Below are 57671 nucleotides of genomic sequence, written 5' to 3'. Positions count from 1 at the left end.
CGAGGCTGCGATCCATCCACACCGTGAGCTTGTCCTTCGGCTCGTCGCGGCCCTTCAGCAGGATCGCGGAGAGTGCCGGGCTCAGGGTCAGCGAGTTGAACGCCGAGATCACCGTGGAGATGGCGATGGTGAGCGCGAACTGGCGGTAGAACTGCCCGGTAAGGCCGCTGATGAAGGCGGCCGGCACGAACACCGCGCAGAGCACGAGCGCGGTCGCCACGATCGGACCTGTCACCTCGGTCATGGCCTGGCGCGTGGCCATCTTCGGGTCGAGCCCGTGCTCGATGTGTCGCTCCACGTTCTCGACGACCACGATGGCGTCGTCGACGACGATACCGATCGCAAGCACGAGGCCGAACAGCGACAGCGCATTGAGCGAGAACCCGGCGAGGTACATCACCGCGAAGGTGCCGATCAGCGAAACCGGCACCGCCACCAGCGGGATGATCGACGCGCGCCAGGTCTGAAGGAACAGGATCACCACCAGCACGACGAGCACGATCGCCTCGAACAGCGTATGCACCACGGCGTCGATGGAGCCGCGCACGAACACCGTCGGGTCGTAGACGATCGAATAGTCCACGCCCTGCGGGAAATCTTTCTTCAGCTCGGCCATCTCCTTGCGCACTTCATCGGAAATAGCGATCGCGTTCGAGCCCGGGCGCTGGAAGATGGGAATCGCCACGGCCTCGCGGTTGTTCAGCAGGCTGCGCAGGGCGTAGTTGTTGGAGCCCAGTTCCACCCGGGCCACGTCGCGCAGGTGGGTGACGGAGCCCGAGGGATCGCTGCGCACGATGATGTTGAGGAAGTCGTCCTCGGTGACCAGACGGCCGCGGGTGTTGATGTTCACCTGGAACGCGGCGGTGCTCGGGCCTGGGGGCGCGTTGAGCGAGCCGGCCGCCACCTCGATGTTCTGCTCGCGGATGGCCTTGATCACGTCGCCTGTGGTCAGGTTGCGGATTGCCAGCTTCTCCGGGTTCATCCAGATGCGCATGCTGTACTCGCCGGCGCCGAACAGCTGGACGTCGCCCACGCCGTCGAGACGGGCGAGCTGGTCCTTGATGCGCGTGCGGGCGTAGTTCGACAGGTAAAGCATGTCGTAGCGGTGATCGGGCGAGGTGAGGTGCACGACCATGGTGAGGTCGGGCGAACTCTTGTTCGTCGTGACACCGAGGCGCTGCACTTCCTCGGGCAGGCGCGGCAGCGCCTGCGACACGCGGTTCTGCACCTGCACCTGCGCGTTGTCGAGGTCGGTGCCGAGGGCGAAGGTGACCGTCAGGGTCATCGCGCCGTCGCTGGTGGCCTGCGAGGAGGTATAGAGCATGCCTTCCACGCCGTTGATCTGCTCTTCGAGCGGCGTGGCGACGGTTTCGGCGATCACCTTGGGGTTGGCGCCGGGATAGGATGCCTTCACCACCACGGTGGGCGGGACGACCTCCGGGTATTCGCTGATCGGCAGCTTGAACACGGCGATACCGCCCGCGATCAGGAACAGCACCGACAGCACGCCCGCGAGGATGGGGCGGTCGACGAAGAATTGGGCGATTTTCATGGGTGGATCAGTCCTGGTTCTGCGCCACGCTGTCGACGCCGGCCGGACGCGAGGCGACGTTGCGCGCGCCTTCCGGTACAAGCGACGCCATGGTGACGCGCTTCGCATTCACTTCGACGCCCGGACGCACGCGCTGCAGGCCGTTCACCACGACCACGTCGTCCGCGCCGAGGCCGGAATCGACGACGCGCAGGCCGTCCACCAGTGCGCCGGTGGAGACGCGGCGGTATTCGACCTTCTTGTCCTTGCCGAGCACGTAGACGAACTTGTTGCCGAGGTCGGTGCCCACGGCCTTGTCGTCGATCAGCGCACGCGGCTGGGTATCGCCGCTGCGCAGTTCCACGCGCGCGAACAGGCCGGCGGTGTAAGCGCCGTCGGCATTCGGGAACACCGCGCGCAGGCGGATCGTGCCGGCGCCGGAGCGCACCTGGTTGTCGACGAAGTCGATCTTGCCGGCGTGCGGATAGCCCTCTTCGTCGGCCAGGCCCATTTCCACGGCCGGGGCGCGACCGCTCTGGCGACGCAGGCGGTCGAGCTTCAGGAAGGTCTGCTCGTCCACGTCGAAGTAGACGTACATCGGGTCGACGCTGACGACGCTGGTGAGCGTATCGTTGGGCGTGACGAGGTTGCCCGCGGTGATCTGCGCGTTGCTGACCTTGCCATCGACCGGCGCGCGCACCTGGGTGAACGAGAGATTGAGCTGCGCGGCGTCGAGGGCGGCCTGAACCGAGGCGACCTGCGCCTTGGCGCTGGCGGCGGCGGTATCCAGACGGTCTGCTTCTTCGCGCGACACGGCGTGCTGTTCCACCAGCTTGTTGCCGCGGGCCGCGTTGGCCTCGGCGTTCTTCGCCTCGGCCCTGGCCTGGGCGAGGTTGGCCGCGAGGCGGTCGACCTCGGCGCGGTAAGGACGCGGGTCGATGGTGAAGAGCAGGTCGCCCTTCTTCACCGTGGCGCCTTCGCGGAAATGGATCGAATCGATATAGCCGCTGACCCGCGGCTTGATCTGGATGGTGTCCACTGCCTGGATGCGGCCGGTGAAGGCGTTCGCATCGGACACCGGGCGCAGCAGGACCTGGGCCACGGTGACCTCCGGTGCCGGCGGCGCCGCCGCGGGTTCGCTGGCATGGCTGGCCGAGCTGCCGGCGCTCAGCCAGAACGCCGAAGCGATGGCCACCGCAAGGGCAGACGAACCGAACAGGATTTTCTTCTTCATGGGAGGTCCTGGAGCTTCGTAGGGGATGAGAAAGGGGGTTGGCAGCCCGGCAGCCTGCTGCCTCAACCATGGTTGAGGTCAAGTCAGTCAGAAGCCGGTCCACCGCAGGTGGCGAAATCTAGGTCTTGCTTCGCAAGCGAAAAATGGGTCTACAATCACCGCGCCTGTGACGCCCAGTCACGAATGAGCATCCCGGAGTTCGCGATGGAAGACTTTTCCGCTATCAGCGTTTTTGTCCGCGTGGTGGAAGCCAAGAGCTTTTCCTCGGCCGCGCAGCACCTGCAGATGACCCCCTCGGGGGTCAGCCGCGCCATCTCCCGCCTCGAGGAAAGCCTCGGTGCGAGGCTGTTTTTCCGTTCGACACGTTCGCTACGGTTGACCGACGATGGCTCCGCGTTCTATGCGCGTTGCAAGGAGATCCTTGCCGACCTGACCGAAGCCACGGAGGCCCTGGGCTATGCCAGGACCAAGCCGGCCGGGAAGCTGCGCGTGGCCGCATCCTCGGCCGTCGGCCGTGCCGCCATCATTCCCAACCTGGCGGAATTCGAGCGCAAATACCCCGATATCCGACTCGAACTGACGATGTGCGACTTCCCGTTCGACCTCAACGAGGAAGGTTTCGACTGCGCCATCCGCATGGGGGAACTGGCGGATTCCAGCCTGATCGCCCGCAAGATCGGCCATTTCAGCAACGTGCTCTGCGCCGCGCCGTCGTACCTGGCCAGGCACGGTACGCCCACCTCGATCGAGGATCTGAAGAACCACCGCTCGGTGAACTTCGTGCACCCGAGCACGGGCAAGCCGTACCAGTGGCAGTTCGATTCGCCGAGTGGCCGCGTGTCGGTGGACGTCGACGCGCACATGCTGATCAACGACGGCGAATCGGTAATCCAGGCCGCCATCGCCGGCCTCGGCATCATCCAGGCGCCGCATTGCCTCGCGAGCAGCGCGCTGGAGAAGGGCCTGCTCGAAATCATCATGACCGACACGATCTCCACCGGCTCGAACCTGTGGATCGTGTACCCGCAGAAGCGCCACCTGTCCGCCCGCGTCCAGGCCTTCATCGAATGGACCAGCGAGCTGTTCCAGCGCACCAGCGAGCCGAAGTGCAAACTGGTGCAGCAACAGCAGCTGGAGCTGGCGCGCCAGCACAAGCTGCGCCACGAGGAAGAAGCAGCGGTGGCATGAGCCTCGGCGCGCCCCTTGCCGCCGCCCTTGTAGGAGCGCGCCTTGCGCGCGACAGCCTTCGAGGCTGTGAGCAACAGGGTCTGTTGCTCTTCGCGAAAAGCTGTCGCGCGCAAGGCGCGCTCCTACACAGCGCGGAGCGCTCTGGGTGCGCTCCGCACGCGGCTAAGCCGGCGCCTTCATAAAACTTCACTCGTATTTCAGGCGCTTCAGGCGCTCTTGCGGCTCACTCGGGTCTCTCTCAACGGAGCCTGAGCCATGCGCCGAACCCTGGCCGTGATCGCCACCCTGGTACTTTCCTCCACCATCCTCGCGGGAACGTACCGTCCACCCGTCCAGGCCGACGACGGCTGGCCCGTCACCGATGCCGCCAGGCTCGGCTGGAACACCTCGACCTTGGGGACCCTCGAGGACAAGGTTGCCGACGGCAGCTACAAGAAGATCACCAGCGTGCTCGTCGCCGACCATGGCCGGCTGGTCTACGAGCACTACTTCAACGACGGCTCACCCGGGCTGCTCAACGACGTGCGCTCGGCCAGCAAGAGCCTCACGGCGATCCTGGTGGGCGCCGCGATCCAGCGCGGGGCCATCCCTGACGTGAAGGCGCCGGTGTATGCCTTCTTTCCCGATACCCGCATCGAGCGCCCCGATCCACGGCGGGCTACGATCACCCTCGAAGACCTGCTCACGATGAGCTCGATCTGGGAATGCGACGACGATAACCCGTTCTCCTCCGGCAACGAGGAACGCATGTACGTGACCGAGCGCTGGCTGGATTTCGCGTTGAACCTGCCGATCCGCGGTTACGCGCCCTGGGTCAGCCGGCCGCAGGATTCGCCCTATGGCCGGACCTTTGCCTACTGCACCGCCGGCAGCTTCGTCGCCGGCGCGGTGGTGGAGCGGGCCACGAAGCAGCCGCTCGCCGCCTTCGCGCGCGAGGTGCTCGAAGTGCCGCTGGGTATCGGCGAGTCGAAGTGGAACGTGTCGAGCGAGGGCATCGGCATGGGCGGTGGCGGCACGCGTTACCGCTCGCGCGACCTGGCGAAGATCGGGCAGATGGTCGCCGATGGCGGGCGTTGGAAAGGCAAGGCGGTGCTTCCGACGGCATGGGTGCAGGCGATGCTGACACCGCATGCCCAGGCCCGCGACGACGCGGACTATGGATACCTGTGGTGGCAGTTCCGCTTTCCCATCCACGGCGTGGAGACGAAGGTGTGGGCGATGAGTGGTAACGGCGGCAATTACGTGTTCGTACTGCCCGAGCGCGGCCTCGTCGCGGTGATCACCAGCCAGGCCTACAACCAGGGCTACGCCCACCCGCAGTCGCAGGCGATCTTCCGCGACATCATTCTCAAGGCTCTTCCATTGTAGGAGCGCGCCCTGCGCGCGACAGCCTTTTGCCCCAATCTGAGTTGGCGCGCCAGCTTATGGGTCTGGCCTCAAAAGATGTCGCGCGCGAGGCGCGCTCCTACATCAGCGGGGGGGCGCTAGGTCTTGGGGGCACCACGCCGCCTCCAGCACCCGCTCGCGTTCCGCGGCCACGCGCCGTTCGATCGCCTCGGTCACCGCCTGGAAACCGGGGTCGCTCGTCATCGGCGCGAACAGCGGGGACGCACGCAGGTAACCCGCGTCGCGCCAGCCCTTGTCCACCGCCTCGGACAGCGCCTCCAGCGCGCCGCGGCGATCCTGCCCGGCCTCGAGGAGCAGGGCCAGTTCGAGCCGGCTGCCCGGCCATGGATCGCCCTGGACCGCGGCGCGCGTCGCAGCAATGCGCTCGCGTAGCCACGCCTGGTCAACGGGCACATCGCCGTACAGCGCGGCGAGCGTCGTCGGCAGCGTAGCCGAGGGGCGCAGGGCCTTCGCTTCCGCGAACGCCTTCGCCGCGGCGACACGGTCGCCGTGGCGCAACGCCAGCTCGCCCTCCAGTTGCGCCAGTTCCGCGCGCGCTGTGCCGCGTCTGCGGGCTTCGGCCAATGCCGCGCCCGCTTCGTCGAAACGCTTCTGCGCAAACAGGAAGGCGGGCCAGCCGATGTTGGCAAATACGTTGTCCGGCGAAAGCTCGAACACATGGCGGTAGCGTGCTTCGGCCGCGGCGGTGAAGCCCAGCAGTTCGTATTCGCGCGCGACCTGCACTTCGCGGAAGCGCACCTTCGAAGGATCGCCGCGCATATCCATGTTCGCGTGCAGCGCGTCGGCCAGGCGGCCTTGTTCCTGGTAGAGGTATGCGGCCGACGAGCGCGTGGCGTCGTCCGCGGGATCGAGCCTCACGGCGCGTTCGTAGCCCGCGAGCGCGCCGGGAATGTCGCCGAGGCAGTCGCGAGCATAGCCGAGGGCGGCCCAGGCCGTCGCACTGTCCGCGCGCAACGACACGGCACGCGTCGCCAGCTTCACGGCGTCGCGTGCCTCGTCGGGTCCGGCGTTATAGAGGCAGCTGCGCGCGGCGCGCGCGCGGCTCGCGCCGGCCAGGGCGTCGACGTCGTCCGGCGCTTCGCGCAATGCGCGGTCGTAAAGGGCGAGGGCGCGCTCGTTGTTCTCGCGCTGTCCCATGGCGCCGTACCAGCGTGCGCGCTCCAGGGTCTCGTGCTGCGCCGTCATCGGCGCCTTCTGCTCCCGGGCGAGGAAGCCGACGCCCAGGGCCGTGGCGGCGAGCACACCGACCGCGGCGACGGCGGGCCAGAGCGTGCGGCGTCGGGGCGTATCGTCGCCGACCACCTCCAGCGGCGCGCCCAGCTGGTAACCGCGGCTGCGGACGGTGCGCACATAACGCGGCTGCCGCGCGTCGTCGCCGAGCGACTGGCGCAAGAGGCGCACACGCTGCGTAACCGTTTCCTCGTTCACCACGGCAGGCGCCCATACCTCGGTCATCAGCTCGTCGAAGCCGACGACCCGGTCGCCGCGTTCGACCAGGCACGCGAGCAGCCTGAAACTGAGCCCGGTGACGTCGAGCAGTGTTCCGTCGCGCTCCACCCGCTGGCGCGCGAGATCGATCGTGAGGTCGAGCAGGCGGTAGCGGGTGGCGCCGGGCACGGAGTCAGCCGCCGGCAGGGAGGAACAGCAGCAAGGCGATGCCGAGCACGATCCGGTAGATCGCGAAGGGCGTGAAACGATGCGAGCGGATGTAGCCGAGCAGCCACTTCACCGCCACGAAGGCCACGATGGTGGAGACGGCGAAGGCCACGCCAAGGCCGGTCCAGTCCTCGCCCGCGGCGCCGCCGGCGCGCACCGTCTTGAGCAGTTCGTAACCCGAGGCCGCGTACATCGTGGGTATGCCGACGAGGAAGGCGAACTCGGTCGCGGCCGCGCGGTTATTGGTGCCGGCGAGCATGGCGATGAAGATCGTCGCGGCCGAGCGCGACGTGCCAGGGAACACACCGGCGACGATTTGCGCGAGACCGACGAGGATGGCGACCTTCCAGGAGATCGCCGCATGGTCAGGCCGGTTCGCCGCGAACTTCTCGGCGAGCATCATCCACACGCCGCCGATCACCAGCGCCCAGGCGATCGGCGCCACCGTTTCCGGGAGCTTGAAGCCGAGCTTCGACACCACGAGGCCGAGCGCCGCCGTGATCAGGAATGCGACCAGCAGTTTCAGCACGTAATCGCGCGTCTCCGGACGCCGCCAGTTCACAGCCAGGCTCCACAGCGTACGCCAGTAGATGAAGGTGACGGCGAGGATCGCGCCCGCCTGGATGGCGATGTTGAACAGGTCCGATCGTGCGCCCAGCCAGCGTTCGGCGATGAGCAGGTGGCCCGTGCTGGAGATCGGCAGGAACTCGGTGATCCCCTCCACGATGCCGAGGAGGATGGCGCTGAGCAGGTCGTTCACGTGGCGGGGATTCCTGTGGGGGACGACGCCATAGCTTAGCGGCAGGAGCCTGAAGAGGGATCAGGCCTTGCTCGCAAAATCCAGCGTTTCCGTCAGGTCGCCCGGTGCCGGCCCGCCGGCCGCCACCATCGCATCCTCGCGCATCTTGAGGCCCGGCAATTTCTCGAGCCGGAAGCGCCGGGTAAGGAAGCGTGCGATGGAGCCGGTGTCGTAGACGGTGTGCTCCACGTGGCCCTTCTTCGCGTACGGCGAGATCACCAGCGCCGGGACGCGCGTGCCGGGACCCCAGCGGTCGCCCTTCGGCGGCGCCACGTGATCCCACCAGCCGCCGTTCTCGTCGAAGGTGACGATCACCAGCATGTCCTTCCACTGCGGGCTCTTGCGCAGCGCATGCACGAGGTTCGCTATGTGCCGGTCGCCTGCTTCCACGTCGGAATAACCGGCGTGCATGTTGAGGTCCCCTTGCGGCTTGTAGAAGGCGACCGGCGGCAGCTTGCCCGCGGCGGCATCGGCAAGGAAGTGATTGGTGGACGGCGTTTCGCCGACGCCGCCATCCCTGAGATGGCGCTTGCGTGCCTCCGTTCCAGGAGCCAACGACACGAAATAGTTCAGCGGCTGGTGGTGCGGCTGGAAGTTCGGCGTCTGCGGGAAGCTGCCGTCGCTGCCGTCACCCTTGCCGTCGAGCGCGGCCTGGAAGCCACCGCCGTACCAGGCCCAGTCCACGCCCTTCGCCGAAAGCATGTCGCCGATATGCTTGTGCGTCTGCGGCGGCAGCGTGTTCGCGCTGGTCGCGTCGGTAAGCAGCGGGTTCGTACGATCGACGTTGAAGCCCGGCGAATAGGGCGGGCCGATGGTGTTGACCGCCCAGAAATCCGGCGTCAGCGTGCTGTGGTGGGCGAACTTCGGCTTGCCTTCCATCGCGCTCTTCGGCGAATCCTCGGCCATCTTGAGGCGATGGTCGGTGGGTTCGCCGCTTTCGGTCACTGCGATGTTGAACTGCGCCGGACTCTTGTCTGCGTTCGGGTAGAAAGGTGGCTGCGCGGCCACGAGGTACTGGTGGTTGAGGAACGAACCGCCGAAGGCGCCCATGAAGAAGTTGTCGCACAGCGTGAACTGCTCGGCGAGACGCCACAGGCGCAGGTGCACCGGCGAGCTGGCGTAGTAGCCCATGGTAAGGGCGCCGTTGTCGCCCCAGGCCACGAAGCCGTCGTTCCTGCCGCCGTTGATCTGCAGCTGGTTGTTGTAGAACGCGTGGACGAGGTCCCGCGTGACCACGCCATGCGGCAGCGGCGTGCTGCCGTCGCCGGTATGCAGCGCCCACGGCGCATTCGGCAGGCCGGCAATGTCCTTCTCGACGATCTTGTAGGTCTTGTGGTCCACCACCTGCTCGTGCGGGACCATGCCGCCCCAGATCGGGGGGAGCGTGTCGAGCAGTTTGCCGTCGCGATCGCGCTGCAGGTAGCGCTCCTTCGGCACCGCGCTCAGCGGCTGCTGCAGGCCGGGGAACTCGCCAAACAGGTTGTTGAAGCTGCGGTTCTCCGCGTAGATCACGACCACGTGCTGGATATGCTTCTCGAGCAGCGCGTCCAGTTCCTTGCCGCCCGGCGCCGCCGGACTCGTTCCCTTGGCCTTCGCGTTCGCGTCCGGCAGGCCGCCCAGGGCCAGCAGCGCGCCGGTGGTGGCCATGCCGCCCAGCAGGCGCCGGCGGCCGGAGTCGAGGGTGTCGTCGTCGTGCTTGTTCGTCATGGGCAGGATTCGATGGGGAGTCGGGGAGGGTCGCCCATCGTTACGGAACGATCTGTACGACCTGTGACAACGGTGAGACACCTCGCTCGTCGAAGGCTTCCACGGCCACGACGTAACGAACGCCCCTGTTGAGGCTACGCAGGGTAAACGAAGTGGGCTGGTCCGCAAACCGCTGGTAGGTAGAGTGCAGGCGGTCGGCAGACAGGCCCCAGCGCACGTTGTAACCGACCGCGCCGGGCACCGGCTTCCACGCGATGGTCGCTTCGCGCTCGTCGCTGCCGCGCTTCGCCACGACGCCTTGCGGCATCACCGGCGGCTTACCTTCGGCATTGCCGAACACACGCAGATCGGAAATCGCAAGATGCTTCGCGCCGACGTGTTTGTGAACATAGCGGATGAAGCGCAGCTTCCGCGGCTGCTCCAGCTCGATATAGGCATTGGGACGGTCGCGCGTTTCTTTCGAAAGATCGGCCAGCGTGACCCAGTGCTCGCCGTCCGGCGAACCCTGCAGGACGAACTGCGTGACGATGTCGGGTGCATCGCCGTAACGGTCGGACTCGAAGTCGGCGTAATTGATCTGCACGGCACGCACGGTGGGCGTCCCGCCGAGATCCAGCGTGAGCGTCTGGCCGGCTTCGTTCGCCTTCGCGACCCAGAAGGAACGCGGATCTTCGTCGGTCAGCGTCGACGCCGGATGGCCGGGCAACGACGAAGACGCCACCACCGTCTTGCGGTACGAAAGCAGCATCCATCCGGTGAACGTGTCCTCGCCCTCGCGAAGCTTGTGGTCAGGCATGCGTTGCGGGAAATCGCCGAAGCGCGTATCCACCCACATCTGGCCGTCGTCGTGCCAGCCGGCGGGAAACATGTCGATGCGCCGCTCGAACGTCCAGTTCACACCCAGCCACGCGGTGCCCGTGTTCCAGGCGTTGCCGTACCTGTCCTCGAAGGTAGAACCATGACCGGCTCCCGTGACGAACCCGCCGGGCTTGTACCCGACAGGGTTGTAAGGCGCGTATTCGAACGGACCGAGCGGTGTCTTTCCGACATAGACACCCGTGGCGTACACGTTGTATTCGGTGCCCGGCCCGCCGTACTGGAAGTAGTAGCGGCCGCCGTGCTCGTTCATCCACGACCCCTCGATATAGGAGGGTTTGTCGCCCATCGTGTGATCGGGTCCGAAGCGCTCCCAGCCATGGTTCGCGGGATCGAGGTGCAGGAAGGCGCGTGGCTTCGTCGCGAACGACACCCGCTTGCCTTCGCCCTCGGTGGATGAAAGCTTCAGGTCGAGTTCCGCGCCATAGAGCGGATATTTGTACGAGGAACCCCAGTACAGGTAGACCTTGCCGTCCTTGTCCTGGAACAGCCCGGGATCCCATGGCCCCGGCGGCAACGCGTCGGCGTTCGCCACGGTACCGGCCTCGTCGTACTGCATCGCGCCCGGTACCGGAGGCAGCAGACGCGTCCAGAACTGCCAGTGACCGCTGGCCGGGTCCGTGGTGTACATCAGGGGCCGGGGCGCGAAGGCGGACTGCATGAGGAACAGCTTCCCGTCCGCGACCAGCGTCGCCGGCGCCACCAGCCCGTTGAACGGCCAGTGGTCGGCTTTCACGAAGTCCCAGTGCAGCAGGTCCTTCGACATCCAGTACCCGTCAGCGAGCGTCTGGAACATGTAATAGGCATCGCCGAAGCGCACCACGGCCGGATCGGCGCCCGTGCGGTAGGAGACGCCCTGGTTCATCTGCTCGAAGTTGTAGCGGTAATCGATGTCGATGGGGTTGGCGTAGGTGCGCTGCGCGGCGTTCGCAAGAAAGGGCGAGGCGGTGAGGGCGGCAGCGAGCAGGGCAGGCGTGAGGCGCATGATCGGATTCCACGGAGACACCTGGGCCGATCCTGCCAGCGTAATCCCTGTTACGCCCGCGCCGATCCGAACCTCGCGCCGATGAGCGGCATGGCCCTGTAGGAGCGGGCCATGCCCGCGACAGCTTTTCGCGGCCAGCCCGGAGCTGGCGCGTGAGCCTGGATGCCCGGCGAAAGGCTGTCGCGGGCAGGCCCGCTCCTACAAAAGCACCGTTTTGGTGCAAGCACGCAGGCGTTTCCCCGCCGGTCTATGATGCCCCGGTCAACCGTACCCGCCCCATACCCACCCGAGGTTTGTATGTCCGCCGCTTCCAAAGTGCTGAACCTGATCCAGGACGAGGAAATCGAGTTCGTCGACCTGCGCTTCGCCGACATCCTCGGCAAGCACCACCACGTCACGTTCCCCGCTCACGCCATCGACGAGGGCACCTTCGAAGACGGCAAGATGTTCGACGGTTCGTCGATCGCGGGTTGGAAGGGCATCAACGAATCCGACATGGTCCTCATGCCGGACCCGGAAACCGCGCACCTCGATCCGTTCAGCGCGCACAAGCAGCTGATCCTGCACTGCGACGTGCTCGAGCCGAGCACCATGCAGGCCTACGGCCGCGACCCGCGCTCGATCGCCAAGCGCGCCGAGGCCTACCTCAAGTCCACGGGCATTGCCGACACCGCCTTCTTCGGCCCGGAACCCGAGTTCTTCATCTTCGACTCGGTCCGCTGGCAGAACGACATGGGCCGCGTGTTCTATGAAATCGGCTCGGAAGAGGCAGCCTGGTCGTCGCGTTACAAGTACGACGGCACCAACACCGGTCACCGTCCGGGCGTGAAGGGCGGCTATTTCCCGGTCAGCCCGGTGGACAGCCTGGGCGACCTGCGCGCCGACATGTGCAAGGTGCTGGAATCGCTGGGCCAGGTGGTGGAAGTGCACCACCACGAAGTGGCCAATGCGGGCCAGTGCGAGATCGGCACCCGCTTCAACACCCTGGTGAAGAAGGCCGATGAGCTGATGACGATGAAGTACGTCATCAAGAACGTCGCCCACCAGGCCGGCAAGACCGTTACCTTCATGCCGAAGCCGATCGTCGGCGACAACGGCTCGGGCATGCACGTGCACCAGTCGCTGTCGAAGAACGGCGAGAACCTGTTCGCCGGTGACCTGTACGGCGGCCTCTCGCAGACGGCGCTGTGGTACATCGGCGGCATCTTCAAGCACGCCAAGGCCATCAACGCGTTCGCCAACTCCACCACCAACAGCTATAAGCGCCTGGTGCCGGGGTTCGAGGCGCCGGTGATGCTGGCTTACTCCGCGCGCAACCGTTCGGCTTCCTGCCGTATCCCGTACGTGTCGAGCCCGAAGGGCCGCCGCATCGAAATCCGCTTCCCGGACCCGATGCAGTCGGGCTACCTCACCTTCACCGTGCTGATGATGGCCGGCCTCGACGGCATCCTGAACAAGATCGACCCGGGCGCGCCGGCCGACAAGGACCTCTACGACCTGCCGCCGGAAGAAGAGAAGAACATCCCGCAGGTGTGCGCCAGCCTCGACGAGGCGCTGGCCGCGCTCGACAAGGATCGCGAGTTCCTCAAGGCGGGCGGCGTGTTCACCGACGACTTCATCGACGGCTACATCGCGCTGAAGATGCAGGAAGTGACGCGCTACCGCGCAAGCACCCACCCGCTCGAGTTCCAGATGTACTACGCGATCTGATTGCGATCGCTCGGGGCGAGGAAGGAAGGGCGCTTCGGCGCCCTTCTTTTTTGGGTGTGGGAGCCGCTCAGCGGCGATGGGTGCTTGCGGCAAGCATGCCCGCTGCCGCGGGATCGCCGGCATAGCCGGCTCCCACAGGGGCTTCGTCGAACTGACGAGTGTCGCCTACACAGAGCCTGCCGGGAGGAACCCAGGAATCTTCACCATGCGCTCGCTCAGGAAGCGCAGGAACTCCTGCACCCGCAGCGGCTGGTATCGGCGCGAGGGGTAGAGCAGGTAGGCGTCCTGGGTGGGCCCCGCCCAGCGCGGCAGCACCCGAACCAGCTTTCGGTCGTCGATCAGGTCTTGGACCAGCCACGCTGGAGTCAGCGCGATGCCACTGCCCATCAACAGGCTTTCGCGGATGCCCAGCGAGTTGTTGATGCGGTAGCGCCCCGTGGCGCGCAACGTTTCGGTCCGCCCCGATGGACCGGTGAGTTCGATGTTCTCACTTGCCCATGCGAAGCGCAGGTAATTGTGCGCGAGGATGTCCGCTGGGCGGCGGATCGCGCGGTGATCCGCGAGATAGGCGGGCGACGCGACCAGCACGCGCTCCGACTGCGCCACCTTCCGTGCGATGGCGGAAGGCGGCAACGTGCTGCTGACGCGGAGGGCGACGTCGATGCCTTCCTCGACGAGATCGACCAGGCGATCGTTGAGGATCAGTTCGATCTCGATGTCGGGATATGAAACCAGGAAGTCCAACATCAGACGGTTGAGCCAGAGCACGCCGATGCTTACCGGTGCGCTGATGCGCAGGACTCCCGCGGGCTTCTCCGTGAGCCCCCGCGCATCCGCGACTGCTTCGCCGAACTCCTCGAGAACGCGTTTCGCGCGTTCGTAGAACCGCTTCCCTTGCTCGGTCGGAACAAGTTTCGTAGTGCTTCGTTCAAGAAGCCGCACGTTCAGCGACTTCTCGAGCGCGGCCACGACCTTGCTGATCGTCGGCTGGGTCGTCTCCTGCTCGCGCGCCACGGCGGAAAGGGATCCCAGCTCAAGAGCCCGAACGAAAACCTTCATCGAGCGGAGAGTGTCCATGCCATGCCATATCGGAATGAGTCCTATGCATTCTTGCCTTCTACTGCGTCAGATGGGAAGAGCCTACCGTTCCGGGAGCCGGACTACCGGCGTATTGGAACCTTCCCATGACCAGACACAACCCCCTCCGGCCAATGGCAGCGTTGGCCTTCGCCGCCGCCATCGCCGCGGCAGCGCTTCCTTCGTGGGCGAACCAGGCTTCCAGGCCGTGGGTCGCCACCTGGGCGGCCAGTCCCCAGGCGAACTGGAAACCCGGCTTCGTGCTGCCCAGCCATACCCCCGCCGTGCTCTCCAACCGCACCGTGCGCCAGGTGGCGGCGGTGAGCCTTGGCGGGCGCCATATCCGCATCGAGTTGTCCAACGCCTATGGCAAGGCGCCGGTGGTGGTCCGCAACATACGTGTGGCACGCAGTCTCGGCGGATCGAGGATCGCAGCGGATACCGACCGGGCGGTGACCTTCGGCGGCAAGCGTTTCGTCATCCTTCCCCCGGGAGCCCCCGTGCTCAGCGACCCGGTGGCGCTCGATGTTCCCGCCCTGGGAGAAGTGGCGGTGAGCTTCTACCTTCCTGGCGACACACCGATGGATACGATCCACTGGGATGCCCGGCAGACCGCATACCTTGCCGAAGGTGACCGAACGGCCGCACCGTTGCTTTACGGTGGCGATACGATGCCGACCCGCGTGCTGCTCAGCGAAATTCTCGCCGATGCCTCGCCCGACGCCTCGACTGTCGTCGCGCTCGGCGACTCCATCACGGACGGCAACGGATCGACCGTCGACCGGAACCAGCGCTGGCCCGATTTCCTCGCCCGCCGCCTCGCCGGCCGCAACGTGGCCGTGGCGAATGCCGGCATCTCCGGCGGGCGCATGTTGCGGGATGGCATGGGTATCAATGCGCTGGCGCGACTCGACCGTGACGTGCTGGCGCAACCGGGCGTGCGCAGCGTGATCGTCCTGCTTGGCATCAACGACATCAGCTGGCCAGGCAGCACCTTCGCACCCGACGAGCCTCGCGTGACGGCCGCTCACCTGATCGACGGTTACCGTCAGCTCATCGCGCGTGCCCATGCGCATTCGGTGAAGGTGTTCGGCGCCACCTTGACGCCCTTCGAGGGCGCCCTGGAAAACTCTGCGATCCAGGGCTATTTCGACCCCGCCAAGGAGGAGGTGCGGCAGGCCGTGAACGAATGGATCCGCACCGGCGGCCAGTTCGATGCGGTGATCGACTTCGATGCCGCCGTGCGCGATCCGCAGCATCCGGCGCGCATCGCGTCCCAGTACGACTCGGGCGACCATCTGCATCCGGGAGACGCCGGCTATCGCCGCATGGCGGACGCGATCGATCCGAACCTGTTTTAAAGACCTGGCGAAGCCTGCCGATGTAGTAGATGCAGCATTGAGTGCACTCTCAAGCGCGCTGTATAGTCAGGTTCATGTCGCAGCCGGTGCCGCCGGCGCGCTCGAGAGGGGCTCCACCGTGAAGAAGATCATCCTCGGCGCACTCGCGCTGATCGCGCCCGCGTCTGCCGTGGCGGCAGACACGCCGCGCAACGACTACGACTGGCGAACCAACTGGCCAACTCATTACGTGTTCGCTGACGGCACCGACCTCGGGCTCACGCTGAAGTATCAGTACGACCTCGACAACTTCTCGAACGACCACGGTATCTACGAGGACGCGCACACCAACCGGCGCAAGGAGTTCGGCTTCTTCGTCCGCAAGAAGGGTGTGTACGACGGCACCGTGGTATTCGACTTCCAGACGAAGACCTGGCTCGACGTGTTCTTCCGCGTTCAGGGCAAGGCCTTGTTCGGCAACGACATCGGTGCCTTCCGCGTGGGCTTCATGAAGACGCCGGTCGGTTTCGAAGGAAACACCAGCACGGGCAGCACTTCCTTCATGGAGACCTCGCTACCGATGCAGGCCATCTACGCGAACCGGCGGCTCGGCGTCGATTGGGCACTCACCCGCAAGGCGTACCTGGTGCAACTCGGTTACTACAAGGGCGGCAACCTTCAAGGCGATCTCGACGGCCGCATGGTGGCCGCACGCGCTGCGTGGACGCCGATGAACAGCCCGGGCGACATACTTCACCTCGGCGGCTCGTACTCGCGTGAAACGCCGGAAGGCAGCATCGACGGACGCGGCCGATACACGCCGCCCAGCGTGCGTTTGCGTGCGTTGCCGGAAGCGGGCCTCGCTACGCAGCGCCTGATCGACTCCGGCGTGCTGAGCGTGGCCGAACACGTCGACAGGCGTGGCCTCGAAGGGTTGTGGATTCGCGGACCCTGGTCGTTGCAGGGTGAATACCTGTCCGCGAGCGTCAAGCTCAAGGACAAGCCGAGGTACGACGCGCATGGCTGGTACGCATTCGGCAGTTGGGTCGTCACCGGCGAATCGCGCGGCTACAGCGCCGGCAACGTCGGCGATGTCGTACCGAAGGGACCCTGGGGTGCCCTCGAGTTCGTGCTTCGCTACAGCACGCTCGATCTCGACGACGGGCCCACGCTCGGAGGTACGGAGCACGACTGGACCCTTGGCACGAACTGGTACCTGACGAAGTACCTGAAGTTCCAGGTCAACTACGTGCGCGCCACCAGCGATCGCCGCGACCTGCGGGTCGATCCGCACATCTTCGAGATGCGCGCACAGATCATGTTCTGACGAGCCCGTTCACAGTTCGTCATGACGGACCGGGCTTGGGGTGGCCACGGGCAAGGGTTCTTCCATGGGCGGGCGTGGCTCGCCGGGCATGGCCTCCAGCGGCGCGCCTCCCGTGCCCTCGCAGGAAAAGACCCGGGATGCGCTTTGGGGTAGCGCGCCTGTGAGCAGATAGCGCGCCGCCGTGCGCTCGAGGCACGACGAACGGGTGAAATTGAACAGGCCATGCTGCCCGGAACCGCGGACCAGCAGCATACGTGCGCTGGAGAAGCGATCGAGGATGTGACTGCTGGCCGCAAGAGGCGTGCTGACGTCTTTCTCGGACTGGAGCAGCAGGAATGGCATCGCTCGGTCGAGGGCATCGAGATTGGCCGGGCGCGTACTAGGGGCGCCCCATCGCAGGCAGATCAGCTCCCCGATTGTTTCGACGCCGGTGACATTGTAATAACGAGCCGCGTCGCGCTGCGCGGCGTCGCGAATCACGCGCTCGCTGCGTGTCCATGCCTCGTCATTGCAAGGCATGAACATGCGTACGGACCACTCGTCCGGATGATCGATGACATATCGGGTCTGACGACGCCCGGCGTAGAGTCCGGAAGCGAAGCGGCGAGCCTCGAAACGAATGCGGCGGGCCATGGAAGCCTCGAGGGTATGCAGCGACCCCTGAATGAGCTGCTCCATGCGCTCCAGCGTCGGGGGAGAACTCCTTATCCACAAGGCAGCCAGGTGCAGGACCGCGGCAAGCTGTACGGGCGAGCCAATCTTTCCGGCGGAGATCTCCCGTATGCGCGCGGGAATGTGATCGATCGCCTCACTGACCGCCAGTCGGTCGGCGCTCAGCCCGTAACGAACCGTATCGCGCAGGAGTGGCCCGACGACGTTCTCCGAAAAGGATTCCTGGCGTGCGTGCAGGCTGGCACGTATCGAGCTTTGGAACGAGCGTGTGAAATCTGTGCTGGAATCAAGGAGAAGCCGGCTGATGTGGTGCGGGTACGTCGCCGTATACCGGGCACCGACGATGCCGCCGTGGGAAATGCCGTAGAAGTGGATGCGCTCGTCACCCATGGCGCGCCGGACCATGTCCATGTCGTGCACATGCTGTTCGGTGTTGATGTAGCGCACATGCGCCAGGCCGCCGCAGGTGTCCGCAATGGACTGGGCTTCCTCGAGCATGAGTTCCCAGTTGGCATCGTCGGGATGCGTAGGCGGAAAGGCAAACCGCGGGACGGAACTCGGGTCGCATCGCACGGCACTGCTGCCCCGCAGACCCCTGGGTATGACCGCAACAAGGTCATAGCGCTCTGCAAGCCGCCGCTTGTCCACCTCATCGGCCAGATGGGGACTCATGCCAGCCCAGGCCGAGGCGATCGTGCGCATCGGATTGCCCGGATGGACCCCAGGACCGCCTACGTTGAAGAAGATGGCACCTTCACGCTGCGCGGGTAACCCGGCGCGCACGCGGATGACACCGATATCCATCGTGTCCCCGTCCGGCGCCACGTGGTCCACTGGTGCCGCGAGGGTGGCGCACTGCAGACGCTGACCGAGTCCGCCCGTATCCGCGCCTGTCCACTCCACCGGACATGTCGTCCAGCTGATTGCCGGACCCTCGGCGATGGTCGACGTCGAGGCCACGGCGGGCGTACACACTGCGGCGAGGAGCATGCAGGCAGCCGCCACTACGGCGGGATCCCGATTCCCGCCTGCATGGACCATGGCTCCCGATGCGATGCACAGGTTACGAGGACGGACCATATTCACAGCTCGTCGTGACCGGCCGGGCGTGGGGTGATCATGGGCAAGGGCTCTTCCAACGGTGGGCGAGGTTCGCCGGGCATGGCATCCAGGGGCGAGCCACCGGTGCCTGCGCAGGAAAAAACGCGGGATGGGATTTCGGGCAGTGCGCCCGTGAGCAGGTAGTGCGCCACCGTGCGTTCCACGCACGACGAACGGGTGAAATTGAACACGCCGTGCTGCCCGGCGTCGCGGACCAGGAGCATCCGCGTGTTCGAGAAGCGATCAAGGATCCGGCTGGTGGCCCCGAGGGGTGTGGTGAGGTCATTTTCGGACTGGAGAAGAAGAAATGGCCTCACGCGATCCAGCGCCTCGAGATTCGCAGGGCGTGCAGTGGGAGCGCCCCATCGAAGGCAGATCAGTTCTTCGAGTGTCTCGATGCCGGTGAAGTTGTAATAGCGGGCTGCGTCACGTTGCGCCGCGTCGCGGATCTCGCGCTCAGTCCGGAGGGTCGCCTCGTCGTTGCAAGGCATGAAGGTGCGCACGGACCACTCTTCGGGGCTCCGGACGGAGTAATGCCATGGGGTCTGCGGTGCGTAAAGCGCCGAAGCGACGCGCTGGGCTTCGAGTCGGACCCTGGCGATCAGCGAAGCATCGACGGCACCAAGCGATCCCGCGATGAGTTGCTCCATGCGTTCCAGGGTCGGAGGAAGAGTCTTGTTCCATAAGGCGGCAACGTGCAGGACGGCAGCGAGCTGCAAGGGCGAATCGATCCGTCCGGCGGAGATTTCGCGTATGCGTGGGGGTATGCGGTCGATGGCTTCGCTGACCGCCTCGCGGCCGCCGCTCAGCCCGTAACGCGCGGCATCGCGCAGCAGCGGCTCGACCACGTTCCCGGTATAAGCTTCGTGACGCGCATGCAGGCCGGCGTATATCGATCTCCGGAAGCTGCGTGTGAAGTCGGTGGGAGAGTCCAGAAGCATGCGTCCGGTATGTTGCGGATACGTCGCCGCATACCACGCCCCGACGATGCTGCCATGGGAAATGCCGTAGAAATGAATCCGTTCGTCGCCCATGGCGCGCCGGACCATGTCCATGTCGTGCACATGCTGTTCAGTGTTGACGTAGCGCGCATGCGCGAGTGCGCCGCAGGCGTCCACGATGGACTGGGCCTCCTCGAGCATGAGTGCCCAGTTGGCGTCGTCAGGATGGGTAGGCGGAAACGCGAACCGCGGCGGGGCGCCGGGGCCGCATCGCATGGCACTGCTGCCCCGCAGACCCCTTGGGATGACCGCAACAAGGTCGTAACGCTCCGCAAGCCGGCGCTTGTCCACCTCGTCGGCCAGATGAGGACTCATGCCAGCCCAGGCCGAGGCGATCATGCGCAAGGGGCTGCCAGGATGCGAAGCGGGACCGCCGACGTTGAAGAAGATCGCACCCTCACGCTGCGCTGGCGATCCGGCGCGCACGCGGATGACACCGATATCCATCGTGTTCCGGTCCGGCGCCACGTGGTCGACTGGCGCCGCGAGGGTGGCGCATTGCAGACGCTGACCGAGCCCGCCCGTGTCCACACCCGTCCATTCCGCCGGACAGGTCGTCCAGCTGATCGCCGCATTCTCTGCGACGGTCGACGTCGAGGCCGTGGCCGGCGCACACGAGGCGGCGAGGAGCACGCAGATAGCTGCCGCGACGGGGGGAGCTCGATGCCCGCCCGCATGGACCGGGGCTCCCGATGCGATGCATAGGCTACGAAGACCGACCATACGTATGTGACCCTGAGCGTCAGCGGAGGGTCACAAACTAGGCGAGCACGCCGTGCAACGACATCGGAGTTGAACCCGGCGGAACGTTCCTCCCGTCGAGACAGCGCGTAAGGGTCCCGTCCGCGGTCGCTATCGCGGCACGAACGAAGGCGAACTCACTTCGCGCGGAGCACGAACCTTGCGGCCGTGCCCCCGACCGACGAGCCTGCGATCCACACCTCAAATTCGCCGGACTCGGCTTCGACCGTCGTGCCATCGCGATGGGTGAACGCAAGGTCCGCACGCGTCAGCTCGAACGACACGTCTTCGGAAGCACCAGGTGCGAGCACGATCTTCCGGAACGCCTTCAATTCGCGCACGGGCCTCACGCGGCTTGCGACGCGATCGTGGATATAGAGTTGCACCACTTCCTCGCCGGCGACGTCGCCGGCGTTGGTCACGGTTGCCGTGACGACGATGGTTTCGTCCCAGCCCACGCTTTCCTTCACCACGGGCAAGCCGTAAGCGAAGCGCGTGTAGCTGAGGCCGTGTCCGAACGGATACAGCGCTTCGAAGGTGATTTCGCGATAGCGCGACTTGAACGCCGGTGGCTGGTCGGCCAGTTCAGGACGGCCGGTGCGAGGATGGTTGTAGAAGTACGGCTGCTGCCCCGCGTCCTGCGGGAAGCTCACCGGCAGGTGCCCGGACGGGTTGTAGTCGCCGAACAGCACGTCGGCGATGGCGGGGCCGGTCTGGCTGCCGAGGAACCAGGTAACGAGGATCGCGTCGGCTTCGCGTACAGCGCCGGTCAGCGCGAGCGCACGTCCGTTCTTCAGGAGCACCACCACAGGCTTTCCGGTGGCGGCCATGGCCTCGGCCAGCGCCTGTTGCGTGGGTGGCACGACGATCTGCGTGCGCGACTGCGCCTCGCCGGAATAGTTCTGCGGCTCGCCGATAGCCAGCAGCACGACGTCGGCGCGCTTCGCCGCGGCCACGGCGGCTTCGATGCCGCCGTCGATGGGTTCTTCGATACCGGAGCCGGCGACCACCTCGAGCGAGGCGCCGTCGGTCAGCGCCTTGCGCAGCCCGCTCTCGATATTCTCGTGGCGGCGCTTGTCGCCGAACAGCGTCCAGCAGCCTTCGAGATGATCCGTATCGGGACCGAACGGCCCGATGAGGGCGATCTTCTGTCCGGTCTTGCGCAGCGGCAGGACGCCTTCGTTCTTCAACATCACGATCGAACGGCGCGCGGCATCGCGCGCAAGGGCCGCATGTTCGGCGTCGCGCGAGCCGTCGGCCTCCACGGTGGGATCGAGCGAGCGGTACGGATTGTCGAACAGGCCGATGGCGTCCTTCACCGAGAGCACGCGGCGCACGCTTTCATCGAGCACCTCCATGGAGACGGCGCCCGACTCGACGAGTGCCGGAAGGTACGCGCCATAGAAGCCGCTCTGCATGCTCATGTCCACGCCGGCGAGGAAGGCGAGCCGCGTCGCGTCGCTTTCGTCCTCCGCAAAGCCGTGCGCGATGAGTTCCATGTCGGCGGTGTAGTCGGAAACCACGAGCCCGCGAAAACCCCACTCGCCGCGGAGGATGTCGGTCATCAGTTCGCGATTGGCCGAGGCCGGTACGCCGTTGATGTCGTTGAACGCGCTCATGAAGGCGAGGGCGCCCGCATCGAGCGCCGCCTTGAAGGGCGGAAGGTGCACGTCGCGCAGCGTCTGCGGGGCGATGTCCACGTAGTTGTACTCCATGCCGGCGGCGACGGCGCCATAGGCCGCGAAATGCTTCGGTGTCGCCAGCAGCGCATCGTCGGCCTTGAGGTCGCCGCCCTGGAAACCGCGAACGCGTGCGGCGGCGAAGGCCGAGCCGAGGACGACGTCCTCACCCGCGCCTTCGGCGACCCGCCCCCAGCGCTGGTCGCGCGCGATGTCCACGGCAGGCGCGAAGGTCCAATGGATGCCGGCGGCAGTGGCTTCGATCGCGGTGGCGCGGGCGGTGCGCTCGGCAAGCTCCGGTTCGAAGGACGAGGCTTCGGCCAGCGGGATGGGAAACACCGTGCGCATACCGTGGATCACGTCGGCGCCGAACAGCAGCGGAATGCCCAGCCGGCTTTCCTCCACGGCCACGCGCTGCGCTTCACGGCCCTCGGCGGCGCCCACGCCGTTGAACAGGGCGCCGACACGGCCCGCGCGCACTTGCTCGAGCACCTCGGACGCACCGCGGGCATTCACCTCCGGATTGATATCCGGAGCGAACGGACGCACCGCATCGGCGAACACGCCCAGTTGGCCGACCTTCTCCTCGAGGGTCATGCGGGCGATCAGGTCTTCGATGCGGGGATTGCGGGTCATGGTCTGGCCTTGGGACGAGGCGACGCCAGGGGTGGCACGTCAGGCGGGCAAGGATACCGGCATCAGGGGCCGGAGTGGGGACGTAAATGTCGTTACATGTAAACGATTACGTCGTTGGGGCGCAATATCTTCACGAATCTCCGGCGCGGTGGGTGCGTGAGTTCGTCACGCGTGGCGTGACAAGCCATTTCGCCTCCGAAACGGCAATCGTTGCACGTCGCGCGACTATCGTTATGTCTTTCCGGCAACATCGGGAAGTTTGCTGTTTGCGAAGGCTTCGCACCCCACGACAACACATCGCGCTGCGCTAGGCTCGCCTGACTTGCATGGAGTTGCGGCATGGTTTCCGCCAGGGCACCGATCATCGAAATGCGAGGCATCGGAAAGGCATTTTCCGCCGGTCCGATCGAATGCCACGTCCTCACCGACATTCACCTGAATGTGCGGCAGGGAGAGTTCGTATCCGTGGCGGGTCCGTCCGGGTGCGGCAAGACCACCCTGTTGTCGCTGATGGGACTGCTCGACCTTCCCACCCACGGCGAACTGGTCTTCGCGGGACAACCTGTCGCCAGCCTTGGCCGGGCGGAGCGGGCCAGGCTGCGTAACCGCCATGTCGGCTTCGTGTTCCAGGCCTTCAACCTCATCGACGACCTCAGCGTGGCGGAAAACGTGGCCCTTCCTCTGTCGTTCCGCGCAAACCTGTCGCGCCACGAGCGCGCCCGGCGAGTGCGCGAAGCCTTGTCCAGCGTCGGCATGGCACACCGCATGCGCCACTACCCGTCGCAGCTCTCCGGGGGGCAGAAGCAGCGCGTCGCCGTCGCGCGCGCCCTGGTAGGCGATCCTTCCATCCTGCTCGCGGACGAACCTACGGGGAACCTGGACCTGCGCAACGGCGAGATCGTCATGGCACTCCTGTGCCGGCTGCACGCCGAGGGACGGACGATCTGCATGGTGACGCATGACGAGCGCTTCGGTGCCATGACCGAGCGCACGATCCGCCTGCTGGACGGGCGCATCGTCGACGAAAGCACGTTCCAGCAGCGGCGCAGCGAAGCGGAGTCGGGCCTGGACGAACGCCGCTTCGGCGAGTTGCTGTTGTGAGCCACGCAGCGCATTTCCTCCGCGCCGGGCGCTCGCTCGTGCGGCGGCCGGGCTTCCTGTTGCTGGCGTCGGCGACCCTGGCCCTCGGCGTCGCCGCGCTGGTGGGCACATTCACGCTGGTCGACACCCTCCTGTTGCAAGCACCGCCGTGGCCGAACCACGAGCGCGTGGTCGTGTACGGCGGGCGCACGGCGGATGACAGCATGCGTGCCATCTCGCCGCTTCTCTACGCGGCCGTCGGCCTGCCACCGTCGCTCCAGTCCCGGGGCATCGCCCGCATGCCTGAAACCGTGAATGTCGTTGGCGGGAGGCACCGGGAACTGCTTCGTGCGCAGCGCGTCGACGAGGGCTTCCTGGCCACGCTCGGAGTGGTCCCCATCTACAAGGAACCCGGGACTGCGTTCCGCGATGGCGTGCTGGTGTCCGACGCCTTATGGCGACGATGGCTGGCTGGCGAGCCGGCGACGGCCGGGCGGACCTTGATCGTGGATGGGCACCCGATGAAGGTACGCGGCGTGCTCCCGCCGGAGTACCGCTTCTTCTCAGACGTGGATCTCCTCCTTCCCCTGGATCTCTGGGCCGCTGCCTCCGATACGGCGGAAAACATGACGGCCGTGGCCCTGCTGGCACCGGGCCAGGAGGTCGGCCCCTTCTCGGCGGAGGTCGAATGGTCCGCACGTCGCGATGCCCTGGCCCTGCATCTGCGCAGCGAGGATCTGCGCTGGTACGGCGCCACCCCCGTCGATGACCTGGTGGCACGTGGGGCGCGCGGCAGCCTGTGGCTGTTCGCTTCCTGTGCCTTGCTCGTGCTCGCCGTCGCAGGCGTGAACATTTCCCACCTGGTGTCCACCCGCATGTTCGGACGGATCCACGAGACAGCGCTGAAGATCGTGTTCGGCGGCACCGGCTCGCGGCCATGGATGCCAGCCCTGACCGATGCGGTCGCCGTGGGGCTGCTGGCCTGTGTCGTCGGCATCCCTGCGGGAAGCGTGCTGGTCCGCCTGTTCCGGCGGTTCCTGCCGTCGTCTTGGTTGAGCTCGGCCCTGCCGCCGGCGCCTGGCTGGCGTGTCGTGCTCGCCGTCACCGCGATCACGCTGATCGTCGTTCTGCTTGCGGCACTGGGTGGCGCGGCCCGAGTGCGGGCCAGCCTCAGCTATCGCGAACGCTCGGCCATGGGCGGATTCGCCGGGGCGGGCCGCACCGAGGGCGGCCACGCCCGCTCGACGCTGCTCGTGATTCAGGTAGCCCTTGCGACCCTGGTCGTCTCGCTGGGCGTGGCCGCGGCGTCACGCGCCTGGCGTCTGGCGCGCACGCCATCGGGGTTCGACAGCGCGGGCGCCGTCGTGGTCGAACTGCATGCTCCGGTGCCGGCGTACCCGGAGGTGGGCGACGTCGCCCGGCTGCTCGACGCCATACGCGCCAGGGTGCTGCGTCTACCCGGAGTGGACGTCATGGGATGGTCTACCCAGGCCGCAGCGGGAAGCGGTTTCAAAATGTCCTTCCTGCGCGCAGACGGCACGGCAGAGTACGCGCAATACGCGTTGACCAGCCCTGACGGCAATCGCGGCATGGGCTTGCGCAAGCTTGCCGGCCGCTGGATCAATTCCCGGGACGACGCGCATGCCGAGCGCGTCGCCCTGGTGAACGAAGCGTACCTGCGCCGGTTCGCGAGCGATGGCGTCGGGGACATCGTGCGACCGGCCGGTGAGCCTGGACAGGCAGCACGCATCATAGGGGTGGTCGGCGACACCTGGAGCGACGGCGGCACGGAGGCGAAACCCACGGTATTCCTGTCCCTGGCCCAGGCTCGCGCCAACCGCTTCGCAAAGGTCCGGGAACTGGTACCGCTGTACGCCGTGATTCGTGGCCCGGCCGCCACGGACGTGGCGCGTCAGGCCATGCCCGGTATCGTGGCGGACCTCGCACCGTCGCTGGCGCTGTCGCCGCCCGTGTCGCTGGACCGCATCGCGCAGCAGCCCCTGGGCGCGGCACGCCGGAACGTCGTCCTGTTCTCGGCACTTTCGGTGATCGCAGTGGGCCTCGCCGCAGTCGGCCAGTACTCCGTACAGGCCGTGGAGGTGGCCGCCGCGCGTAATGCGATCGCCCTGCGTGGTGCGCTCGGCGCCACGCCCATGCACCTGCTTGGACGCGTGTACCGCAAGGCACTGTACGTCACCCTGGCCGGCACCGCCCTGGGCCTCCTCGCCACGCACGTCCTGCAGCAGTGGCTGTGTCCGGACGTGATGGCGACGCCGGGCGGCGTTGGCGTCGGGGGGATGGCCATTGCCGCGCTCGTCATGACCGCGGCGGCGCTGGCGGCCGCCTTCCTGCCCGCACGCCGTGCCGCGGGAGTGGAGCCGTGGCGGGTATTGCGCAGCGATTGAAGATTGGGGAAACGCACGGTTATGTCCAGAATTCATGAAGCAACGGCGCCGGTTCTCGTCGTGGACGATCATCCCGACATCCGCCTCGCGCTGCGCATCCTGCTCCACTCCGAAGGCATTCCTTCGATCGACGTCGCGTCCGCGGCGGCAGCGCTCGATGCGGTGGCCCGCACCGAGTTCGCCTGCGCGGTGGTGGATCTCAACTACGCGTCGGATACCACGTCGGGACATGAGGGGCTGGACCTGGTGAGCCGCCTGCGCGAAGAGGCGCCCGAATTGCCGATCGTCGCCATGACCGCCTGGGGCAGCATCGAGATCGCCGTGCGTGCCATGCGCCTGGGGGCATCCGATTTCATAGAGAAGCCGTGGAACAACGCGCACCTGCTGCACACGATCCGCAGCCAGATCGCGCTGCGACGGATGGTCGACGAGAACCTCCGCCTGCGTGCCGAGACGGCGCTGTCGCGGCAAGCGGGGGAGATGCTCCGGATCGGCGAGTCGTCGGCGATGCGCCGGGTCCTCGAACTGATCCAGCGGATTGCCAGCGGCGACGCGAACGTGCTGGTGCTGGGGGAGAACGGCACGGGCAAGTCGCTGGTAGCGCGCGAAATCCACGCGCTGTCGCCGCGTGCGGACCACCCGGTGATCCGCATCGACATGGGAACCCTGCCCGAATCGCGCTTCGCCGAGGAAATGTTCGGGGAGGACAAGCCGGTGCCCCGGCCCGGCCGTTTCGAACTGGCACAGGGCGGCAGCCTGATCCTGGAGGAAGTGGGCAACATCCATCCGCTCCAGCAGGTGAAGCTGCTGCGCGTGGTCGAGGAGGGAGAACTGGAGCGCTGTGGCTCGATGCGCACCCGTCGCGTCGACGTGCGCGTGATCTCCACTTCCAACGCCGACCTCGACGCCGCCATCCGCAACGACCGCTTCCGTCGGGACCTGCTGTATCGCCTCAATGCGATGCAGGTACGCCTGCCCCCGTTGCGCGAACGCCAGGAAGACATCGTGCCGCTGGCGCGGCATTTCCTGCTCCGCGAGTGCCGCCGGCGGGGCCGTGGTGCGATGCTGTTCACACCTTCGGCCGAAAGGGCCTTGCGCGGTTACGACTGGCCGGGCAACGTGCGGGAGCTGGAGCACGCCATAGAACGCGCCGTGCTGCTGGCCGGCAGGGACGACATCGATGCCGACGCGCTGTCGCTCCAGCGGCGCAGGGACGAACCGGTGGTGCTCGACAGTCTCACCCTACCCGAGGCCGAGGAGTTGCTGATCAGGCAGGCGCTCGAACGGCACGACCACAACCTCCAGCGGGCGGCCGACGCCCTCGGCATCTCCCGCCAGGCGCTCTATCGCCGGCTGGAAAAGCGCCGCGCGAAGGGAGGGCTGGAATCGGTCAGCTAAGGATCCGGGCACGCCGTCGTTCGGCGCGAGCACTTTGAACAACGATGCACGTTCGACCAGCCTGCAGCTCGGCGCGGTGCCATGGATGGGTATCGTCCTGCTTCCCGTGACCGCGGCGGGAGGTTCGCTGGTGGTGATAGATGGCCTGGCCTGGACGATGCGGCTGGGCGTGTTTTCCATCGGCATGTCGCTTACGCTCGCCCTCGCCTGGTTCGCGGGCCGCCGCGTCGTCGGCACGCTGGATGTCGTCTCCGATCTCCTCGGCGCGCTGCGCGAGGGTGACTACGGGCTGCGCGGGCGCGTGCGCCACGGGCACGATCCGCTGCAAGGGCTGGTGGCGGACGTGAACCTCCTTTCCGACGCGCTGCGCGACGGCCGGCGGCAGCGCACGGAAACCTCGCGTTTCCTGGGCAAGACGCTTACCGCGCTCAAGGATCCGGTGTTCGTTGCCGACGAGGAGGGCAGGTTGCGGCTGATCAATCCCGCCGCGCGACAGCTCATCGGTGCCGAACGAACGACCGTGGTGGGCCGGGAGCTCGTGTCGCTCGGCCTCGCCGAGGCGCTCGCCACGCCGGACAACGCGGTCTTCCATGGACGCTTCCCCGGCGGCGAGGGGCGCTGGGCGGTGCGCCACGCCGCCTGGCGCAGCGACGGCCGCGAGCACCGCCTGGTAATGTTACGCGACCTGAGCGCGGCCCTCGGCCAGGAAGAGCGCCGTGCCTGGCAGCGCCTCATTCGCGTACTGAGCCACGAACTGAACAACTCGCTCACTCCGATCGCCTCCCTCGCCGGGAGCCTGGCCACCCTGCTCGACGAGCGCTACGTGCACGATGCGCGCAAAGAACTGCAGACCGGCCTGGAAGTGATCGAACGGCGGGCGACGTCGCTGGCCCGCTTCCTTTCCGGTTACGGAACGCTGGCCCGGCTGCCCCCGCCGCGGCGGCGATCCTTCCGTCTGGACACCGCGCTCGCGCGGCTTGGCTTGCTCGACCGGCGCCTGGACATCGCCGTTCTCGGGACCGAGCAGGTCACCCTGTACGGAGACGAGGACCAGCTGGCGCAGGCCTTCATCAACCTGCTGCGCAACGCCGTGGAAGCCGCCTTGCCGGTGGGAGGCGGAGTGCGGCTGGACTGGTACACCGAGGGACGCCGCGTGTGCGTCGTCATCGAAGACGACGGCGTGGGCCTGCCGCAAAGCGACGCGCTGTTCGTTCCGTTCTTCACCACCAAGCCCGACGGCTCGGGCATCGGGCTCAGTCTCACCCGCCTCATCGTGGAAGGGCACGCCGGCTCGGTCGAGCTTGTTTCCCGTGTCGACGCCCGCGGCGCCGTGGCCACCGTCCGGCTGCCCCTGTTCCCCTGAGGGCGGGTAGCGTCCGAACCCGGACAGGTCTGTCCATTTCCGGACACTTCGGCGACCGATTTCGATGTGGTACGTGAAGAAAGCTTCACGAAGCGCTGTCCGCAGCGTCCGATCGGTGTCCTTTCCCATTGCGGCGCCGCGAGCGGTGTCCCTAGATTCGCGGCGCACGCAACGTGCGCAGACCTTCCGACGAATCGAGGAACCCATGAACCGGATACTGGAATTGCAGCTCCTGCAGCTCGACGCGGCAGCGATGAACGAGACCAACGAAACGAATTACAGCACGGCCAGCAACCGCGCGTGTTGCATGGCCAATGCGGACGGTTTCGACGACCTCGCGTGACCGTACCGGGGGGTGGGGGCAGCATGGAGCGGCACACGGAGTTGTTGCAGTACACCGCGGTCGACCGGGAATTCTTCGAGCCGTACGGCCAGCGCGACATTGCTACCGCGGATTTCGTCCAGCCAGTCAGGCGGATCGTCCCGGTGGACTGGCTGGTCCGCCGCTCAGGCATCTGGATGCACTGCGCGCCGCCGGATGCCGACCTGCCGGCGCAGGGGTGGAAGATCCATGTGTCGAGCGTGGCATCCACGGCGCGCATCGTGCTGTCCATTGCCGCCGCCACCCTGGTCGCCTCCGGTACGGCGTTCAAGTTCGCAGCGGACGCGCACATGCTCGCGGCCATCAATGGAAAGCGCTGGCCGCGCGCTGGCTCAGGCAAGTTCATCACCGTGTACCCGCGCGGCATCGAGGATTTCAAGCGGATCATCGACGATTTCTACGTCGCCCTGTCCGGCTATTCGGGGCCATACATCCTCAGCGACCGCCGCTACCGCGATTCGCGGGTGCTCTACTACCGCTATGGAGGTATTGCCGGCGAGCACCGTACGGCCGCAGACGGACGGCGCGAATACGTGCTTCGCGCCCCCGACGGCCACATCGAACCCGACGAGCGCCAACCGTTTTTCCACCTGCCGGAATGGTTGCGCGACCCGTTTCCTCAGCAAGCCGGCGACGGCAAGGACGAGAGCGCGACCCTGGGCGCCGGCCGCTTTCGCATCAGGCGGGCGTTGTCGTTCTCATCGGCGGGCGGCATCTATCTTGGCGACGACCTGGACGAAGGCCGCCGCGTGATCATCAAGGAGGCTCGCCCCTTCATCGGCGGAGGGGACACCGCGGTCGCCATGTTGCGCAAGGAGTTCAGGTTGTTGCGCAGGCTGGCGCCCCATCGCGTCGCTCCCTTGCCCGTCGCCCATTTCCGCGACTGGGAACACAGCTACCTGGTGGAGGAGTTCATCGAGGGCGACACGCTGCGCAGCTGGCTGGCGCGCCGCTATCCCTGGCTGAAGACGCGCATGACGCGCGACGACGTGCGGCGTTACCTCGAGGAAGTGGCGGGAGTCTTCACGCGCTTCGCGGATGCGCTCGAGCTGGTACACGGCGCCGGCGTATCGCTGGGCGACCTGTCGTTCCATAACTGCATCGTCACGCCGGACGGCGAAGTGCGCCTGATCGATCTGGAAACAGCGGTGGAGGAAGGCCTCGACCTCCCCGTGGACATGCGTACGCCGGGCTTCGCCTCGCCGCGGCCGCTACGCGACCACCCGGACGCGGCGCGCGCGGAAGACGCGTACGCCTTCGGCGCGAACCTGCTGGCGGCCGTGATGCCGGTGAACGCGATGCTGCCGCTCGACCGCGACGCCGCGTTGCGATTCGTCCATCGCATGAGCGTGGACCTGGGCTATCCGGCCGTGCTCATGCATATCGTCGGCTCGCTGCTCGACAGCGATGCCTCGAAACGTGCCACGCCGGTCGCGGCCATGGACAGCCTGCGCAAGGCCCTGGACGAGGCGTCCGTCGCCCGGCCCATCGCCGGCAATGAGCCTGTGCCGGACCATGCGGACGCCTTGTTCGCGTTCATCGGCTCCACGGCAAGGAGCGCCCGCGCAGACCGCTACGTGCCGGCGGGTCCGGAAGTGTTCCAGACCCATCCCTGGGGTGTTGCGCACGGCGCTGCCGGCGTCCTTCACGCGTATCTGCGGGGAGGACGGGAGGTTCCGGACGGGTTGCTCGCCTATGTGGTCGACGGCGTCCGCCGAAAACAGGATCGCGGGGCGAGCCTGATGTACGGCGACGCCGGCATTGCATGGGTGCTGTTCGACGCCGGCGAGCGGGAACTGGCGTCGGAACTGCTGCGGACGGGGCCACCCGGGGGCGCGATATGCGAGCGGGCGGGCCTGTACGACGGCCTTGCCGGCTGGGGGTTGGCCCGGATCAAGGCGTGGCGCGAAACAGCGGAGTCCGGCTTCCTTTCGGCCGCCGCCGAAGCCGGTGAAGTGTTGTTGCGGAGCGCCGTGGCCAGTGAGGGCAGCCTGCACTGGCCACGCGGCGAGACCCGGCCTGTCGGACTCGCGCAGGGCGCGGCCGGCACCGGCCTGTTCCTTCTTCACCTGCACGTGGCTACCGGCGAGGAGCGCTTCCTCAGGGCGGCCGACGCGGCGCTCGCCTTCGATCTGGCGCAGCGTGGCAGCAACCCCGACGGCGATCCGAGCTGGCCGAGGGAGGCCGGTGGCAGCACGCTTTTTCCGTACCTGCGTCACGGCACGGCGGGCATCGTCGCCGTGGCCGCGAGGTTCCACGCCTGCACGGGCGACGCGCGCTATCGCCACATCGTCCGTGGAGCCGAAGGCGACCTGATGCGCCGTCATGCCATTTCGCCTGGCCTCTTCGACGGCCTGGCCGGACTCGGCGAGACGCTGCTCGACCTCGCGGAGATATGCCCGGACGGGTCCGCAGGCTACCTCGCGGCCGCGCGTCACATCGCTGCCGGCATCGAGCCTTTCCTCGTACGGCGCGCCGGCGGCCTCGCCGTGCCCGGTGCCGAACTGCTTCGCCTGAGCTGCGATCTTGCAACGGGTAACGCGGGCGTCGGTGCCTTCTTCGATCGCCTGCATCGTGGCGGGCCGGCCTCCTTCATGCTCGACGATCACTTATCACTGGGCGCATGGAAACCGCCCATGGAGACGCCGGGCTGAAGATCCGCGACGGCGTTCCCTAGCGCTGTCCCGGATCGGCTTCCACCGGCGGGGAGGCCGGTGGAAGTCTCTACGGGTGGACACCTCACAGATGGAACTTCGCTTCCATGAGCCAGGTGCGCGAAGGGTAGGGGTAATAGACGTAGTAGCGGCGGTCGGTGAGATTGTCCACGCCCGCCCCGAGCTCGATGTGCTCGCTGGCCTGCCACGACACCTTGGCATCGAAGGTCAGGAAATCGCTGGCGCCACCGAAGGTGTCGGGATGCACGTCGCTGTGGTCCAGCGTGTTGTACTGCCGGCCCGAGTAACGCCCGGCAAGCGTCAGTGCCAGGCGTTCCGTAGCCCGCCACGTAGCGACGAGATTGGCGCGCCAGCGTGGTATGCGATAGAACTGCTTGCCTTCGGACGCGGGATTGCGCGCGTTGCGCACGGTCGTGGCCTGCGTATACGCCGCATTGGCGGTGAGGTCGAAACCGCGCCAGAACACGTCGTGGGCGTCGTGGCTGATCTCGGCGCCGCGCGTGCGCACCAGTCCCACGTTCTGCACGCTCGTGACGTTTGGGAACACGGTGGTATCGGTCTGGCTGAAGAGTGTGTTCCGCGTGTCGCTGCGATACACGGTGAATCGCGTCACGCCGTTTTCGCGGTACCACTCCGCCGAGAATTCGCGAGACAGGTCATTCTCGGGCTTGAGCGAAGGGTCGTTGTTGACCAGGGCGATGCCATTGAAAGTGCCCTGGAAAAGTTCGTTCACCGTGGGGAAGCGATACGCGCGCGCCGCCGACAACCGAAGCAGCACCGAATCGCTCACGCTCCACGCCAGCGAGGCCTTAGGCGACGTGTGCGACTCCTTGCGCTCCGGGTAGCCGATCGTTGCCGATGCCGTCGAACGCGAGCCACCGAAGGCGCGCCACTGCTCGTAGCGCGCGCCGGCGGTCAGGCGCCAGCGCTCGGCGAGTTGCCATGCATCCTGCAGGTACAGCGCTTGCGTCTGCGTGCTGCCGCCGTTGGCGGCCGTGAGCAGGCCGGCGCCGCCACGTCGCCACGCATCCAGTGCGTACGTGGCGTTGTCGAGCCTGTAGCCGTCGTAGTGGTAGCCGAAGCTGACGGTATGCGTGTTCGTTCCCGTGCTGTCGGGCGTGTGACTGGCGCGGACATCCAGCGTGCGCCAGCGGCTCCCGTCGCCGGCGGTGAGCAGTCCCGCTCCGTCGTACGTCACCGCCGAAGCGGCACAGTCGCGGTTGCGATCCATGTCGAAGTACGAGGCGTTGCCCTCGATGTTCCAGCCGGTGTCCCGATGCGTGCCCAATGACAGGCCGTAGAGATAATTGCGGCTCTGCCGCGTGCCGGGCGCGAAGAAGTTCCCGGGCAGGGTGTACTGCCGGCCGTCGATCGTGACCGGCCCGGACCAGACCAGGTTGCCCTGCGCATCGCGGAGGAAAGTCTCCGTGCGGTGCGAGAGGTCCTGTTTCCAGTAGCCCGCGGTAAGTGCGCCGGTGAGGTCCTGGGTGAAGTCGTAGGTAAGGCGCATATGCGCCTCGTCCTGGCTGGTCGCTTCCTGGCCTTCGCTGTTGATGCCGACGACCTGGCGTGGCATGCCGTTCGCACCGGTGTCGGCAATGGCGCCGGTAACGGGATTCAGCGCACCCGGGCGCGCCGAGCTGTTCTGCGTGGCGTACACCAGCGGCTGGCCGTTCGACTGCAGGTGAGACACGCCGATCAGGAAGGCGAAGCGCCCCGAGCGATCGCCGATGGTCGCGGCCTGCCGGCTGCCGCCGTAGTCGCGATCCACGCCGTAGCTGTCGACGTGCTGGGTGAACGCCTGGACTTCGGCGGTGACTTCCAGCTTCTCGGGCATGCGCGTGGTCATCAGCACGGTGGCGCCGATGGCATTGCCGGGATACAGCGCGGAATACGCGCCATAGATCACTTCCACGCGGGCGAGGTTCCCGGGGAAGGCCATGGACCAGCGCGGGGGATTCGCCCAGTTGTTGCCCAGGAGGTTCGAGAGGAGCTGGCCGTCCAGGTAGACGAGCCCGCGCGCGCTTTGCTGGTTGCTGGTGCCACGCACGGAGAACGTGGCGTTCTCGTCGCCGGTGAAGCGTTTGCGGATGCCGAAGGCAGGCAGGTACTTCAGCGCATCCTCCGTGTTGACGATGTTCAGCCGGTCGAGCTGCGCGGCACTCACGGTTTCGACGGGGCCGGGCATGTCGGGATCGACGCTCGTGGCGGTCCGTGCAGCGGAAACCCGGACCTCGCGCAACGTCGTCGCACGTGGCGGATCGTCGGGTGTGTCGGCGGCCTGCGTGACCGGCGCGGCGGCGCAGGCGATGGCGCACGCGAGCGCGCGCCGGGTAAGAGGGGGCGATGGCATGGTTATTCCGTTGTCGTGGATGGTCGGGATGGCGACGATCAGGCATTCACGACGGACGGAGGACCACGGGCCGGGGCGTGGACGAAACGCGCGGCCGGTTCGGAGCGGTGGGCAGGAAGAACGGCCAGAACGTTTCCCGCCACAGGCGGCACGTGGCCGACGAAGAAGCTGCCACCCAGCGCTGGCTGCTGGGCGAACAGCGTGCAGTAGCCGCAGGCGGCATCGCAGTCCTCGTGGCCATGCGGGCTTGCCGGCATGTCCATGTGCCCCATGCCGTGGTGCATGCCGGCCATGGATGCATGGGCGTGCGCCTGCCCAGGTACGGCCGCCGAAGCGAGCGTGCGGGATGCCGTCGGCGCGAGCACGATGAGCCAGACGGCGACGAGCGCCATCCATCTCCAGACCGTTTTGCGCGCCGGGCCTCGTTGCACCGGAATCACCCTTCTGAAAACCCTGGACAAGGGTCCAGGGATGATCGCACGTGCTCTCGTGAAGCCCATGCGACAAGGTGTCGCTGTCGGTACGGACGGCGGGGGCCTTGCGGTGCCATATGTATTTTCGGCGGGAAAGCCAGGACAAAAACAGGGGCCGAAAAGGAGGTTTTGATTCCCGTGGCCTCTGTGTAGAGTAAGGGCCGGGTCAAGGAAGGACCCGACAACGATCGCTGAATGCGGAGGGAACCGCAATGTCAACCGCAACGGTTTGGGACGAGCTCAAGGGATCGAACCTTCGGTCCGATCGTGCCCTGCTCATGGGCGAGCGCGTGAGCGCGTTCGTCGTCGATGACGCCACCGGCGACATCCTCGAAACCATCACATTCACCCCGGCCGACCCAGGTCAAACCGGGCAGTTCACGTGGCCCAGGGTGTTTGCCGACAGGATCAACGCTCAAAGTGAGCGGATCCGGGCAGGTGAAAAGAGTACAGATGGCAGCATCGTGACTCTTGCCAGTCAGTACAGAAACGGTCTGTGGGTGAAGAGTAGCCAAGGCCTGCATGCCTTTACCACGCAACCGATCCTGGATGCCTGGGCAGACGCTGGCCCTGTTCGCGCTGCTGCCGATCTCGCGGCCGGTACGATCATCCGCGTGGAAGTAAGAAACCGTTCCCACGGCAATTTATACGAATGCCTCGACTATACGGTCGAACCTGGCCGGACCAGCTTGTATCTATGGACCTGGGATGTTTCACGGGCCATCAATCGCACGAGCTTGTTCCTCCGGGCGGGCGAGAAAGACCTGGCTACGGGAACGATCGTTCCGCTGGGCAGTTCATACCGCAACCACTTGTGGTACCCGGCTGCGGCTGACATTGCAGTGAGTGTCACGTACCTTCCCGCCAACGGCAACGACGCTGATGCTTCAGCGGTCTATGAAAGAGCGGTGATTCAGGCGCAAGGCACGCTGCCTGCCCAGGAGAAAGTCGATCACTGGTTGCAAGGCTTTGCGTCAGGCCGCTTCGCCGACATCGTCTATCCGCCGCAGCAGGCGGGAAAGAACACGGCCCCGTTGTACGAGCATCTTGAGCGCACGAGGGCGATAGCCGCCTTCGCCAGGAGCACTGCTGGATCCGACGGGGTGCGAGTCCGTGGCGCAGCCGTCGCAGCATTGGCGTTCTACACGGGCAGCGATTTCCGGACGGATAACTGGTGGGATCGGCAGATCGGCCTTGCCCGTCCGGCAGCACATGCACTGACTCTCCTCGCCGACAGTGCCGATAATGCGGCACTTGCCTCGTCCGTCCGTTACCTTTCCGAGACCGCCAATACATCGATGGGGCAGTTGGGCGCCAACCAGGCGGACATGGCGTACATCCAGCTGCTTTGGTCGATCAGCGGATGGCGTTCTTCCGGGGATCAATCATATCTAGAGCACGTTCATGCCTCTTCGGCAGTGGCGTCGAACCTCTGCATGCCCGTGGCCAGGCAGGGCAACGAGCTGGGAAACGGCATCAGCATCGATTACTCGTTCAGTCAGCACAATCCGAAAGACGGCGCATGTTCGCAGCTATATGCCGGGACGTACGGTGGCGTTCTGTTGAGCAGTATCTTCACTCTTCACCGCCTGCTTTCGGGATCGTTTTCTCTTAGCCGCGGCGCGCTGCAAAGTCTGGAACGCTTTCTTCTCAACGGCATGGGCTGGTTCAGCTACCGGGGTACCTACGATTTCCACGTCTGCGGCCGCGCCGTGAGTCGCGGGATGGAAGGTAGTCGCAATCTGGGGAACTGGGCGCGACAACTGCTCGCCGGTCAGCCGGAGGCGCCGTCGGCACTTGAAGAACTGGTGCGGCGGGCTGCCGGCGACGAATCGACGAACAGCTTTTTCTGCGGAAACCGTGCGTACTGGGTCAACGACTACATGGCGCACCTGACATCCCGGTTCGCCTTCTGGTTGAAGACGGTGTCGACGCGGACTGTAGGCACGGAAACAGGGAACGGAGAGAATCTCAAGGGCTATTACATGGGCACGGGGAGTTGCTTGTTCGTGAGAACGGGCAATGAGTACCGCGATATCCAGCCACTCTGGGACTGGCAGCGCATCCCGGGAACGACCGTGGAGCAAGTGCCCGATTTCAAGTTTCCGTTGGTGGAGTGGGGTGTAGGGGCCTGGGGTAGCCATGATTTTTCAGGCGCTGCGAGCGACGGTACGGCCGGAATTTCGTCGATGATCCTCACCAGGGGAAACGTAAGGGGCGCTAGAAAGACCGTGTTCGCCCAGGAACAAGGCATGACGTTCGTGGGCTCGGACATCGAAGGCGGGAGTGCGGTGTATCCGGTGTGTACCAGCGTCGAACAATGCTGGTTCGTCGGCGACGCTTTGATAAGGTACGAGACGGGAGAGACGAAGCCTGTTGCCCTGGGGGACCGCGTTTCGTCGCGCCAGATCGTTGAGATATGCCACGCAGGATTCCGCTACAGCTTCGGTGGGAGGCCCCAGGCGGTCACCGTAGAGGCGATGTCTCGCCAGGGTGCATGGCGCGACATTAATAGCGGCAAATCACCGGACGTAGTGCGCGGCAACATCTTCTCCATCTGGATTGACCATCCGGCCGGCCAGGCAGGCGAGTATCTCTATCGCGTCTCGGCGATCGAGGACCCTTTCGTGAACCTTCAGGTTGCCGCCGGCTCCGATGCGCATCTGTATGTGGATCCCGGGCGCATGTATGGCGCCGGTGCCGCATTCTCGGCCGGGACAGGCAGGATGGAACTGGACGATATTACCGTGCAGCCATCCACGCCTTGCGCCTTCATTATCAAGAAGCTTGATGACGACAGCCTCCGGCTTTCCATTGCGGATCCCACGCAAAAACAGCTCGCCACGACACTCAATGCTGCATGGGGTCGCGAGCCGGCGAGGGATTTCCGGATTCCGTTTCCCGCCGGCCCTGACAGCGGCAAGACCTGCACATGGCTGCTTACTCGACAGGGGAAGCTAGAGTCGCTGCCGTATGTCAGCTCGGGCGCATCGGCGGTACCGCGGGCGGGTTGACAATCTCTGGCGGTTTGCGCAGGAGCAGCACCAGGCCGACGCCGAGCACCGCCACGCATGATGCGAGCAGGAAACCATCGAGGGCGGACAAGGTATAGGCCTGGGTTCGGACGGCTGCCGCCAGCAGGCCGGCGCCGCGCGCCTCTGCATCGCCCGTGCCCTGCGTGAGCGATCCCACGGCGCGCGCATAGGCGGCGATCCGCTCCGTCGTCACCGGATCGCCGGCGGCAATGTGCTGTCCGATGAGGTTCGAATGCCACTGCTCCGCCTTGCGCGTGAAAACGATGATGGACGCGGTGCCAAGCTGTCCGCCGAACAGTCGTGCGGTCTGGATGATCGCGCCGAAGGTGATGCCGTCCGTGGGCCCGAGGTGGTGGCCGAAGAAGTAGATCAGCGCCGTGAGCTCGAGGGTTTCGCCCATGGCCTGCAAGAGCAGCGAGAGACTGAAGTTGCCTTCCACCCATTGCGAGGTGATGCCCGTGGCAAGGAGGAATCCCGCCGCGGCGATGGCGAGTCCCGTGCCGATGGCGAAGCGGGGCTCAAGGCGGCCCAGCATCCAGGCCACCGCGGGCGCGATCAGCAACTGTGGAAGGGCCACCCACAGCACCGCGTTGCCGACCTCCAGCGGGCGCAAGCCGCGCACCTGGATCAGGTAGTTCGTCACCAGCGTATTGCTCGCGGTGACGAGGAAGCGCGTGATCAGCACCAGCACGATCAGCACGAACACGTTGCGGCGGACGAGGAGGCCGAAGTCGATGCTGGGTGTTTCCAGCGTGGATTCGTGCAGCAGGAACAGTCCCAGCGCGACGAAACCGAGGACGAGGAGCGTGACGACGAGCGACGAAGCAAGCCAGTCGAGCCGGTCGCCCTGGTCGAGAGCGATGAAGACGAGGGTGAACCCGGAAGCGGCCAGGAGCATGCCGCGGAAGTCGCCATGACGCAGGTAGTCGCGGTCGATCGGCAGGCGGCGCAGTCCGAACCAGTACAGCGCGAACAGCGGCACGGCCACGATGGTGTTCTGCCAGAAGATCCAGTGCCAGGTGGCGTGCTCCAGGTACCAGCCTTCCAGCGAAGAGGCCAGGTTGAGGCCGAGGATGATGTTCATGGCATAGGCCGCCAGTCCCCAGGGCCACAGGTTGCGCGGAAGCGAGACCAGGATGAACGAGGCGGTGAGCGGGATGAAGGTGCCCGATCCGAGTCCGGCGATGACCTGCAGGAGGATCAGGGCGTGCAGATCGGGCGCGAGGGGCAGCAGGAGTTCGGCCAGGCCGTATACCACGCTGCCCGCCAGCAGCACCCGTCGCGGTGTGTAGACGCGGCCGAGGAAGATCGCGAGGGGCCCGATCATCATCTGCGCCGCCGAAAAGGCGGTGGGAATCCAGGCGCCTTCGTCGAAACCCGCACCTATCGCGCCACGCACGTCGGCCAGGCCGATGGAGGTGAGGCGTGACGTAAGCGTCGTGGCGATCGCGCCCATCAGCACGGCGAAGATGCCCAACCAGGGCAGATTGGCCGGCGTCGAGGGAGCGGTAACCGCCGTGCCGGCCGTCGCGTTCACCGCGCTTCCCCGGAGGCGGCGAGGGGCTGCCGCGGCACTGCCGCACCTTCGCGCCAGCCACCGCCGAGCGCCTTGATCAGCGCGACGGCGGCAAGCAGCCGCTGCTGTTCGTTCTGGATCGCCGCGCGCTGGCTGGCCAGGGCCTGGCGCTCGGAATCGACCACTTCGAAGTAGCCGGCGAGTCCGCGGTCGTAGCGCGAGCGCGATACTTTGGCCGCCGCCGTGGCGGCATCCACGGTGGCGGCCAGTGCTTCGCCGCGCTCGCGCAGCCAGCGCGTATCCGTGAGCGCGTCCTGCACTTCGCGAAAGGCGACGATGCCGCCTTGCCGCCAGTTCGCCAGCGCGCCGCGATAAGCAGCTTCGGCCGCCTGGAGGTTCGAGCGGTTGCGGCCACCGTCGAAGATGGGCAGATGGATGCTTGGCCCGATCGACCAGGCCTTGCTGTCATCGCTCGACAGGTCGCCGAGCCCATTGCTTGCCATACCGCCCGAGGCGGTAAGCCGTACCTGCGGAAAGAAGGCGGCACGCGCCACGCCGATCCGTGCGCTGGCGGCGGCCAGCGCGCGCTCGTCCGCCGCCACGTCGGGGCGGCGTTCGAGCAGCGAGGAAGGCAGGCCGGCGGGAACGTCGGGAACCACGGGTGTCCAGGCATGGACGGCCACGCTGAAGTCCGGCGCGTTGCGTGCTTCGAGCACGGCGAGCGCGTGTTCGAGGTTATCGCGGCGCCGATGCGCGTCGGCGAGATCGGCACGGGTCTGGGTGAGGTCGGCGCGCGCGCGGAGCAGGTCGAGGTCACCGGCCACGCCCGCATGCACACGCCGTTCCGCCAGGCCCAGCGCGTCCTCGCGCAGGGTTACCGTGCGCGCCAGCACGTCGATGTCCTGGTCAGCGCTGCGTAACGACAGGTAGGTGGACGCCGCGGCCGCGCCGAGGCTCAGCTGCAGCGCGGCGATGCTGTCCGCGCTGCCTTCCACGTCGGCACTGGCAGCTTCCACGCTGCGTCGCACGCGTCCCCAGAAGTCCACTTCGTACGCGACATCAATGGGAACGCGCCACAGCGTGGTTTCCAGCGTGGGCAGAGCATTCGACACCGTGCCCGAGGTGCGGGCGCGCGCATAGGCCGGGTCCAGAGATACGTCGGGGAACTCGTCCGCGCGGGCGACGCCGAGCAGGGCGCGGCTGCGGTCATAGCGCGCCAGCGCAGTGGCAAGGTCCTGGTTCGCGGCAAGCGTGGCTTCCACATGGCGAGCGAGTTCCTCGTCGCCGAACAGCGTCCACCATGCGTCTGGAACGGGAGAGTTCGCGGCCGGCGCCTCACGCCAGGCGGAAGGTGCCTGCGCATCGGGACGCCGGTAGTCGGGCCCGGCCATGCAACCGGCCAGGCCGAAGACGAGGACAAGGAGCTTCCCACAGTGGTTTCGCAGTTCCGTGTTCACGGCCGGATTTTCACGACGGTGGAAAGGCCGGGCGCCAGCCGTTCGCGATAGCGGCGCAGGTCGTCGGTGGAAAACAGGATCTTCACCGGCACGCGCTGGACCACCTTCGTGAAATTGCCCGTGGCGTTATCCGGCGGAAGGAGGGCGAACTGCGAGCCCGACGCGGGCGACAAGCTGTCCACGTGCCCGATGAAGTCGATCCCGGGGAGCGCGTCCACGGTCATGTGCGCCGCGGTGCCGCGGCGAACGGCTGCCAGCTGCGTCTCCTTGAAATTGGCCACGACCCATACCTCGTCCGACACGATGGAGAGCAGGGTCTGGCCGGCGTTGACCCGCGCGCCGACCTCCACCGTGCGGCGACCGACATAACCGCTTACCGGGGCGACCACCCTGGTGTAGCCGTAGGCCAGTTGTGCGTCGTGGAGTGCCGCCTCCCCGGTAGCGATCTGTGCGCGGGCCATTTCACGCGTCGCCGTGGCAGCCACCTTGCGCGCAATGGCGCTCGTCCGGTTTGCCGCGGCCGCATCCGCGGCGGCCTTCGCCGCGTCGTACTCCTGCCGGGAGATGCCACGTGGCGTTTCGTTCACCAGTTCTTCCGCACGGCGAAGATCGAGCACCGTCTTCCGCGCGGAGGCGTCCGCCGCCACGATCGCGGCCGTCGCTTCGGCGATCTGCGCTTCGGAGGCCGCCAGCTGGCTCCTTGCCCGCGCGATTTCGGCGCGCGCCTGTTCCATGCGCACGTCGAAATCGCGCGTGTCGAGCTCCAGCAGCACGTCCCCGGCCTTCACGTGCTGGTTGTCGTCCACACGCAGGGTCAGCACCGTGCCGGTGACGCGCGGGGCGACCGGATGGATTCGCCCCGTCACGTAGGCGTCGGTAGTGGTTTCACTGCGGTCGAGCCAGAAAAACAGCAGGAGGGCCAGCGTGCCCAGCACGAGCAGCCCACCGATGACGCGTAACGCCAGTTTCATGCGGCCAGTTCCCTTGCGACTGTCCGTCACGCTGCCACCATGGGCGCCGTCTTGCTTGGTGATTCGTGCGAGCCGGTGCGGCGGCAGTTTTCTCATTGACCCACCGCTATATAGCTTCCTATATTGCGAGACCTCCGCCCTCGGGCCCGCCCATGCGCCTTCGTCCTCTCATCGCGCTGATCCTGCTTGCCGGTTCCGCTGGCGCATCAGCCGCCGATCTGGTCGTGTCGGCCGCCGCCAGCCTCACCGACGCCTTCCAGGCCGTTGGCCAGTCTTACGAGGCGCGGCATCCCGGCGTCCATGTGATCTTCAATTTCGCCGCGTCGGACGTGTTGCTGCGCCAGATCGTGAATGGGGCGCCGGCGGACCTCTTCGCCTCGGCCGATCAGGCGACGATGGACAAGGCGGTGGCTGCGAAGGCGGTCGACGCCGCCACGCGGCGGGATTTCGCACGTAACCGGCTCGTGCTGATCGTGCCGGAGGACGCCCGGGTGCCGGTGACCTCGCTCGATAGCCTCACGGCCGGGGCGGTAAAGCGGGTCGCGTATGGCGATCCGGCCTCCGTGCCTGCGGGGCGATATGCCAGGGCTTCGCTGGAATCGCGGGGCTTGTGGGGAATGGTATCGGCCAAGGGCGTGCTGGCGCAGAACGTCCGCCAGGTCCTCGACTACGTTTCCCGCGGCGAAGTGGACGCTGGCCTGGTCTTCGCCACCGACGCGGCGATCGCCCGGGGCCGCGTACAGGTGGTCGCGAGCGTGCCAACGGCGAAGCCGGTCACCTATCCCATGGCCGTCATCTCCCACTCGGGGCAGGCGCAGGAGGCAGCCGCCTTCCAGGCCTTCGTGCTATCGGAAGAGGGCCGAAGGATTCTCGCCGGGTTCGGCTTCCAGGACCCGTGACGACATGGATTCGCTCTGGGTGCCGCTGCTGCTTACGCTGAAGGTCGCCCTGTGGGCCACGGCCATCAACCTGGTGCTGGGCGTGGCCGTGGCCTTCGGGCTCTCCCGCTGGCGCTCGCATGCGCGCGAAGTCGTGGATTCCATCCTGACCCTGCCGCTGGTCCTGCCGCCGACCGTGCTCGGTTATTACCTGCTGGTGCTGCTTGGCCGCCACGGCGTGTTCGGCGAATGGCTGGACCGGCTGGGCATCCACCTCGTCTTCTCCTGGCAGGGCGCCGTGATCGCTTCGACCCTGGTGGCCTTCCCGCTGGTCCAGAAGGCGGCGCGCGCGGCTTTCGAGGCGGTCGATCCCCAACTGGAAGACGCGGCGCGCGTGCTCGGCCTGCGCCCGGCAGCGGTTTTCTTTCGCGTCTCCCTGCCGCTGGCCATGCGCGGCATCACGGCTGGCGCGCTGCTGGCCTTCGCCCGTGCGATGGGCGAGTTCGGCGCGACGCTGATGATCGCCGGCAACCTGCCCGGGCGGACGCAGACGCTCTCGGTGGCGATTTATGCCGCGGTGCAGGCCGGCGACGACCGCTCCGCGGGGATCATGGTGCTCGTCACTTCGGTGACCTGCGTCCTTGCGCTGCTGCTGGCCGGCTGGCTGGCGCCGGATCACCTGCGGCGGACGCGGCCATGAGCGTCGACGTTTCCATCCGCAAGACGCTGCGCGGCGACGACCGCCGTTTCGAGCTCGACGTCGCCTTCGCCTCGGATCACCGGCGCATCGTGCTGTTCGGGCATTCCGGCGCGGGCAAGAGCCTGACCCTGCGCGCGATGGCCGGACTGCTCGCGCCGGACGCCGGGCACGTGCGCGTGGACGGCAGGACGCTGTTCGATGCGGGATCGCGCGTGGACCTTCCCGCCCGTGAGCGCGGTGTCGCCTATGTGTTCCAGGACTACGCGCTGTTTCCCCATCTCACCGTGGCGCAGAACATCGGCTTCGGCCTCGACCGCGGCTGGTTCAATCCGCCGAGGCGCGCTCGCGACGAACGCGTGCGCCGCTGGATCGATACGTTCGAGCTTGCCGCCGTCGCCGGGAGCTACCCGTCGCGTATCTCGGGCGGACAACGCCAGCGCGTGGCGCTCGCCCGCGCACTCGTCGCGGAACCGCGGCTGCTGCTGCTGGACGAGCCGTTCGCCGCACTGGACCCCGCGTTGCGCGGGCGCATGCGCGCGGAATTGCGTGCGCTTCAGTCCCGCCTGGACCTGCAGATGCTGGTGATCACGCACGATCCCGCGGACGTGGAGGCGCTGGATGGCCATACGATCGAGCTTCGCGACGGGCGGGTGGTCTAGTCGGTCACGCCCAGGATCACCGACGACGCGTCGAACAGCGCCACCACGGCCTTGCCTTCGTCGAGCGCAAGCGCCCCGGCGCCCTCCTTGGTGACGATGGCGATCAGGCTGGCGCCGCCGCTCAGGCTCAGCGAGACCTCGCAGTTCACCGCGCCCGGCTGGACGCGCGTCACCGTGCCGGGGAGGCGGTTCGACGCCGACACGCGCAGGCCTTCGCCGGGCAAGCCGAGGATCACCCAGCTCGCCTTGATCATCGCGACGACGGCGCGTCCGGGGGCAAGGCCCAGGCTGGCGGTGCTTTCCCGGGTGACCGTGGCGGCGAGCGCCGCACCGCCGGGCAACTCGATCTCCACGGTGTCGTTCACCGCACCTTCGACGACGCGCCGGACGGTGCCGGCCAGCTGGTTGCGGGCGCTGGTCCGCATGGTGAACTTCCTCAGCAGATGGAGATCCTGGGTGGCGTCCTCGCCGAGCACGGCAAGGCGCTCCACGAAGCGGCGGTGTTCGGATTCGATGCCCCGGAACGAGGCGATCAGCCGCTCCGCCCTGGGGGTGAGGGTCGCGCCACCGCCGCCCCGGCCCCCGGTCGAACGCAGGACCAGCGCCTCGCCGGCCAGGTTGTTCATGGCCTCCACGGCGTCCCACGCGCCCTTATAGCTCATGCCCACGGCCTTGGCCGCGGCGGTGATCGAACCGGTGGCGCCGATCTGGGCCAGGAGTTCGACACGGTCGCTGCCGCCCCAGCGGCGGGCGCCATCGGTGAGCCAGAGCGAGCCTTCGAAGTGGAGCATCGATTTTTCCCTGGACGGCTGCCCGAGTTTAGGCTTCCCGGCCCGGTCGTGGGATGATGCCCGCCTTTCGCGACGAAGCAGCAGGCAAGGGTACGGCGGTGGCGGACAGGCAAGACACGAAGACCCGGAAGGCGGTCGCGATCCGGACTGCGAAGCTCGTCCTTACCGCGACGATCGTCGGCGGCGCGGTGTTCCTGCTGCATCGTTACATCGAACGCATGGCCTGGCGGGACGTGCGCGAAGCCATCGACCGCATCCCGCGCTGGCACGTGATCGCTTCCATTGCAGCCACGCTGGTCAGCTGGATCTGCCTTACCGCTTACGACGTGTTCGCCGTGGAGACGGTGGTACCGGGCCGGGTGCCGATGCGGATGAAGATCTTTTCGGGCTTCACCACCCACGCGATCTGCAATGCGCTTGGCTTCCATGCGATCACCGGCACGGCGTTGCGGTACCGCGTGTTATCGACCCAGGGCGTGGGCGCCGCGGATGTGGCGCGTGTCGTCGGCCTGGTGGGATTCGCCGTGGGCATGGGTTTCGCTTCCGTGACCTGCCCGGCATTGCTGCTCGAACCGTCGATCGCGCAGGGGTGGGGAAGGTGGCCCGGCATCGCGCTGCTCGTCGCCTTCGTCGTCCTGCTGCGCTGGCTGGCCAGCAAGCACGACGAATTCAAGGTGTGGAAGTTCAGTACGCCGGTGCCGTCGGCCCGCTCGGCCGGGGCGCAAATGGCGCTGGGCGTCGTCGAGATGGTGGGAGCGACCGGCGCGATGTACTTCCTGCTGCCGGCCGAGATCGCCGGTAACTTTCTCGACTTCGCGCCCATCTACGTGGGTGCGATCCTGGCCGGTATCGTCAGCAACACGCCGGGCGGCATCGGCGCCTTCGAGGCGCTGACCCTCGCTGCGTTTCCGCAGGAGCAACGGGCGCAGGTCCTGGCGGCGCTGCTCGCCTACCGCGTCATCTACGGCCTGGGGCCACTCGCGATCGCCTCGCTGGCGCTCGGCGCGTTCGAGGTACGCCGCCGCATCGTGGCGCCCGCATGAAACGGCTGCTTTTGCTGTTGATGTGCCTCGCGGGCTGCACCACGCCGCACGCACGGCGCACCGACGTGCTGTTCTGGAACCAGCCCCAGCGCGAAGCCGCGTTCCGCGCGATGGAAACCCGTTACGCGAGCAACGTCGTGCCTCACGGCAAGGCGCATCCGCTACCCGCGGGAGCGCCGCTCTCGCCGCGCTTCGCCGACGGCACGACGCTGGACGGCTACATCGCCACGCACCACGTTGCCGGCGTGATGGTATTGCAGGACGGCCGCGTGCGGCTGGAGCGCTATGGCCTGGGCGCCGGGCCGGCCACGCGCTGGACATCGTTCTCGGTGGCCAAGTCGTTCACGTCGACGCTGGTGGGTGCCGCATTGCGCGATGGCGCGATCCATAGCCTCGACGACAAGGTGACGCGTTATATCCCCGAACTTGCCGCAGGCGCGTACCGCGATGTCACGGTCCGCCAGCTGCTGGAAATGACGTCGGGCGTGCGCTGGAACGAGGATTACGCCGATCCGCGTTCCGACGTCGCGATGATGTACGAAGGAGAACGGCAGTCGGGCGTGCCGCTGCTGGTAACCTACATGTCCCGTCTGCCGCGCGAGTTCGCACCGGGCGAGCGGTGGGTTTACAAGACGGGCGAAACCGATCTTGTGGGGATCGTCGTCACGCGTGCCACCGGCAAATCGCTGGCCGCGTACCTGTCGGAAAAGATCTGGGAGCCTTATGGCATGGCTTCCGACGCGCTCTGGCTCAAGGATGATGTGGATGGGACGGAGGCCGGCGGTTCGGGCGTATCCGCCACGCTCGGTGATTACGCACGCCTCGGCCAGTTCCTGCTCGACGGCGGTGTCGCCGCGGGGAACCCGATCCTGGCCGACGGCTGGATGGCCGATGCCACCCGCAAGCATTCGGACATCGGCACTCCTGGGCGCGGCTATGGCTACCAGTGGTGGACCTATGACGACGGCAGCTTCGAGGGCATCGGCATCTTCGGCCAGCTGCTGCACATCGACCCGCGCCGGCACCTGGTGATCGTGCAACTCGCCGCCTGGCCCGTAGCGACGGACGAGGCGCAGGCGCAGGCACGCGCCGATTTCGTCCGCGCCGTGAATCGCGCAGTCGACGAACCCTGAAAGTTCGCTCGTGCGAGCCGCTTCAGCGGCGATGGGTGCTTGCGGCAAGCTGACCCGCTGCCGCGGGATCGCCGGCATAGCCGGCTCCCACAAGAGAAATGTCGACGCCACGCCGCGACCAGCTTCTGTGTGCCAACCGGTTGCGCTATGACCTAAACTGGCGTTTCCCCGCTCAAAAGGCGCCCCCCATGGCCCTCTCCTGGAACGACCTCACCTGCACGCCGGACAAGGAAGCCATCGACGCGCTCGCCGAATCCTGGCGCTGGCGCATCGGTGAGGCATTCACGCCGCTGCTGTTCACCGCGCTGGGCGACATGTTTTATGAAGCCGACGAGGGCGGCATCTTCTGGCTCAACACGGGTACCGCCGAACTGGAGCGCGTGGCCGAGAGCGTGCAGGGCTTCAACAACCTGTTGCGTGAGGAAGTCGCGGAAGACTGGCTGCTGCCGTCGCTCATCGAGGCGTTGATCGACGCCGGGAAGACGCGCGCCGAAGGCGAGTGCTACACCTACGTCACCTTGCCGGTCTTCGCCGAAGGCGAGTACAGCGTGGAAAACCTGAACCCGGTGCCTGCGAAGGAACACTTCGAACTCACCGGCTCCGTCCTCGAGCAACTCCGCAACCTGCCGGACGGCACCGACGTGAATATCGACATCACCCACTGAGCTGGTCAGGCGAAGTAGTCGTCCTCACGCTGGTGGCGAAATGCGAGCAAGGTGACGTGTTCGACACCGATGTGGAACAGTACGACGTAGCCGTTGCCGCCGAAGGGAACGACGAGTTCGCGGAGGAAGGGATCTTCCGGTCCCGCCTTGCGGCAGGTGTAGGGGAATTCTTCGAGAATACCTACGGCACGTACCAGTGTGGCGAGTGCACGGTCAGCGGCGTTCGCGTCGTTTTCTGCAAGAAACTCCGTGAGGCGAAGAAGATCGGCTCGCGCGCCGTCCGTGTAGCGAACCTCGTATTTCATCCTTTTCCTTTCTTTCGCCTCGCGGCGGCGATGCGGGCGGCAGCCTCCTTATGTACGTCGGCTGCGGCGTGGTAGCTGCCGGTGCGCTCCGCCTGCTCCAGTGAGGCAAGACCGCGGGCGAGAAATTCCTTTTGCATCGCCCGGCGTTCGATCGCCTCCGCAACCGCTGTCTCGATGAACGCGGAGAGGGTTTCTTCCTTGCCGAGCACGTCTTCCGCACGCTGGCGGAACTCCGGTTCGATGCGGATCGAGGGAAAGCTCGCGGTTTTCATGGCCGGTCCTTGCGTTGCATTTGCGACGCAACATACCACTAGGGAGGTGTCGAGGTCGAGTCGGGAGCGCGGCTCAGCTCTGGATGAGCAGGCTGCAGGCGCCGGCGCGGGCTTCAAGGAGGCGTCGTTCGCGATCGTTGCGGGTCATGCCGGCGGCGCGGAGGAAGGCGGTGCGGGCGTCGTCGACGCGACCGAGGCGGAAGAGCAGGTCGCCGTGGACGCTGGGGAGCAGGTGGTAGTCCTTCAGCGAGGGCTCGTCCAGCAACGATTCCACGATGGGGAGCGCTGCCGCCGGGCCTTCGGCCATCGATACCGCCACGGCGCGATTGAGTTCCACGACGGGCGAAGGAAGCACATCCACCAGTTGCGCATACAAGGCGGCGATGCGCGGCCAGTCGGTGTCCTCGGCGCGCGCGGCACGTCCGTGGCAGGCGGCAATGGCGGCCTGGAGCGCGTACGGGCCTTGCGCGCCGCCCAGTCGTTCGGCGCGCTCGAGCGCCTTGATCCCGCGGTTGATCAGGAGGCGGTCCCAGCGGTGGCGGTCCTGGTCGAGCAGCAGGATCGGTTCGCCGCCCGGGCCGGTGCGTGCGCCCATGCGCGAGGCCTGGATTTCCATGAGGGCGACCAGCCCATGTACTTCCGGCTCGCCGGGCATCAGCTCGGCTAGGATGCGGCCGAGGCGCTGCGCTTCCTCGCAGAGGGCGGGACGCATCCAGTCGCCGCCGGCGGTGGCGGCATAACCTTCGTTGAAGATGAGGTAGAGCACGCGCAACACCGAGGCGAGCCGATCCTTCAGGGCCTCGCCCCGCGGCACTTCGTAAGCCACCGCTTCGTCGGCCAGGCTGCGTTTCGCGCGGACGATGCGCTGGGCGACCGTGGCTTCCGGCAGGATGAAGGCACGGGCGATCTCGTCGGTGGTCAGGCCGCCCACGAGGCGAAGTGTCAGTGCCACGCGGGCCTCCACGGACAACACGGGATGACAGGCGGTGAAGATCAGCCGCAGCATGTCGTCGCCGATGTCGTCGTCGAGCGCGTCGATCAGCTTGTCGTCATCGGACTCGAGCAGGCCTTCCATGTCCTTACCAAGCGCCTCCAGCTTGCGGCCCGACATGCGTTCGCGGCGGATGCGGTCGACGGCGCGATGCTTGGCGGCCTGGGTGAGCCAGGCGCCGGGATTGCGCGGCACGCCGTCGCGTGGCCATTGTTCCAGCGCCGAGACGAGCGCGTCCTGCGCCAGTTCCTCGGCCAGGTCCAGGTCGCGGACCATGCGTGCGATCGTCGCGATCAGGCGCGGCGATTCCATCTTCCAGATCGCGTCGATGGCGCGGTGGGTATCGTGCGTCGTCATGACCACGCATGACAGCATCCGCTGCCATGCGTGGCAAGCCGCGTTGCGGCAATCAGGCCGGAATCAGGTCTTCCATCCGCCAAAGCTCGCGGATTTCGAGGCGGGCATCGTCGCCGTCGGGGAATGGAAAGGTTTCCGCCCAGGCAATGACCTCGTCGATGCTGTCCACCCGAAGGACCCAGAAACCCGCGACCATCTCCTTGATCTCGGCGAAGGGGCCGTCCAGCACCGTGGCCTTGCCCTTGGCGAAACTCACCCGCTTGGCGTGACGGCTGGACGATAGCCCGTGCCCGGCGATGAGGAAACCGGCTTCCTGGCCGGCACGATTGGCTTCGCTCATGCGGCCGAGGATCTCGGGACCGGGGTTCCAGTCGGTCTCGCTGCGCTCGTTCGCCTTGAGCATCACCATGTAGCGGGGCTTGGGCGATTCTTCTTCGCTGGGATTGCCGAAGCCGGAGAGCCCGCCCGGGCAGCCGATGGGACGGATCTCGATCTCGGCCTGGCCGTTGGCATCCTCCGCCGGCCAATCCTTCACCCATGCCACCGCTTCTTCCATCGAAGCCGCTTCGATGATGCTGAAGCCGGCGACGAGTTCCTTCGTTTCTGCGAACGGGCCGTCGACGGCGATCGCCTTCCGCCCCGGGCCGAACGTGACCCTCACGCCCGTGCTGCTCGGCTTGAGGCCTTCGCCGGCAAGCAGACGGCCCTCGGCCGCCAGTGTGTCGATGTACTCGCTCATGGCCTCGAGCAGCTCGCGGCTCGGCTTGACGCCGGTTTCGCTGTCATGGTCCGCCTTGCGGATGACGAGGAATTGCATGGCTCACTCCTTACGGACTGGGTTTGTCGCCGGCGTTGACCATCCAGGGCACGCCGAAACGGTCGGTGCACATGCCGAAGCCCTTGGCCCAGAAGGTCTCCTGGAACGGCATCGTCATCTTGCCGCCCTGCGCGAGGGCTTCGAAGATCGTGCGTCCCTTTTCGACATCTTCGATGCCGATCGTGACCATGACCCCTTCGATGCCCTTGTAGTCCTTGGCGTTGCCGTCCGACCCCATGATGACCTGGTCGCCGACAGAGAGACTCATGTGCATGATCTTGTCGCCCATGTCGGACATGTCCGGACCGCCGCCGTCGCCTGCGTTCTCCTGGGGAGGCATCTCGTTAAAGCGATGCCGCTCGTTGATTTTCCCCCCGAGTACCGTCTCGTAAAACTCGAAGGCTTCTTCGCAATCGCCTTTGAAAAACAGGTAAGGCTGGATCTTCATGTGGACTCCTTTCGTCGTGGGGTAATCAGTGGCGTGAAGCGAGTTCGGCACGCAGGCGTTCTTCCTGGGCACGCGCCTCGGGAGTGAATTCGGCGCCGAAGTCCTCGGCATCGTAGACGCGGCGAATCTCACAAACTGAGTCGATGCCTCCCTCGAAGGGATTGGGTGCACGTTTGATCCATTCGATCGCCTCGTCGAGGGAACGTACCTGCAACAGCCAGAATCCGGCGATGAGCTCCCGGGTTTCGGGGAACGGGCCGTCGATCACTTCGCGGCGGTCGCCCGTGAAACGCACGCGCGCACCGGCGCTGCTCGGGTGCAGGCCTTCGCCGGCAAGCATCACCCCGGCGCGGCACATTTCCTCGTTGAAGTGACCCATGGCCGTGAGCAATTCCTCGCTCGGCATGACGCCGGCCTCGGATGCCTCGGTCGCTCTCACCATCACCATGAAGCGCATCGTCGTTCTCCCATGCAGAGCCGGGGCAGCCCCGGCTTTCATGGACACGTCGATTGTGAACTGCCGGAATCGACAAGGTCGACCGACATTTCTTCACTCCAGCAGGGCGGGGGCCTCGAATGTCGCCCGGACCCCGTCCGGCTCGAAGCGGATCGCAGCCTCGCCATGCGCCTCGCCGGCCAGCGTCCGTTCGATGAACCGCGTGCCGAATCCGCGCCGGAGCGGCGTCTCCACCGCCGGGCCGCCGCGTTCCTTCCATTCCAGCCTCAGCCTGCCGCCTGCCTGTTCTGCGACGAAAGACCAGGCGATGGCCACCGTGCCGGACGCCGTCGACAGCGCGCCGTACTTGCTGGCGTTGGTCAGCAGTTCGTGCAGGGCCATGGCGACCGCCACGGCGGTCTCGGGCTCCAGCATCAGCGGCGGGCCGGAAAGGCTCACCCGCGCGCTACCCGGATCGTGCGGGGCGAGGGTGGATTCCACCACGCCGCGGAGCGCGACATTGCGCGCAGCCCGCGCCAGCAGGAGATCGTGAGCGCCGGCCAACGCGCGCAGCCGGCTTTCGAATGCCTCCATGGAGCTGTCGAGCGGGCGGTCGTCGCGGAAGCTTTGCCTCGCCATGGCCTGCACCACCATGAGGAGGTTCTTCATGCGGTGGGTAAGGTCGTCGATCACCACGCGCTGCGCGCGCGCGATATCGCGCAGGACCATCACATCGTCCTGGGAGCCCGCCGTGTCGTCGTTCATCGTGTCCACCGTAAGGCCACCGCGTGATCCCCGTCTTCCCCCGTGCTGCGCGTCCGCTGCGCCCGGCAAACGTCCTGCGCAACCGCCGTCCACGTTCGATCCGGTGGACTTGGCGACGATAAAGCAAGATGCCCCCGCGTTACATGACGTTACGCGGTCGGCGTGAGCCGTGTCACGCCCAAGGCACTTGGATCGATTTTTCAGAATCCTTCTATTGTGTGACGGTTCTGAAACAGCGCGATGCCTGTCCCGCCTGTGCCAGAATTTCGCCGTCGCCGCGGCATAAGCCGCGTGCACGATAGAGATCGGGGATACGTAAGCCATGACCTGTTCGTCGCCATCGCGACGGGCGGGGCCTGCGCGTATCCCTCACCTGGGAAAGGACCGGAAGGGAAACATGGACCTGCTTCGCTTTATCGCTCTGTTGCCCGTGCGTTTCCTGCGCGGCCTCTTCCATCTGCTGGGCTGGGTGTCGAGGCCCATATTCGGCAATGTGGCCTGGTCTGCGCCTGTCTGGATGCCAGCGACGGGGCGGGCGGCCCGCAACCATCCGCTGAAGTTCACCGCAACCGTCGCGGGCATCGTTCTGCTCGCAGCCGCGGGCTGGTTCGGCTGGCATGCGTGGCAGAACCGGCCACGCGCCGCCGAGCCGCAGAGGATCACGTTCCGGGCGCCGGCGCCGGCGATCAGTGACTACGCGAACCTGCCGCTGACGATCCATCCATTGACCGTCACCTTCTCCGCGTCCGCTGCCCGCCTGGAGTCCCTGGGCAAGCCGGTGACCGACGGCATCGCCATGGATCCGAAACTGCCGGGGCAGTGGACCTGGGAAAACGATCGCACGCTGCGCTTCACGCCCGCCAACGACTGGCCCGTGGGACGCAAGATCGACGTCCGCTTCGACAAGGCGAAGGTCTTCGCGCCGCAGGCCTTGCTGGCCGAAGACCATTTCAGCGTCGAGACCGCGCCCTTCGCGGTGCACGTGGTCAATGGCGAGTTCTACCAGGACCCGCAGGATCCGGTCCGCAAGAAGACCATCGTCCAACTGGGCTTCAACTATCCCGTGGACGCTGCCCAGCTCGAGAAGCGCCTGTCCCTGGACCTGCGCAATGGCAACGAGAAGCGCGGCAGCGCGCTGAAGTACACGGTGACCTACGACGAGCACCGCCTGCACGCCTTCGTTCATTCGCAGCCCTTGCAGCCGCCGCGCGACGACGGCTCGGTCGTTCTGCACCTCGAGGACGGCGTGCGCAGCAGCCGGGGCGGCGACGGAACGGAGAAGGAACTCGCAACGTCGGTGCGCGTGCCGGGTCTCTACAGCCTGAAGCTGGACGAGGTCTCGACCACCCTGGTGGACAACGAGCGTTTCGAACCGGAACAGGTGGTCGTAATGCGCTTCGGCGGCCCGGTTAGCGACGCCGAACTGGCCAGGAAGCTGCAGGTGTGGGCATTGCCCGCAGGTGACGACAAGCACTACACGGTGGACTCGATCGGCGAAGCCGAGCTCCGCGGTTTCGCGAAGCTCAAGCCCGAGATCGTGCCGACCGAGAACGACTGGTCGGAAACGCAGAGCTTCCGTTACCGCGCCCAACCGGGCCAGCGCGTGTACGTGCGTGTCGACAAGGGCATGACCTCGTTCGGCGGCTACGTGATGCCTAAGGCGCGCGCGGAGCTCCTGACCGTGCCGGATTACCCGAAGCTGCTGCGCTTCATGGCCGAGGGCTCGCTGCTGTCGCTGAGTGGCGACCACCGCATCTCCGTGGTGTCGCGCAACATGCCGGGCATGCGCGTGGAAGTCGGCCGGGTGTTGCCGGACCAGCTCCAGCACCTCGTCACGCTCAACTCGGGCACGTATGCGAAACCCGAGATGTACAGCTTCACGCCCGACCACTTCGTCGACCGCTTCGTCAGCAAGGTCTCCTTCCCCGACGAAGGTCCGGGGAAGGCGCATTACGAGGGCTTCGACCTGGGCCAGTACCTGGCCTCGGGCAAGCGCGGCGTGTTCCTCCTGAAGCTTTCGGGCTACGACGCGAAGGCCGCGCAGGCCGCGCGCGAGCGGCGCGAGCAGGCCGCCCGTGAAGCCGCGGCGCGCGATGCGGGGGGCGATCCCGACGCGGCGGCCGCGGCCGCGGCGAAGGACGAAAACGACAGCGACGGCATGATCTACGACGGGCCCCGCGACGAGCGGCTCATCGTCATGACCGACCTGGGCATGATCGCGAAGAAGGCGCTCGACGGCAGCTACGATATCTTCGTGCAGTCGATCCGCACCGGCTCGCCGGTGGCGGGGGCCTCGGTGTCGGTCATCGCGAAGAACGGCAGCACGCTCTTCACCCAGTCCGCCGGTTCGGATGGCCGTGCGCACTTCGCCAACCTCCAGGGCTTCACCCAGGAGAAGGCGCCGGCGATGTTCGTGGTGCGCCAGGGCGAGGACCTGTCGTTCCTGCCCGTGGGCGGCTACGACCGCTCGCTCGACTTCTCCCGGTTCGACATCGGCGGCGAGCCGAACGCGCACAGCCAGGGCCAGCTCTCCGGCTATCTCTTCTCCGACCGGGGTATCTACCGCCCGGGAGACCTCTTCCACATCGGCATGATCGTGCGCGCCAACAGCTGGACACGCAGCGTCGCCGGCATGCCGCTGATCGCCGAAGTGGTGGATCCGCGCGGCAGCACCGTACGCCAGGAAACCGTGGCGATGGACCCAGCCGGCTTCGCCGAACTGGAGTACACCACGGCCGAAAGTTCGCCGACCGGCAACTGGACGGTAAACCTCTACATCGCGAAGGATGGCAAGCCGTACTCGCAGATCGGCAGCACCACGGTACAGGTGAAGGAGTTCCAACCCGACCGGATGAAGGTGTCGGCGAAGCTTTCCGCCACGGTGACCGAGGGCTGGGTCAAGCCCGCACAGCTGAAAGCGCTGGTGGACGTGCAGAACCTGTTCGGCACCCCGGCGTCCGGCCGCCGCGTGGAGGGCTCACTGACCCTGCGTCCCGCGTTCCCGTCCTTCCCCAGCTTCAGGGATTACCATTTCTACGACATTCGCCGCGCGAAGGAAGGTTTCGAGGAGAAGCTCGCGGACGCGAAGACCGACGACAAGGGTCACGCGGAGTTCGCCCTGGACCTGTCGCGCTATGCCGATGCCACCTACCAGCTGTACTTCCTGGCCAAGGCCTATGAGGCCGAGGGTGGCCGGAGCGTTGCCGCTGCCACGCAGGGCATGGTCTCGTCGAACGATTGGCTGGTGGGCTACAAGGCGGTCGACAACCTCGACTACGTGGGCCGCGACGCGAAACGCGTGGTGAACCTCGTGGCGATCGATCCGGGCGCGAAGCGCATCGAACTGAAGGGCCTGAAGCAGGCCATCGTGGAAACCCGTTTCGTCTCGGTCCTCACGAAACAGCCTTCCGGCGTCTTCAAGTACGAATCGAAGGCGCGCGAAACCACCCTGTCCGAAACCCCGCTCACCATTCCGGCCGCCGGGCTCGACGTCAGCCTGCCCACCGACAAGCCGGGCACCTTCGCCCTCGTGGTGAAGAATGCCGACGGCAAGGAAGTGAATCGCGTGGCCTGGTCCGTGGCGGGCGAGGGCAATGTGTCGCGTTCGCTGGAGCGCAACGCCGAGCTGCAGCTCACTTTGTCGAAGAAGGACTACGCGCCCGGCGAGGCCGTGGATGTCGCCATCCGCGCGCCCTATGCCGGCAGTGGCCTGATCACGATCGAGCGCGACAAGGTGTACGCGCACGCCTGGTTCCATGCCGACACGACGAGCTCGGTGCAGCACATTACCGTGCCGGCCGACTTCGAGGGCAACGGCTACATCAACGTGCAGTACGTGAGGGATCCTTCGTCCGACGAGATCTTCATGAGCCCGCTCTCGTTCGGCGTGCTGCCTTTCTCGGTCAACATGGATGCGCGGCGCCATGCGATCGCGGTGGAATCGCCGCCGCTGGTGAAGCCGGGCGACACGGTGACCTTCCGGGTCACCTCGCCCAGGCCCACGCGTGCCGTCGTGTTCGCCGTGGACGAAGGCATCCTGCAGGTCGCCCGCTACAAGCTGGGCGATCCGCTGGAGTACTTCTTCCGCAAGCGCATGCTCGAGGTGTCCACCTCGCAGATCCTCGACCTCGTAATTCCCGACTTCCAGAAGCTGATGGGCATGGCGGCGCCTGGCGGCGATGCCGAGGGCGCGATCGGGCGCCAGCTGAACCCGTTCCGGCGCAAGCGCGACAAGCCGGTGGCCTACTGGTCGGGCATCGTCGACGTCGACGGTTCGCGCGACCTCACCTATAAGGTGCCCGACTACTTCAACGGCAAGCTGCGCGTGATGGCGGTGGCCGTCTCGCCGGAGCGCATGGGCATCTTCGAGGGCAGCACGACGGTGCGGGGCGACTTCGTGCTGTCGCCGAACGTGCCGACCACGCTGGCGCCGGGCGACGAGGCGGAGATCAGCGTCGGCGTGGCCAACAACCTCACCGGTCTTGGCGGCAAGGAGGTGCCGGTCGTCGTGAACCTGAAGCTCGGGCCGCAACTGCAACTCGTCGGCGAGGCCGCGAAGACGCTGAGTCTCGGCGAGATGCGCGAAGGCGTGGCGGTTTTCCGCGTACGTGCGACCGACAAGCTCGGTTCCGGCAACATGACCTTCACGGCGAGCTACGGCGGCAAATCGGCGCGGCAGGGCGTGGACCTGTCGGTACGCCCGGCGTCGCCCCTCCGCACCGATCTGGCTTTCGGCCATGTCGATGCGCATTCGCGCGGCGACGTGACGGAGCTTCGCGATATGCACGACGAATACGCCGTGCGCGATACCGCCTTCTCCGCGGTGCCCGTGGTGCTGGCGCGCGGACTGGCCGCATACCTCGTGGATTTCCCTCACTACTGCACGGAGCAGGTCATCAGCGCAGCGATGCCGGCGCTGGTGCTGGGCAAGCGTCCGGAGTTCGGCGACGTGAAGCCGGCGCGCATGCAGGACGGCGCGGCTCCGCCGGCCGATCCGGTGGCTGCCCTGTTCGATAGCCTGCGCGCGCGGCAGAACGGGCAGGGCGGCTTTGGCCTGTGGACGGCCACGCCGGATACGAACACCTTCGTCACCGATTACGCCGTGCATTACCTGGTGGAAGCGGGCGATCGCGGGGTGAGCGTGCCGCGCGACATGCTTGCCGCGGCGGACAATGCGTTGCGCCAGATCGCCGCCGATGACAGCGGCGATTCGCTCGCCGAAATGCGCCAGCGTGCTTACGCGATCTACCTGCTGACCCGCCAGGGCAACGTCACCACCAACGACCTCGCCTCGGTGCAGCGCCGCCTGCAGGAGGTGTATCCCAAGGAATGGAAGAACGACCTCGCCGCCGCGTGGCTGGCGTCGGCGTACAAACTGCTGCACCAGGACAGACTGGCCAACGACCTGATCGCCGGCCCGCGCAAGCTGCTCACCCGTCCGCCGGCCGACGAGGCCTACGCGTACTTCGACTACTACGATGCGCCGATCCGCGATGCCTCGGTGCTCTACCTGCTGTCGAAGCACTTTCCGGAGCAGGCGAAAGCCTTGCCGGCGGAAACGATCGAGAACCTGGTGCGTCCGCTGGGCAGGGGCCACTACAACACCTTGTCGTCGGGCATGATCATCCTCGCGCTGG

At 66.6% G+C, this 57671-nt stretch carries 42 protein-coding genes (1 of these 42 running past the window's edge); 19 read left to right on the top strand and 23 right to left on the bottom strand.

What is annotated here, in order from left to right:
- Both ACR9ZH_RS08250 and ACR9ZH_RS08245 read right to left on the bottom strand, forming a co-directional pair.
- On the bottom strand, positions 1-1552 hold the 5' end (the start) of the coding sequence (locus tag ACR9ZH_RS08250; RefSeq protein ID WP_481290280.1) for an efflux RND transporter permease subunit. The gene continues 1640 nt to the left of window position 1, outside the view; the window shows 1552 of its 3192 coding nt (coding positions 1-1552); it begins with the start codon at positions 1550-1552; its stop codon lies beyond the left edge, outside the window.
- Positions 1553-1559: 7 nt separating this feature from the next.
- Complete coding sequence (locus tag ACR9ZH_RS08245) at positions 1560-2765, bottom strand: efflux RND transporter periplasmic adaptor subunit (protein WP_481290279.1); 1206 nt, start codon at positions 2763-2765, stop codon at positions 1560-1562.
- Between the two features lie 204 nt (positions 2766-2969).
- Between ACR9ZH_RS08245 and ACR9ZH_RS08240 the strand changes: the two genes are divergently transcribed.
- Positions 2970-3953, top strand: a complete 984-nt coding sequence (locus ACR9ZH_RS08240) for a LysR family transcriptional regulator (RefSeq protein ID WP_481290278.1) — start codon at positions 2970-2972, stop codon at positions 3951-3953.
- Positions 3954-4208: 255 nt separating this feature from the next.
- Positions 4209-5321 (top strand): serine hydrolase domain-containing protein, encoded by a 1113-nt coding sequence (locus ACR9ZH_RS08235; RefSeq protein WP_481290277.1) that lies wholly within the window; start codon positions 4209-4211, stop codon positions 5319-5321.
- 102 nt (positions 5322-5423) lie between these two features.
- Here ACR9ZH_RS08235 and ACR9ZH_RS08230 read toward each other — a convergent pair whose 3' ends face one another.
- Genes ACR9ZH_RS08230 through ACR9ZH_RS08215 form a run of 4 tightly spaced genes read right to left on the bottom strand, consistent with a single transcriptional unit; the run spans position 5424 to position 11383 of the window.
- Positions 5424-6977, bottom strand: coding sequence for a winged helix-turn-helix domain-containing protein (locus ACR9ZH_RS08230; RefSeq protein WP_481290276.1), 1554 nt, complete (start codon positions 6975-6977; stop codon positions 5424-5426).
- Between the two features lie 4 nt (positions 6978-6981).
- Positions 6982-7776: an undecaprenyl-diphosphate phosphatase gene (locus ACR9ZH_RS08225; RefSeq protein ID WP_481290275.1), complete on the bottom strand. Its 795-nt coding sequence runs from the start codon at positions 7774-7776 to the stop codon at positions 6982-6984.
- 60 nt (positions 7777-7836) lie between these two features.
- Positions 7837-9522: an acid phosphatase gene (gene acpA / locus ACR9ZH_RS08220; RefSeq protein ID WP_481290274.1), complete on the bottom strand. Its 1686-nt coding sequence runs from the start codon at positions 9520-9522 to the stop codon at positions 7837-7839.
- A gap of 40 nt (positions 9523-9562) precedes the next feature.
- The gene (locus tag ACR9ZH_RS08215) at positions 9563-11383 is read right to left on the bottom strand and encodes a family 43 glycosylhydrolase (RefSeq protein ID WP_481290273.1); all 1821 of its coding nucleotides are present in this window, start codon (positions 11381-11383) and stop codon (positions 9563-9565) included.
- Positions 11384-11680: 297 nt separating this feature from the next.
- On the opposite strand from ACR9ZH_RS08215, the gene glnA reads away from it, so the two are divergent.
- Positions 11681-13093 (top strand): type I glutamate--ammonia ligase, encoded by a 1413-nt coding sequence (glnA, locus tag ACR9ZH_RS08210; protein WP_481290272.1) that lies wholly within the window; start codon positions 11681-11683, stop codon positions 13091-13093.
- Positions 13094-13258: 165 nt separating this feature from the next.
- On the opposite strand, the gene ACR9ZH_RS08205 is transcribed toward glnA, so the two are convergent.
- Positions 13259-14152, bottom strand: coding sequence for a LysR family transcriptional regulator (locus ACR9ZH_RS08205; protein ID WP_481290271.1), 894 nt, complete (start codon positions 14150-14152; stop codon positions 13259-13261).
- A gap of 125 nt (positions 14153-14277) precedes the next feature.
- Between ACR9ZH_RS08205 and ACR9ZH_RS08200 the strand changes: the two genes are divergently transcribed.
- Together ACR9ZH_RS08200 and ACR9ZH_RS08195 are read left to right on the top strand one after the other, a co-directional pair.
- Complete coding sequence (locus ACR9ZH_RS08200) at positions 14278-15531, top strand: SGNH/GDSL hydrolase family protein (protein WP_481290270.1); 1254 nt, start codon at positions 14278-14280, stop codon at positions 15529-15531.
- A 118-nt stretch (positions 15532-15649) separates the two neighbouring features.
- On the top strand, positions 15650-16837 hold the full coding sequence (locus ACR9ZH_RS08195) for an OprO/OprP family phosphate-selective porin (RefSeq protein WP_481290269.1): 1188 nt from the start codon (positions 15650-15652) through the stop codon (positions 16835-16837).
- A gap of 9 nt (positions 16838-16846) precedes the next feature.
- Here the strand turns inward: ACR9ZH_RS08195 and ACR9ZH_RS08190 are convergent, their stop codons facing one another.
- From ACR9ZH_RS08190 to bglX, 3 genes are all read right to left on the bottom strand, one after another.
- On the bottom strand, positions 16847-18499 hold the full coding sequence (locus ACR9ZH_RS08190) for an alpha/beta fold hydrolase (RefSeq protein ID WP_481290268.1): 1653 nt from the start codon (positions 18497-18499) through the stop codon (positions 16847-16849).
- Between the two features lie 92 nt (positions 18500-18591).
- On the bottom strand, positions 18592-20244 hold the full coding sequence (locus ACR9ZH_RS08185) for an alpha/beta fold hydrolase (RefSeq protein WP_481290267.1): 1653 nt from the start codon (positions 20242-20244) through the stop codon (positions 18592-18594).
- Positions 20245-20489: 245 nt separating this feature from the next.
- Positions 20490-22667 (bottom strand): beta-glucosidase BglX, encoded by a 2178-nt coding sequence (gene bglX / locus ACR9ZH_RS08180; protein WP_481290266.1) that lies wholly within the window; start codon positions 22665-22667, stop codon positions 20490-20492.
- Between the two features lie 339 nt (positions 22668-23006).
- Here bglX and ACR9ZH_RS08175 point away from each other — a divergent pair, with 339 nt between their 5' ends.
- The 6 genes from ACR9ZH_RS08175 (at position 23007) to lanKC (ending at position 31949) form a co-directional block, all read left to right on the top strand.
- Entirely contained in the window at positions 23007-23768 is a 762-nt protein-coding gene (locus ACR9ZH_RS08175; RefSeq protein WP_481290265.1) for an ABC transporter ATP-binding protein, read from the top strand.
- A complete protein-coding gene (locus ACR9ZH_RS08170) occupies positions 23765-26152 on the top strand; it encodes an ABC transporter permease (protein WP_481290264.1) in 2388 nt (795 codons plus the stop codon). Before ACR9ZH_RS08175 ends, ACR9ZH_RS08170 begins: the two co-directional genes overlap by 4 nt.
- A gap of 21 nt (positions 26153-26173) precedes the next feature.
- Positions 26174-27550 carry a sigma-54-dependent transcriptional regulator gene (locus ACR9ZH_RS08165; RefSeq protein WP_481290263.1) on the top strand — a complete coding sequence of 459 codons (1377 nt, stop codon included), beginning with the start codon at positions 26174-26176 and terminating at the stop codon, positions 27548-27550.
- A 34-nt stretch (positions 27551-27584) separates the two neighbouring features.
- Entirely contained in the window at positions 27585-28913 is a 1329-nt protein-coding gene (locus tag ACR9ZH_RS08160; protein WP_481290262.1) for a sensor histidine kinase, read from the top strand.
- Positions 28914-29118: 205 nt separating this feature from the next.
- Positions 29119-29256, top strand: coding sequence for a hypothetical protein (locus ACR9ZH_RS08155; RefSeq protein ID WP_481290261.1), 138 nt, complete (start codon positions 29119-29121; stop codon positions 29254-29256).
- Positions 29257-29279: 23 nt separating this feature from the next.
- Positions 29280-31949, top strand: a complete 2670-nt coding sequence (gene lanKC, locus ACR9ZH_RS08150) for a class III lanthionine synthetase LanKC (RefSeq protein ID WP_481290260.1) — start codon at positions 29280-29282, stop codon at positions 31947-31949.
- 85 nt (positions 31950-32034) lie between these two features.
- Here lanKC and ACR9ZH_RS08145 read toward each other — a convergent pair whose 3' ends face one another.
- Positions 32035-34323 carry a TonB-dependent receptor gene (locus ACR9ZH_RS08145; protein WP_481290259.1) on the bottom strand — a complete coding sequence of 763 codons (2289 nt, stop codon included), beginning with the start codon at positions 34321-34323 and terminating at the stop codon, positions 32035-32037.
- Positions 34324-34361: 38 nt separating this feature from the next.
- Complete coding sequence (locus ACR9ZH_RS08140; protein ID WP_481290258.1) at positions 34362-34715, bottom strand: DUF2946 domain-containing protein; 354 nt, start codon at positions 34713-34715, stop codon at positions 34362-34364.
- 293 nt (positions 34716-35008) lie between these two features.
- Between ACR9ZH_RS08140 and ACR9ZH_RS08135 the strand changes: the two genes are divergently transcribed.
- Positions 35009-37810, top strand: coding sequence for a polysaccharide lyase family 8 super-sandwich domain-containing protein (locus ACR9ZH_RS08135; protein ID WP_481290257.1), 2802 nt, complete (start codon positions 35009-35011; stop codon positions 37808-37810).
- On the opposite strand, the gene ACR9ZH_RS08130 is transcribed toward ACR9ZH_RS08135, so the two are convergent.
- Genes ACR9ZH_RS08130 through ACR9ZH_RS08120 form a run of 3 tightly spaced genes read right to left on the bottom strand, consistent with a single transcriptional unit; the run spans position 37773 to position 41775 of the window.
- Entirely contained in the window at positions 37773-39368 is a 1596-nt protein-coding gene (locus ACR9ZH_RS08130; protein WP_481290256.1) for an MFS transporter, read from the bottom strand. The two genes, ACR9ZH_RS08135 and ACR9ZH_RS08130, sit on opposite strands and share 38 nt — an antisense overlap.
- A complete protein-coding gene (locus ACR9ZH_RS08125) occupies positions 39365-40804 on the bottom strand; it encodes an efflux transporter outer membrane subunit (RefSeq protein ID WP_481290255.1) in 1440 nt (479 codons plus the stop codon). The genes ACR9ZH_RS08130 and ACR9ZH_RS08125 overlap by 4 nt, the downstream gene beginning before the upstream one ends.
- Positions 40801-41775 (bottom strand): HlyD family secretion protein, encoded by a 975-nt coding sequence (locus tag ACR9ZH_RS08120; protein WP_481290254.1) that lies wholly within the window; start codon positions 41773-41775, stop codon positions 40801-40803. Before ACR9ZH_RS08120 ends, ACR9ZH_RS08125 begins: the two co-directional genes overlap by 4 nt.
- A 152-nt stretch (positions 41776-41927) precedes the next feature.
- Between ACR9ZH_RS08120 and modA the strand changes: the two genes are divergently transcribed.
- From modA to ACR9ZH_RS08105, 3 genes are read left to right on the top strand one after another with little or no spacing between them, the layout of a single operon-like run.
- On the top strand, positions 41928-42674 hold the full coding sequence (modA, locus tag ACR9ZH_RS08115; protein WP_481290253.1) for a molybdate ABC transporter substrate-binding protein: 747 nt from the start codon (positions 41928-41930) through the stop codon (positions 42672-42674).
- A gap of 4 nt (positions 42675-42678) precedes the next feature.
- Positions 42679-43353 (top strand): molybdate ABC transporter permease subunit, encoded by a 675-nt coding sequence (modB, locus tag ACR9ZH_RS08110; RefSeq protein WP_481290252.1) that lies wholly within the window; start codon positions 42679-42681, stop codon positions 43351-43353.
- The gene (locus ACR9ZH_RS08105; protein ID WP_481290251.1) at positions 43350-44012 is read left to right on the top strand and encodes an ABC transporter ATP-binding protein; all 663 of its coding nucleotides are present in this window, start codon (positions 43350-43352) and stop codon (positions 44010-44012) included. Before modB ends, ACR9ZH_RS08105 begins: the two co-directional genes overlap by 4 nt.
- Here the strand turns inward: ACR9ZH_RS08105 and ACR9ZH_RS08100 are convergent.
- Complete coding sequence (locus ACR9ZH_RS08100) at positions 44009-44803, bottom strand: TOBE domain-containing protein (protein WP_481290250.1); 795 nt, start codon at positions 44801-44803, stop codon at positions 44009-44011. The genes ACR9ZH_RS08105 and ACR9ZH_RS08100 overlap by 4 nt on opposite strands.
- A gap of 53 nt (positions 44804-44856) precedes the next feature.
- Between ACR9ZH_RS08100 and ACR9ZH_RS08095 the strand changes: the two genes are divergently transcribed.
- The 3 genes from ACR9ZH_RS08095 (at position 44857) to ACR9ZH_RS08085 (ending at position 47644) form a co-directional block, all read left to right on the top strand.
- Positions 44857-45846 carry a lysylphosphatidylglycerol synthase transmembrane domain-containing protein gene (locus ACR9ZH_RS08095; RefSeq protein WP_481290249.1) on the top strand — a complete coding sequence of 330 codons (990 nt, stop codon included), beginning with the start codon at positions 44857-44859 and terminating at the stop codon, positions 45844-45846.
- Positions 45843-46979 (top strand): serine hydrolase domain-containing protein, encoded by a 1137-nt coding sequence (locus ACR9ZH_RS08090; RefSeq protein WP_481290248.1) that lies wholly within the window; start codon positions 45843-45845, stop codon positions 46977-46979. Before ACR9ZH_RS08095 ends, ACR9ZH_RS08090 begins: the two co-directional genes overlap by 4 nt.
- A 188-nt stretch (positions 46980-47167) precedes the next feature.
- Positions 47168-47644 carry a T6SS immunity protein Tdi1 domain-containing protein gene (locus ACR9ZH_RS08085; protein ID WP_481290247.1) on the top strand — a complete coding sequence of 159 codons (477 nt, stop codon included), beginning with the start codon at positions 47168-47170 and terminating at the stop codon, positions 47642-47644.
- 5 nt (positions 47645-47649) lie between these two features.
- On the opposite strand, the gene ACR9ZH_RS08080 is transcribed toward ACR9ZH_RS08085, so the two are convergent.
- From ACR9ZH_RS08080 to ACR9ZH_RS08050, 7 genes are all read right to left on the bottom strand, one after another.
- The gene (locus tag ACR9ZH_RS08080) at positions 47650-47949 is read right to left on the bottom strand and encodes a type II toxin-antitoxin system RelE/ParE family toxin (RefSeq protein ID WP_481290246.1); all 300 of its coding nucleotides are present in this window, start codon (positions 47947-47949) and stop codon (positions 47650-47652) included.
- A complete protein-coding gene (locus tag ACR9ZH_RS08075) occupies positions 47946-48221 on the bottom strand; it encodes a YlcI/YnfO family protein (RefSeq protein WP_481290245.1) in 276 nt (91 codons plus the stop codon). The genes ACR9ZH_RS08080 and ACR9ZH_RS08075 overlap by 4 nt, the downstream gene beginning before the upstream one ends.
- Positions 48222-48294: 73 nt before the next feature.
- On the bottom strand, positions 48295-49569 hold the full coding sequence (locus ACR9ZH_RS08070) for an RNA polymerase sigma factor (RefSeq protein ID WP_481290244.1): 1275 nt from the start codon (positions 49567-49569) through the stop codon (positions 48295-48297).
- A gap of 52 nt (positions 49570-49621) precedes the next feature.
- Positions 49622-50386 carry a YciI family protein gene (locus ACR9ZH_RS08065; protein WP_481290243.1) on the bottom strand — a complete coding sequence of 255 codons (765 nt, stop codon included), beginning with the start codon at positions 50384-50386 and terminating at the stop codon, positions 49622-49624.
- 10 nt (positions 50387-50396) lie between these two features.
- On the bottom strand, positions 50397-50834 hold the full coding sequence (locus ACR9ZH_RS08060) for a VOC family protein (protein WP_481290242.1): 438 nt from the start codon (positions 50832-50834) through the stop codon (positions 50397-50399).
- Between the two features lie 25 nt (positions 50835-50859).
- Positions 50860-51291, bottom strand: coding sequence for a YciI family protein (locus ACR9ZH_RS08055; RefSeq protein WP_481290241.1), 432 nt, complete (start codon positions 51289-51291; stop codon positions 50860-50862).
- 93 nt (positions 51292-51384) lie between these two features.
- Positions 51385-52035 carry an HWE histidine kinase domain-containing protein gene (locus ACR9ZH_RS08050; RefSeq protein ID WP_481290240.1) on the bottom strand — a complete coding sequence of 217 codons (651 nt, stop codon included), beginning with the start codon at positions 52033-52035 and terminating at the stop codon, positions 51385-51387.
- A gap of 397 nt (positions 52036-52432) precedes the next feature.
- Here ACR9ZH_RS08050 and ACR9ZH_RS08045 point away from each other — a divergent pair.
- A partial coding sequence (locus ACR9ZH_RS08045) for an alpha-2-macroglobulin (protein ID WP_481290239.1) occupies positions 52433-57671 on the top strand: 5239 nt, incomplete at its 3' end.

The organism is Luteibacter sp. SVR4-7G (assembly GCF_056755555.1).
The sequence above is the reverse complement of the archived record's forward strand: the minus strand, read 5'-3'. Positions and strand labels throughout refer to the sequence as shown.

What these genes read in the sequence shown, in the direction of transcription:
- ACR9ZH_RS08245 (WP_481290279.1), bottom strand. Translation starts at nt 2,765, where the DNA reads ATGAAGAAGAAAATCCTGTTCGGTTCGTCTGCCCTTGCGGTGGCCATC.
- ACR9ZH_RS08240 (WP_481290278.1), top strand. Translation starts at nt 2,970, where the DNA reads ATGGAAGACTTTTCCGCTATCAGCGTTTTTGTCCGCGTGGTGGAAGCC.
- ACR9ZH_RS08235 (WP_481290277.1), top strand. Translation starts at nt 4,209, where the DNA reads ATGCGCCGAACCCTGGCCGTGATCGCCACCCTGGTACTTTCCTCCACC.
- acpA (WP_481290274.1), bottom strand. Translation starts at nt 9,522, where the DNA reads ATGACGAACAAGCACGACGACGACACCCTCGACTCCGGCCGCCGGCGC.
- ACR9ZH_RS08215 (WP_481290273.1), bottom strand. Translation starts at nt 11,383, where the DNA reads ATGCGCCTCACGCCTGCCCTGCTCGCTGCCGCCCTCACCGCCTCGCCC.
- glnA (WP_481290272.1), top strand. Translation starts at nt 11,681, where the DNA reads ATGTCCGCCGCTTCCAAAGTGCTGAACCTGATCCAGGACGAGGAAATC.
- ACR9ZH_RS08205 (WP_481290271.1), bottom strand. Translation starts at nt 14,152, where the DNA reads ATGAAGGTTTTCGTTCGGGCTCTTGAGCTGGGATCCCTTTCCGCCGTG.
- ACR9ZH_RS08200 (WP_481290270.1), top strand. Translation starts at nt 14,278, where the DNA reads ATGACCAGACACAACCCCCTCCGGCCAATGGCAGCGTTGGCCTTCGCC.
- ACR9ZH_RS08190 (WP_481290268.1), bottom strand. Translation starts at nt 18,499, where the DNA reads ATGCTCCTCGCCGCAGTGTGTACGCCCGCCGTGGCCTCGACGTCGACC.
- bglX (WP_481290266.1), bottom strand. Translation starts at nt 22,667, where the DNA reads ATGACCCGCAATCCCCGCATCGAAGACCTGATCGCCCGCATGACCCTC.
- ACR9ZH_RS08175 (WP_481290265.1), top strand. Translation starts at nt 23,007, where the DNA reads ATGGTTTCCGCCAGGGCACCGATCATCGAAATGCGAGGCATCGGAAAG.
- ACR9ZH_RS08165 (WP_481290263.1), top strand. Translation starts at nt 26,174, where the DNA reads ATGTCCAGAATTCATGAAGCAACGGCGCCGGTTCTCGTCGTGGACGAT.
- ACR9ZH_RS08155 (WP_481290261.1), top strand. Translation starts at nt 29,119, where the DNA reads ATGAACCGGATACTGGAATTGCAGCTCCTGCAGCTCGACGCGGCAGCG.
- lanKC (WP_481290260.1), top strand. Translation starts at nt 29,280, where the DNA reads ATGGAGCGGCACACGGAGTTGTTGCAGTACACCGCGGTCGACCGGGAA.
- ACR9ZH_RS08145 (WP_481290259.1), bottom strand. Translation starts at nt 34,323, where the DNA reads ATGCCATCGCCCCCTCTTACCCGGCGCGCGCTCGCGTGCGCCATCGCC.
- ACR9ZH_RS08140 (WP_481290258.1), bottom strand. Translation starts at nt 34,715, where the DNA reads ATGGCGCTCGTCGCCGTCTGGCTCATCGTGCTCGCGCCGACGGCATCC.
- ACR9ZH_RS08135 (WP_481290257.1), top strand. Translation starts at nt 35,009, where the DNA reads ATGTCAACCGCAACGGTTTGGGACGAGCTCAAGGGATCGAACCTTCGG.
- ACR9ZH_RS08120 (WP_481290254.1), bottom strand. Translation starts at nt 41,775, where the DNA reads ATGAAACTGGCGTTACGCGTCATCGGTGGGCTGCTCGTGCTGGGCACG.
- modA (WP_481290253.1), top strand. Translation starts at nt 41,928, where the DNA reads ATGCGCCTTCGTCCTCTCATCGCGCTGATCCTGCTTGCCGGTTCCGCT.
- modB (WP_481290252.1), top strand. Translation starts at nt 42,679, where the DNA reads ATGGATTCGCTCTGGGTGCCGCTGCTGCTTACGCTGAAGGTCGCCCTG.
- ACR9ZH_RS08105 (WP_481290251.1), top strand. Translation starts at nt 43,350, where the DNA reads ATGAGCGTCGACGTTTCCATCCGCAAGACGCTGCGCGGCGACGACCGC.
- ACR9ZH_RS08100 (WP_481290250.1), bottom strand. Translation starts at nt 44,803, where the DNA reads ATGCTCCACTTCGAAGGCTCGCTCTGGCTCACCGATGGCGCCCGCCGC.
- ACR9ZH_RS08095 (WP_481290249.1), top strand. Translation starts at nt 44,857, where the DNA reads ATGATGCCCGCCTTTCGCGACGAAGCAGCAGGCAAGGGTACGGCGGTG.
- ACR9ZH_RS08090 (WP_481290248.1), top strand. Translation starts at nt 45,843, where the DNA reads ATGAAACGGCTGCTTTTGCTGTTGATGTGCCTCGCGGGCTGCACCACG.
- ACR9ZH_RS08085 (WP_481290247.1), top strand. Translation starts at nt 47,168, where the DNA reads ATGGCCCTCTCCTGGAACGACCTCACCTGCACGCCGGACAAGGAAGCC.
- ACR9ZH_RS08080 (WP_481290246.1), bottom strand. Translation starts at nt 47,949, where the DNA reads ATGAAATACGAGGTTCGCTACACGGACGGCGCGCGAGCCGATCTTCTT.
- ACR9ZH_RS08075 (WP_481290245.1), bottom strand. Translation starts at nt 48,221, where the DNA reads ATGAAAACCGCGAGCTTTCCCTCGATCCGCATCGAACCGGAGTTCCGC.
- ACR9ZH_RS08070 (WP_481290244.1), bottom strand. Translation starts at nt 49,569, where the DNA reads ATGACGACGCACGATACCCACCGCGCCATCGACGCGATCTGGAAGATG.
- ACR9ZH_RS08065 (WP_481290243.1), bottom strand. Translation starts at nt 50,386, where the DNA reads ATGCAATTCCTCGTCATCCGCAAGGCGGACCATGACAGCGAAACCGGC.
- ACR9ZH_RS08060 (WP_481290242.1), bottom strand. Translation starts at nt 50,834, where the DNA reads ATGAAGATCCAGCCTTACCTGTTTTTCAAAGGCGATTGCGAAGAAGCC.
- ACR9ZH_RS08055 (WP_481290241.1), bottom strand. Translation starts at nt 51,291, where the DNA reads ATGCGCTTCATGGTGATGGTGAGAGCGACCGAGGCATCCGAGGCCGGC.
- ACR9ZH_RS08050 (WP_481290240.1), bottom strand. Translation starts at nt 52,035, where the DNA reads ATGAACGACGACACGGCGGGCTCCCAGGACGATGTGATGGTCCTGCGC.